Raw genomic sequence first — 57,421 nt, 5'->3', positions numbered from 1 at the left:
ATAAAGTCTGCTATCGCGGCAGTGATGGCTTCGGGCTGCTCGTCGGGGATGAAGTGTCCAGCGTCGGGCACGACGATTCCGGTGGTGTTGCCGGCCCATGGGCTGATGGAGGCGGCCATGTCCGGAACGGAGCCGTGGCTGCTGGAGATTCCGAGGATCGGCACAGTCAGGTGCCGCCGCTTGAGCGCCTCGCGGTTCTTGCGCGCTGACTCCGCGGCGTCTCGGTAGTACGCGAGGGAAGCGCGCAGGCCGCCGTCGACGGCGACGGCCGCCGCGTAGTGGTCGATCTCGGCGTCGTCGAACGTGTCGGGAGACAGGGCCTTCATCTTCAGGAACCAGCCGACGTAATCGCGTTCGCGGCCGGCAAGCAGCGTCTCGGGCAGGTCGGGCACGATATGGAACGCGAAATGCCAGGTCTTCCACGCTCGATCCGGGTCGGTGGGAATCGCCTCCGGGAGAGTGATACCGGGAATTCCGGCGTCGAGCAGAGCGACCCCGCGCAGGTGGCTCTCGAAGTTGAGGGCGAGAGAGAAGGCGACCCAGGCGCCGATGTCGTGGGCGACCAGGGAGTAGGTCGACACTCCGAGAGCCTGCACGGCGGTGTGGACGTGCGCGGCGACCGCGTGCGTGTCGTAGCCGCGCTCCGGACGCTCGGAGTGGCCCTGCCCCGGCAGGTCGATCGCGATGACGCGGAACCGGTGGGTGAGGCCGGGCATCACCTTTCGCCAAGCCCACCAGGTTTGCGGGAATCCGGCGAGCAGGACGACGGCCGGGCCGCTCGGCCGTCCGCCTTCGACGACATGAAGGCGGACGCCGTCCGCGTCGACCCAGCGGTGCGTGAATCCGGCCAGCTGCTGCAGGGGCAGGTCGGGGATGGGGTTGTTTTCGGAGACATGCGGAGCGCTGGTTGCTGGGCCGGTCACGGGGACCCTCCATCGGTGTCAGGTGTGCGGTGTCAGGTGTGCGGTGTGCGGTGTGCGGTGTGCGGTGTGCGGTTGGGACGGTGTAGCTGACGGCGGTGGCTGGGACCACGTGGCGTGTTTCTCACGCGGTCGCGTGGTGTGTTTCTCGCCCGGTCGCGTGATGTGTTTCTCGCGCGGTCGCGAAGTGCGCGGTACGCCTGGCCATGACCACGCTCGAAGGCTACACATCTTGAACTGGTCAGTACAAGATAGAATGGTGCGCAACACGGTCCGAACCATCGACGCATCGGCAAGGAAGTGCCGCGTGGCAGGCAAGAAGCAGTTCGACATGGACACGGCGCTCGACGCCGCGATGATCCAGTTCTGGCGCGACGGTTACGCCGACACCTCATTGGACGATTTGTCCCGGGCAACCGGCCTGAACCGCAGTTCCATCTACTCCTCCCTCGGCGACAAGGACACGCTCTTCCTGCGCTGCCTGGATCTCTACGCCGCGCGCTATGGCGAGAAGTACGACGCCGCCCTGTCGTGTGCAGCCCCGGAACCCGTTGCCGCTGTTCGTGCGTTCTTCGACGTCACGCTCGAGCGCATCGCCGATCCCGAACTACCTGATGGATGTCTGATTGCCCAGTCAGCCATGGCGATCCCAGTACTGAGTCCAAGCGTCGCAGCGCACATTGGGCAGGCGCTCGGCTTCCAGCGCCGGCGCCTGCGCACCGCGCTGAAGGCCGGCCGACTGACCGACCGGGACGCCGAAGCCTTCGCCGTACACGCGGCGGCTGTGAACCAGTCGCTCGCCGTCATGAGCAGGGCCGGGGCGAGCCCGGCGCAGCTCCTGGCTATCGTGGGCGTGACCGTGGACGCGCTGTCGCAGGCGTGGCGCGCGTAACGAATCTGACACGGCCATCGGACTCGCAGCCTGATACGCACAGTCATTTCATGAGTTCGAGGCGTGCGCGGTGCACTGTCTTCCGACTCCTGCCGTGGCCTGGCCTTTCTCCAGATCCCCGGTCTCGTCGAAGATGAGGACCCCGGCGGCTCCCGGATGACGGAGCGGCCCGCACTCGTTCGCGCCACCGGATGAGCCGCGCTCGTACGCGGAGGTGGGCCCAGGCCCCTTGCCGCGACGCTCGGAATCCCCGTGAACCAGCAGGTCACCGCCACCGGGGCCCTGGGGAGTGAGAGTGACCATCACCCGCTGGGCATCTCCGCGCGCAACCCCTGCCTCCGCCCCGGCGGATACCACCCACGCCGTGAATCCGCCCTTGGCCTTCACGTCCTCACGCAGCTCGACGGTGAACTCCAGCTCCACCGGTCCGACCTTGAAGGCCAGGTCCTGGCCTGCCCCGCGCCCGACGGCCTCCAGAAGCTCGTCGCGCAGTGCTGCCACCGCGTCCGCCAGGGGTATCTTCATCTCGCCCCCATGCAGCCGGCCGACTCGGCCTGTCGCCCGAGAACGCCGCGCCGTGGAGACAACTATCCCAGTGGGCCGCGAATTCACGCATGCCAGTACGGAGCGCGTGGTGCGAACGACGTACGACACGGCTCCTTCATCCGGTTCATCCGGACGCCCGTCGTTTCCTCCACTTGCAGACACACGCCCTCAGCCACCCCCGCTCGTCCACGTTATCCACCCCGGTTATCCACCCCGCCACCCTTCGATATCCACCCCGTCCACCCTTCGATCCGCCACGATCCGTAAGCGTCACTAACGGTCATTTTCCCGTCAATGGTCATGCAGAGCAGCAGGAGTCGAAAGGCTGCCGCAGGCTGTCCCTGCGGTGCGCCTACAGGGGCACCGAAAGGGCGAAGGACGCACGGGCGAAGGACGGACCATCGTGACCGGTGACGCATGGCAGGCGGGGAACGTATCCGGCGACCTGCCCGAGAATCAGCCCGCACACCTCGCCGGAAGCCTTCCCGTACCGAAGACCGGTCTGGTCGGGCGCCGTACGGAACTGGCGGAGATCCAGCGGCTGTACGAGGGGGAGGCACGGTCACGGCTGGTGACCCTCACCGGGGTCGGCGGGGTCGGGAAGACCCGGCTGGCGCAGGCGGCTGCGGCCGGGCTGCGGCCGTCCTTCCGCGACGGGGCCTGGTGGGTCGAGCTGTCGCCCCTTCGAGAAGGTGCGCTGCTGCCGTATGCGATCGGCCAGGCGCTGTCGGTACCCAACGAGATCACCCGCCCGATGATCGATGTGGTGGGCGAGTACCTGGCCGACCGGGAGCTGCTGCTCGTACTGGACACCTGCGAGCACCTCGTCGACGCCTGCGCAGTAGCCGCCCGGACCCTGCTGACGGCTGCCCCCGGGCTGCGGATACTCGTCACCAGCCGCCGTCCGCTGGGCATGGCGGACGAACGGCTGGTGATGATCGACCCGCTACCGGTGCCGGGGACGGACGACGGTGCGGCGGCCGGGGCAGACGCAGTGGTGCTGCTGGCCGAGCGGGCCGCCCAGGCCGTACCGGGCTTCGAGATCACCGACATCAACCGGGCCGATGTGCTGGGGCTGTGCCGGCGGCTGGAGGGCCTGCCGCTGGCCCTGGAACTGGCCGCGGCCCGGCTGCGCGAGCTGTCCGTACGGGAGTTGGCCGAGAAGCTCGACGATCGGTTCGCCATCCTCGGCAACACCGACGACGTCACCACCGACGCCGCGCCTCCCCCAAGCTCTGGGCTTCTCCCCCACCCCCGGCTTCGCTCAAGCGGGGCGACCCTCGTGAGCGGGGAGCGACCCCCATGGCACCGGGCCCTGCTCACCGCCATCGGCTGGAGCCACGAACTGTGCACCCCGGCCGAGCGGCTGTTGTGGGCCCGGCTGTCCGTCTTCGCCGGCACCTTCGAGGCCGGGGCAGCAAGCCGGGTCTGCGCCGGCGCGCACCTTCCGTACGAGGAAATCCCCGGCCTGCTGAGCGCTTTGGCGGAGAAGTCGATCCTGATCCGGGTGCCGACCGCGGGCGGAGAGCGCTACCGCATGCTCGACACCATCCGCGAGTACGGCGCGACCTGGCTGCGCCGCCTTGGCGAGGAGGACCGGCTGCGCCACCGCCACCGGTACTTCTACCTCGCACTGGCCCTCCGCGGCGACGCCGCCTGGATCGGCCCCGACCAATACGCCTGGTACGACCGGGCGACCAGCGAGCACGCCAACTTCCGTACTGCGCTGGAGTACACCCTGGCCCGGCAGGACGGGCCCACCGCGCTGGAACTGGCCGGGGCACTGTGGTTCTTCTGGTACCCCTGCGGACACCTCAAGGAAGGACAGCACTACCTGGAACGGGCGCTCGCCCTCGGCAGCGACCCGAGCCCGGCCCGTAACAAGGCCCTGTGGGTCTGCAGCATGGTCCTGTTGTGCCAGGGCGACACCGCGGCCGGCACGGCCTGGGCCGACCAGTGCCTCGCCGAGGCCGAACGGCTCGGCGACACCGACGCGGCCGCCAACGCCCAGGGCTGCTTGCTGTGTGCGGCCACGATGCTCGGCGACCGGGGGCGGGTGTACTCCCTGTCGGAACATCTGCTCGCCGCCACATCACGAGCGGACGGCGAGCTCGACGAGCCGCTCACCCTCCCGAGGCTCCTGGCCCGGATACTGGCCGGCATCGCGCTCACCGCCGACGGCCGTCCCGACGAAGCCATCGCCATGCTCGAGGCCATGCGCACCGAGTGCGGGCGGTACGGCGAACAATGGCAGCGTTCCTACGGCGACGTCATGCGCGCCCATGCCGAACTGGCCTGCGGTCGGCCCGAGACCGCGCTGTGGCACGCGCAGGCGGCCCTGGAGGTCAAGCAGCGGCTGCACGACAGCCTGGGGTGCGCCCTGGCCGTCGACGTGCTCGCGGTGGCCAGCGGCGCCACTGGGCAGAGAGAGCACGCCGCCTGGCTGCTCGGGCTGGCCCAGCACATCTGGGACACCATCGGCCGGCCCCAGGCGGGCATCCCGCCCTTTGTCGCCGCCCGCCGCTCCTGCGAGCAGCAGGTCCACGACGCGCTGGGCGACCACGCCTACAAGACCGCGTTCCACACCGGCCACGGAACCGACCTCGACACCGGCATCACATACGCCCTCGACCGCCCGCAGCCTGATTGAGTATCGGCTGAAGCCCCATTGAGCGTGGGTGGACCGCCACGGCCCACCCACGGCCATGCTGGAGCCCATGGTTGGCCGTGGGTGGGGGCCGAGGTCGAGCGGTACTGGCGATTTCCTGGCATGGGTGCACCCGCGTGCGAACCCACGACCGCCGAATCGGGCTGATCGGCCCCGGGGAGGGCTCTTCGGCCCGTGGCTGAAGAGGGGTAGCGCGGAGGACTCTGGGAGTGACCGGGCAGTGGGGCGGAGGCCGTGGTGGACGATGACCGGCACCATGTCCAGCTGGACGCCATCCCCCGTGCGATACGACGGACAGGAAGGCGGCGGGGACCGATGACAAGCGTGACGGGGCGGCTCGGGGTGCTCCCCGCTGAGCACCGCCGCAAGTTGATGTCGCTGGGCCGCGACGTGTCCTTCCACGCAGGCGCCCGCATTTTCGAGGAGGGCTGGAAGGCCGACCGCTTCTGGATCATTCGCAGCGGTACCGTGCAGCTCGATCTCCGCGCCCCGGGCCGTCGCCCCGCGGTGATCGAGACGTTGGGGAGCGGGGACCTGCTGGGCTGGTCCTGGCTGTTCCCGCCGCGCAGCTGGCACTTGGGCGCGGCGGCACTCAGTACCGTACGGGCCTGGGAGTTCGATGCGGAAGCCGTCCGCGGGCTGTGCCACGAGAACCCTCGCCTGGGACACGCTTTCATACTGGTCTGCGCCGAGGTGATCGGCCAACGGCTGCAATGCGCGCGTACTCGGCTGCTGGACCTCTACGGGCCGTACGGGAGTGGTGTGTGATGCCCGTCGGTGTGGAAACTCCGCACGCCAGGATGGTCCGTGCGCCGTCGGCCCCGGTCCCGTACCGAGTGGTTCGGCGGTTTCCCGAGACCGCCGACACCACGACGTTCAAGCTGACGCCCGTCGGGCCGGCCCTGCCGCGCTTCGTGCCGGGTCAGTTCGCGATGCTGTACGCCTTCGGCATCGGTGCGATGCCGGTGCCGGTCTCGGGCCTGCCGCTCGGGGAGAACACGCTCATCCACACCGTACGGACGGTCGGCCCCGTCTCCGACGCGCTGTGTTCCCTGCGCACGGGCGACACCGTCGGCGTGCGGGGCCCCTTCGGCACCGGCTGGGATCTGGCGGCGGCGGAGGGCAGGGACGTGCTGGTGGTCGCCGGCGGCACCGGGCTGGCACCGCTGCGGACGGTCGTGCTCGAAGTCCTGGCCGATCCGCGGTACTTCGGCACGCTGAGCGTCCTGATCGGGGCACGGACCCCGGCGGACCTGCTGTACAAGCTGCAGACGAAGGTCTGGAAAGCAGCGGCGGACGTGGCGGTCACGGTGGACCGCCCGGCGCCGGGCTGGCGCGGCTCGGTGGGCGTGGTCGACCGGCTGCTGGACCGGGCCGTCTTCCAGCCCGCCCACACCGTCGCCTACGTCTGCGGGCCGGAGCCGATGATCCGCTCGACCGCCCGCGAGCTGGTCGGCCGCGGGGTACCGGCGCACCGTATCCGCGTCTCGCTCGCACACGACATGCGCTGTGGAACCGGCGAGTGCGGTCACGGCCGGCTCGGCCCGGCCCCGCTGTGCCGGGACGGCCTGGTCCTCGGCTGGCACCGGGCCGAACCGCTCCTGACCGGCCGGGACGGCCGGGACGGCCGGGACGGACGCGCTTCGCACGGTGTCCGCGGATGCGCGCTGACGACGTGTCAGCAAGGCCATGAGCGACGAGAGATGGGTGAGGAGTGATGAGTGACGTGATGTACGGCTATGGATACGGCATGAGCGGTTGGGGTTACGTCGTCATGATTGTCCAAGTCCTCTTCTGGGGGATGCTGATCGTGGGGGTGGCCTTCCTCGTACGTCACTTGGCCCGCAGCCGCCCGGGCAACCAGGCGCCGCCGGTCCACCAGGCACCCGAACAGGTGCTGGCGGAACGCTTCGCGCGCGGGGAGATGGACGAGGAGGAGTACCGACGCCGCCTCTCCACCCTGCGAGGCGGTTGACCGCCGCCTTGCGAAGGGGTTGACCGACCCCTCGCGGAGCGGAAGCGACACCCAGGAACGGAGCCGAGCCGCATGAACACCGCATCGACAGCCGGTGACGACCGCCGCATCCGGGTCTTCCTGCTCGACGACCACGAGGTCGTCCGCAGGGGGCTGCGCGATCTGCTCGACTCCGAGCCGGACATCACAGTGGTCGGTGACGCGGCCGATGCCCGCCAGGCGCTCGCCCGCGGGCCCGCGCTGCGCCCGGATGTCGCGGTGCTCGACGTGCGTCTGGGCTCCACGGCGGACAGCGGGGACCACGAGGGCATCATGGGCCGAGCGTCTGCGACGCGAGAGGGAGGAGCACCCAGGTACGTAGGTGTAGGTAGCGGTGCGGGGAACCGGCACGGGGCACGGGCACGCCTCGGTCCCGTACGGAGCGGTCCCGTACCGAGCGGCCCCGTACGGAGCGGTTCCGCACGGAACGGTCTCGTACGGAACGGCCCGCGCGCCCGGCAGTTCGGTGTCACCGGCTCAGGGGTACGTGCCAGATGACGCGCGTGCCGCCGTCGGGCGGGGTTTCCAGTCGCATGCCGCCGCCGAGCAGTTCGGCCCGGGCACGCATGTTGTCCAGGCCACCGCTCGTCGTCGGACCGCACTCCAGCCCCACCCCGTCGTCCGTGACACCGAGGACGATGTCGTCCGCCACGGTCAGGGCCACGTCCACCTTGTGGGCGGCCGCGTGCCGGGTGGCGTTGCTCAGCGCTTCGCTGAGTACCGCGATGACATCCTCGGCCACCGACGCGGGCACGTCCGTGTCGACCGGGCCCTCCATGCGCAGCGACGGCGCGAACCCGAGCGCCTCGCCCGCTGTCGCCACCACGTCGAGGATGCGCCGCCGGAGGCCGGCGCCGGCCCTGTCGTCCGAGGCCGTCCGCAGGCCGAAGATGGTGGAACGGATGATCTTGATCGTCTCGTCCAGGTCGTCCACCGCCCGGCACACACGGAGCGCCGCTTCCGGCCGCTCGATCAGCCGGCCGGCGCTCTGCAGCGTCATCCCCGTGGCGAACAGGCGTTGTATGGCCAGGTCGTGCAGGTCCCGGGCGATGCGGTCCCGCTCCCGCAAGGCCTCCATCTGTTCCGACTCGCGGCGCCTGCGGTCCAGTTCGAGAGCGAGCGCGGCCTGCTCCGCGAAGCCGGAGATCAGCGCGACGTCGCTCTCGGAGAACCGCCGGCGCCCCGGCGCACGGCTCAGGCGCAGCGATCCCGCCTCCTGTTCCTCCCTCAGCAGCGGAACGGCGACCGCCGGGCCCGTGTCCTGAGCCTCCGCCCGCAACCCGAAAGCCCTCGGATCGGTGGTCATGTCGGCGCTGACCACCGGCTCCCCGGTACGGGCCGCCAGCCCGGCGAGTGACCCGTGCCGCGGCACCACAGAGCCGGTGAGGTGTTCGGAATCCGTGCCGTGCACGACCACTGCCGTCAACTCACCCGTGCTCACGTCCGGAAGGTAGACGGCCACGGAGTCCGCGTCGGCGAGCTCTCCGATGCGGCAGGCAATCAGAGCCAGCGCCTCACGGGTATCGGCCCCGGAGAGCAGGACTCGGGTGATCTCACCGAGGGCTTCCAGCCACTGCTCCCGCCTGCGGCTCTCGTGGTGGAGCCGGGCGTTGTCGATGGCCACGCCCGCGGCGAACGCCAGCATCGACAGCATGGCTTCGTCGTCGGCGTCGAACCGTGCACCGCCCCGCTTGTCGGTGAGGTAGAGGTTGCCGAAGACCTCGTTGCGGACCCGGATCGGCACCCCGAGGAACGTCCGCATCGGCGGATGGTTCGGGGGGAACCCGTACCTGTCGGGGTGCTCGGTCAGATCGGTCAGACGCAAGGGTTCCGGGTGCCGGATCAGCTCGCCGAGGATGCCGTGCTCGGACGGCAACGGGCCGATCTTCGCGGTGAGTTCGTCCGAGATGCCGACGGTCAGGAACCGTGACAGGCGCCTGCCGTTCTCGATCACGCCCAGCGCGCCGTACTCCGCGTCGGCCAGCACCACCGCGGCCTCGACGATGTGCCGCAGCACCCGCTCCACGTCCAGGTCACCGCCGACGCTCAACACGGCGTCCAGCAGGCTCTGCATGCGGTCGTGCATCGCCCTGGCGGAGTCCAGCCGGGACTGCAACTCGTCGAGGAGTTCATCCGGAGGCTCCTGAGGCAGCGCAGGACGCCGCTGCTTGTCCACCGAATCCGGCATTGGAGCGCGCCTCCCTGCTCCCCCGTGCACAGCGGATAGCTCATCTCCCGGCAGCGTAACGCGGAGGCGACGGTTCATCCCGCCGCGAACCTGCCCGGTCAAAGTCCAGGGGTGAGGACCGATGCGATCAGCGCTATGGCTCATACAACGACGCTTATTCGGGCCCAAAGTTTTCTTGTTCAACTTATTGACCGACTTGGACTGCGGCCGTAGCTTTCCGATGCAACTTTTATCGCCTGATGGTCAGCCAGTACACCTGTGGGCAGGGCGAGCCCGCGGGAGCCGGCCGGCCGTCGCCCATCAGTGCGTTCCATGCGTTCAGTAGTTGTAACTCCATAGCTGCTCGTACGGCTTTCTTCCCCCTCTTACCCGCACACCGCGCACGGGGCGCTTCGTCGTGCCCGCGCGGAGAAGGAGTAACGGACCATGCCCGAATCCGTCTCCCGTCGGTCCACGCTCCGCCTCCTCGGCGGAGCGATCGCTGTCGCGGCCGCGGCCACCACCGGCCTGACCGCCCCGCCCCGCGCGACCGCCCTCGGCACCCGCGCCCCCGGCCGGGCCGCGGGCCGGCGCGTCGAGTCGCTGCTCGGCAGGCTCAGCCTCGACGAGAAGCTGACGTTCCTGCACGGCGCGACCGACCCCGCCGACCTCGGCCAGGCCGGCTACATACCCGGCGTGCCCCGCCTCGGCATCCCTCCGCTGCGGCTCGCGGACGGGCCGGCCGGCGTCCGCGTCACCGCCCACGCCACCGCGCTCCCCGCGCCCATCGCCCTCGCCTCGACCTTCGACACCACTCTCGCCCAGGAGTACGGCCGGGTCATCGGCCGCGAGGGCCGCGCGCTCGGCCAGGATGTCCTGCTGTCGCCGATGGTCAACCTCATCCGTACCCCGTACGCGGGACGCAACTTCGAGACGTTCAGCGAGGATCCGCTGCTCGCGAGCGACATGGTGGCCGCCGAGATCCGCGGCATCCAGGATCAGGGCCTCATCGCGACGGTCAAGCACTTCGCCCTGAACAACCAGGAGTACGAACGCAACTCGATCAACGTCGTGGCCGACGAGCGGACCATGCACGAGGCCGAACTCCGCGGTTTCGAAGCCGCCGTCACCGCCGGCGCCGGCGCGGTCATGGGCGCGTACAACAAGGTCAATGGCACCTTCGCCTGCGAGAACCCGGACCTGCTCACCGACATCCTGCGCGGGCAATGGGGTTTCGAGGGCTGGGTGATGACCGACTGGTTCGCGGCCCACAGCACCGTCGCCTCGATCGCCGCAGGGCTCGACATGGAGATGCCGGACGGCAAGTACTTCGGCGCGGCGCTCAAGAAGGCCGTCGGCGAGGGGCGCGTGCCCGAGGCGCTCGTCGACCGCTCCGTGCGCCGCATCCTCTCCGTGATGGACCGCTTCGGGCTGCTCGACGGCAGCGCCCCGGCGCGTCCTGACCGCGACGCCCGGGCAGGTGCCCGTACGGCACGCGAGATCGCCCTCCAGGGCGGCGTTCTGCTCCGCAACGAGCACGGTGCGCTGCCGCTCACCGGACCGGACGCGCGCAGCATCGCGGTGATCGGCCCGACCGGCACCCTGCCGTTCGTCAGCGGCGGCGGCAGTGCGCACGTGATACCGGACCACGCCGACAGCCCGCTCGACGCCCTCCGCGCGCGGGCCGGGCGCGGGGCCCACGTCACCCATGCCCTGGGCGAGGACCTGTACGGCAAGCGGCTGCCCGCCGAGGCACTGTCGCCCGCCGCCTCCCTCGACCGTACGGTCGCCGCCGACGCGACGTACACGTACGACGGGGAGCTCACCCTGGACGAGGACGACGAGTGGACCTTCGTCCTCCACTACACGGGCGAGCACACCAACCGTCCCAAGGTCGCCCTCGACGGGATCGAGCTCTTTCCGCAGGCTCCCGGCTGGGGCGAGTCCTTCAGCGGCGCCCTCGTCTCCGAGGCCCCCGACGGCCTCCATGTCCGCCGGAAGACCGTGCGGCTCGGCGCGGGCAGGCACCGGCTCAGCGTGCTCGCCGAGGGCGGCGGTGACGGCCTCACCTTCCGGCTCAACCGGATCACTCGTGCCACCCGCGCCGCCGATGTCGCCGAGGCCGTGAAGGCCGCGCGCGGCGCCCGCAGCGTGGTGCTCTTCGCGTACGAGGACGCCACCGAGGGCCAGGACCGCTCCACCATCGCCCTGCCCGGCCACCAGAACGCCCTCATCGAAGCGGTCGCCAGGGCCAACCCGAATACCGTTGTGGTGCTCAACACCTCGTCGTGCGTGAGCATGCCGTGGTTGCGGCGCGTCCCCGCCGTCCTGCAGATGTGGTACCCGGGCCAGGAGGGCGCGGCCGCCACCGCGGCCCTGCTGTTCGGCGACGCCAACCCGTGCGGCCGGCTCACCCAGACGTTCCCGGTCTCCGACGACCGGCACCCCGTCGCCGGGGACGCCCACCGCTATCCCGGCGTCAACGGCGAGGAGCGCTACTCGGAAGGCATTCACCTCGGCTACCGCTGGTACGACGAGGAAGGCGTCGAGCCCCTGTTCCCCTTCGGCCACGGGCTCTCGTACACCGACTTCAGCTACTCCGGCCTGCGGGCGGAGAGCGACGGGCACGGTCTCCGCGTCCGCTGCACCGTCCGCAACACCGGCCGCCGCCACGGCCGCGATGTCGTACAGGTCTATGCCGGTCCGTCGCCCGACCTGAAGCTGCGTCAGGCGAAGAAGGCCCTGATCGGGTACGAGCGGGTCGAGCTGAAGCCGGGCGAGGCCCGCGAGGTCGTGATCCGCGTCGACGCACGCACCCTGTCCTCCTGGGATCCCGACCGGCACCGTTGGGTCCTGGGCACCGGCCGCCGCACCGTCCGGGCCGGAGCGTCGGCCGGCGACCTGCGCCTCACCACCACCGCCACCGTCCGCTGAAAGGGCCGCCCATGCTCACCACCCGATGGCGCCGTGCTTGCACCGCCCTGCTGACGGGCGCACTGCTCGCGCTCGCCGCACCGCAGGCAGGCGCCGCGGCACCACAACCACAACCGGACACCACCGTGCGCACCCAGCAGGGCTGGGTGCGGGGCGAGGCGACCTCGGAGGGGCGCCAGTTCCTCGGCATCCCGTATGCCGCCCCGCCCGTCGGTGCGCTGCGCTGGCGGGCCCCGAAGGCCGTGGCTCCCTGGTCCGGGGTACGTGACGCCACCGCCTTCGGCCACCGCTGCGTCCAGTCCGCCGGCTGGGACCCCGGCTATGAACAGCCCACTCACACCGAGGACTGTCTCAACCTCAACGTCTACAGCCCCGCCGCCGCCCGTTCCGACCGGAAACTCCCGGTCATGGTGTGGCTCCACGGCGGCGGGCTCACCGGCGGCGCGGGCGCCGACGTCGTCCCCGACGCCTTCGCCGCCAAGGGCTCGATCGTCGCCGTCACCCTCAACTACCGCCTCGGCGCGATGGGGTTCCTCGCCACGCCGGGCCTGGACGAGGAGAGCGGGGACCGCACCTCCGGGAACTTCGGCATGCAGGACCAGCAGGCTGCGGTGCGTTGGGTGCGCGCCAACATCGCGCGGTTCGGCGGCGATCCGGACCGGGTGACCATCGCGGGCGAATCGGCCGGCGGCCGTTCCGTCTGCACCCACCTCGCCTCGCCCACCGCGCGTGGCCTGTTCCACCGCGCGATCATCCAGAGCGGCGCCTACGACGACTGCGGCGCCCGTACGCGCCGTGCCGCCGACGCCGACGGCACGGACTTCGCCGCCGCTGTCGGCTGCGACGACCCGCGGACGGCGGTGGCGTGTCTGCGCCGCACGCCCGCGAAGGACATTCTGGCCGCTCAGGCGGGCCACGACTGGGGGCCGGTGACGGGCGGCTCCTTCCTCCCCGAACAGCCCGCCGCCGCCTTCGCGAGCGGCCGCTACGCGAAGGTACCGGTGATCAACGGCGCCAACCGCGACGAAGGCACCCTCTTCGCCTTCAGCAGCTACGACGCGCAAGGAAAGCCCCTCACCGCCGACCAGTATCCGCAGGCCCTGCGGACCGCGTACGGCCCGGAGACCGGTGAGAAGGCCCTCGCCCGCTATCCGCTCGCCGACCACCCGACGCCGACGCTCGCCTACGCCGCCACCGTCGGCGACCAGCTGATGGCCTGCCCGGCGCTGCGCCTGGACGCCCGGCTCGGCGCGCGCACCCCGGTGTACGCGTACGAGTTCGCCGACCGGACCTCGCCGCCCTTCGAGTCGCTGCGCAACCTCGGCACCGACTTCCCCTTCGGCGCGACCCATGTCAACGAAGTGCAGTACCTCTTCCGGCACTTCGGCCACCACGCTCCGCTCAACGCGGAGCAGCGTGTACTGGCCGGGCAGATGACCGCCTACTGGACGTCCTTCATCCGCACCGGCACCCCGCACGTCACCGGCGAGCCGGACCTTCCCGACCAGCGCACCGAGCCGGGGCGCGCCCTCTCCCTGCGCACCGCCTCGGCGGGCGGCAACGCGGTGACCACCTCCCTTCACGCCGATCACCTGTGTGATCTCTGGGACGACGCGCGCTGAGGACTCGGCCGGGAGACTCCGGCCGGTACGGACACCAGGCTGTCGTCAGCGCACCCTGTCCGCGCGAGTGCCCGCTATGCGGACACTCGCGCGGGCGGATTCCGGACAGTGCATACGATTCGCCGGTACGTCCCCGCACCGCACCGGAAGGCACCCGTGAGCTCCACCCCTCCCCCGTCCGCCACGTCGCCGGAGACGGCGTCCGGCACGGTGCTGATCCGTTCGGCGGCCGACGTCTCGGATCTGGTCAACTCGGGCACGGCACGCGGCCGGCACGCCAGGATGATCGTGATCATCGCGCTCGGCGGCATCTTCCTCGACGCGTACGACCTGAGCTCCCTCGCGTACGGGCTGCCCGACATCACGAAGCAGTTCGGCCTGAGCGCGTCCATGGCGGGGCTGGTCACCGCCTCGATCAGCGTCGGTTCGCTGGTGGGCGCGCTGGTCGGCGGCTGGCTGGTGGACCGCATCGGCCGCTACCGGGTCTTCATGGCCAACATGCTCTTCTTCGTCGTCACCGCGCTGATATGCGCGGTGGCACAGGACGCGTGGACGCTGATCGGCGCGCGCTTCGTGATGGGCATCGGCGTCGGCATGGACATCCCGGTCGCCATCGCGTTCCTCGCCGAGTTCTCCCGGCTGCGCGGCAAGGGCAGCAAGGGCTCCCGCACGGCCGCCTGGTCGCCCGCCTGGTACGCCGCGACCAGCGGCTGCTACCTGGTGATCATGCTGCTGTACTTCCTGCTGCCGGATGCCCAGTTGGGCTGGCTGTGGCGGTTCACCGTCGGCTTCGGCGCGGTGCCCGCGCTGCTCGTACTGCTGCTGCGCCGGCGCTACATGAACGAGTCCCCGACCTGGGCCGCCGACCAGGGCGACCTGGCGGGCGCGGCGAAGATCCTGCGGCAGTCGTACGGCGTGGACGCGCGCGTCGCCGACGACGTACCGGCGACGGCACCCCGCCCGTCCCGGCCCGGGCTCGCCTCGTACGCACGGCTCTTCACCCCGCCGTACCGCGCGCGCACGATCCAGTCGGTGACGGTCGGCGTGGCCGAGACCTTCGGCTACAACGCGGTCGCGTTCGGGCTGCCGATCATCATCGCCACGCTGATGACGCAGGGCCCGCTGACCACGATCGCCTCCTCCTTCGCCCTGAACCTCGTGTTCGCCCTCACCGGCGGGCTGCTCGGCATCCGCTGGGCCTCGACGAAGGGCGCCTGGCCGATGATGACGCTGGGCTTCGCGATCCAGCTCGTCGCCATCACCCTGCTCGGCCTCATCGGGCAGCCGTCCGGGACGGCCGTCGTGACGGCGGGGATCCTCATGCTCGGCGCCTTCATGTTCGCCCAGGGCTTCGGCCCTGGCGCGCACATCATGAGCTACGCCTCGCTGGGCTTCCCGACCTCGATGCGCGGCGTCAGCATCGGCTTCAACCAGGCCGTGCTGCGGCTCGGTTCGACCCTGACGCTGTTCTTCTTCCCCGTCCTCAGCAGCGGCCTCGGCACGGATGTGTACTGGGTCATCCTCGCGGCGCCCGTCCTCGGCCTGACCGCGCTCCTCGTGAAGCGCTGGGAACCGGTCGGCTTCGACGCGGACGCGGAGGAACGGGCCCGCGTCGAGCGGGAGTCGGCCCGCAGCTGAAGGGCGGGCGGGGCCGTCGGCCCGGGACAGAGCACTTCGCCTGTGTCGACCGGCGTCAGAGTCACGGCACGACTCTTGTGCCGCTGTGAGTGCCCTCAATAGCATCTCCTCAACTTTCGCTGAGAGAGGGACAAAGATGCACTCAGCTCATGGAAAGTCTGCCGCTCGCCGTCGATTCCTCCGGGGCGCGGTCGCGTCCGCCGCCGCTCTGACCCTCGGTTCGTACGCCTCGCCGGCCATCGGCGCGACGTCCGGCGGAGCAGGGAGGCGCGTCCCGAGGGAGCGCATCGGGTTCCAGCTCTACACGGTCCGCGACATGCTCGATGCCGACCCCGAGGGCACCATCGCGATGGTCGCCGAGGCCGGATACGCGGAGATCGAGCCCGCGTACACCTATGGCGGACGCACCGCCGCGCAGTTCCACCGGATCGTCGAGGCGAACGGGCTGCGGGTGATCGGCAGCCATCACGCGCCGGACGACTTCCGGGGCGCTCGGGCGCAGCAGACGTTCGACAACGCTCTGGCGCTCGGGCAGCAGTACGTCGGCGTGTCCTACATGGACGGTCCCCAGACGGCCGAGGGGTACCGCGCCATGGCGCGCGAGATGAACCAGTGGGGCAAGGCAGCCAGATCCCGCGGGCTGCGGTGGTACGCGCACCTCCACGACAACGAGTTCCAGACCGACCCGCAGACCGGCCGGCCACTGTTCGACGTGTGGCTGGAGGAGACCGATCCCGACCTGGTCTGGTTCGAGATGGACCTGTACTGGATCCTTCGGGCTGGTGCCGATCCGGCGCCTTATCTGCGGTCGTACGAACAGCGGTTCCCGATGCTGCACATCAAGGACGGCGTGCCGCGGGAGAGCATCGAGACGGACCTGGGCGAGGGGGCGGTCGACTTCGCCGGCATTCTGGCGCAGCTCCGCCGCCTGCCCGCCCACCACTACGTCATCGAGCGGGACCAGCAGCCCGACCCGGTCCGCACCGCGCACGTCTCCTACGACTACTTCCGCGCCCTGCGCGTCCCCGCTCCGGGGCATGGCCGCCGCTAGGTCAATCGCCGCTCTTCCGCGTGCGGGTCGGTGCGGGGGTGCCGGGGTCGAGGGGCGGGGCTGATACGCCGCAGTGGTGGTAGGTGCACTGGGTGCGGTCCGGGGCACGGGATTTGACCGTGAGCCAGGCGAGGACCGCGCCCACGATCAGGAGGGCCGCGCAGAGGAGGAGGGAGCGCCGGTAGGCGGTGGCGAACGCGGTGGCCGAGAGGTATGTTTCCGGGCCCATGCCGGCCAGGAGGGGCAGGGCCGCCACGGCGAGCAGGCCGGCCGCGCGCGCCGCGGTGTTGTTGACGCCGCTGGCCAGTCCGGCACGGGTGACGTCGACGGAGGCCAGTACGGTCGCGGTGAGCGGCGCGACCAGGAGTGCCATGCCGCAGCCCAGGACCGTCACGGCGGGCAGCACGTCGGTGCGGTAGGAGGCGTGGGTACCGGCCCGCGTCATCAGCAGCATCCCCGCGGCGCACAGCAGTGGGCCCAGGGTCAGCGGTATGCGCGGGCCGATGTGCCGGGCCAGTTCGCCGGAGCGGGCCGAGAGCAGCAGCATCAGTACGGTGGTGGGGAGCAGCGCGGTTCCGGCGGCGAGCGCCGAATAGCCCGCGGCCACCTGTAGGTACAGCACGGTGAGGAAGAAGAAGCCGCCGAAGGCCGCGTAGACGCAGACGGTGACCGCGTTGACCGCGGTGAACTGCCGCAGTGTGAAGAGCCACGGCGGCAGCATGGGGTCGGGGTGCCGCCGCTCGACCCGGAGGAAGGCCACCGCGAGCAGCACGCCGGCGGTCGCGGTGAGCAGCACGTCGGGTGCCGCGCCCCGGCCGGGTGCGGCGATCAGCGCGTAGGTCACCGCGCCGAGCGCCGCCGCGCCCAGGGCGGCGCCCAGGGCGTCGAAGCGGCCGTGAGTGGTGGGGTCACGGGTTTCGGGCACGTGACGGGCGGCGATGGGTACGCAGACCGCCGCCAGCGGCACGTTCAGGAAGAACACCCAGCGCCAGCCGGGGCCGTCCACCAGCCAGCCGCCGAGGAAGGGGCCGATCGCGGTGGCCACGCCGCCCAGGCCGGACCAGGCGCCGACCGCGCGGGACCGCTCATCGGGGTGGAAGACGGCCTGGATGAGGGCGAGCGAACCGGGGGTGAGCAGGGCGCCGCCGATGCCTTGGAGGGCCCGGGCGGCGAGGAGTACCGCGGCGTTGGGTGCCAGTGCGCACAGCAGGGAGGCCGCCGCGAACCACACCGTGCCGATGAGGAAGATCCGGCGGCGGCCGTAGCGGTCGCCGAGGGCACCGCCGAGCAGGAGCAGGGCGGCCAGGGTGAGCAGGTAGGCGTTGACGGTCCACTGCAGGACGGCCAAGGGGGTGTTCAGGTCGGTGCCGATACGGGGCAGGGCGACATTGACGACCGTACTGTCGAGCATCGCCATGCCCGAGCCGAGGACGGCCGTGAGCAGGACCCAGCGGCCCTGGGCGGTGGCCATCCGTACGGTGCCGGGTGCTGCGAGGTTGCTCATAGGGCGAGCATGCACCCGGGGAGCGTGCCGCCACCGAGCAGATCCACCCAAATAGCTGTGAAACGCTGAACGCGTAGCACAACCGTGCATGAATACCCGTATGCCATCGTTCTCCCGGCGTGCCGTCCTGCGCTCCGCGAGCAGTGCCGTGGCCGCCACGACGAGCCTGGCGGCCTGCGGGCGCGGTGCCGCGCCCTCCTCGTCCGGGCCGCCCGCTTCCACCAGTGCCGCCCCCTCAGGTGCGCGCTCGGCAACGGCCACACCGTCCGCCCCTCCCGGGACGTCCCCGCGGCGTTTCCCCGGCTCGCCGCGGCAGATCGAGCACGGGCCGCGGGACGGGCACGGGGTGGCCCTCACGTTCCACGGCCAAGGGGATCCGAAGCTCGCCGGCGCGGTGTTGTCCGAAGCCGAGAGGTCGGGAGCCCGGGTCACCGTCCTCGCCGTCGGTACCTGGCTGGATGAGCACCCCGAGATGGCCCGCCGCGTCCTGGACGGCGGCCACGAACTGGGCAATCACACCATGCGGCACCGCGCTGTCTGCGCCATGCCGCCCGCCGACGCGTATGCGGAGATCACCGAGTGCGCCGAACGGCTGCGCCGCCTCACCGGGGGCATCGGCAGCTGGTTCCGGCCGTCGCAGGCGCGTACCGCGACGCGCCTCGTCACCCGCATGGCCCAGCGCGCCGGTTACCCGCACGTCCTCTCGTACGACGTGGACTCCCACGATTTCGAGGACCCGGGGCCGGACGCGGTGCGCGACGCGGTACTCGACCGCGTCCGCGCCGGTTCGGTGGTCAGTCTGCACTTCGGGCACGGCGGCACCCGCGCCGCGCTGCCCGCGATCCTCGACGGCCTGCACCGGCGCGGTCTGCGCCCGGTGACGACAACGGAGCTGATGACCTGATGCCGGCAGCGTTCCGTACCGCCTTCCAGGTCCGTTTTCCGTCGCGAAGCGCCGCCGGGAGGCGGCCGGCGGGCCGGCGACGCCTCGCGGCCGCCGCGGCCCTCGCCGCCGTCCTCCCGGCCGCGGGATGCGGCGGGCAGGACACGCCGGACGCCGGCGCCGACCACAGCGCTTCGCCCCAGGTCTCCCGCACCGCCGCGGCACGCGCGCTGCCCGGGATGCCACCGGTTCTGAACCCGCGCGACCTGTACGCCGCGGACCGGCCGAACAAGCTCTCTCCGGTGGTCAGGGACTTCCCGTCGCGGGTGTACGTGCCCAACACCGAGTCGGACACGGTCAGTGTGATCGACCCCAGGACGTACAAGGTGACACGGACGATCCGGGTGGGGCGGCAGCCGCAGCACGTGGTGCCCTCCTGGGACCTGAAGACCCTGTGGGTCAACAACGACCTCGGCAACACCCTGACCGCCATCGACCCCGCCACCGGGAAGAAGGGCCGCACGGTCGACACGCACGACCCGTACAACCTCTACTTCACCCCCGATGGCAAGTACGCGGTGGTCATGGCCTCCAAGGACCGCCAGCTGGTCTTCCGGGACCCGAGGACGCTGAAGGTCCGCAAGGCCCTCTCCGTCGACTGCGCCGGGGTCAACCACGCGGATTTCTCGCCGGACGGCCGGTACTTCATCGTCTCCTGCGAGTTCTCCGGTGAACTCCTCAAGGTCGACACGGCACGGATGGCGGTCATCGGCAAGCAGCGCCTGCCCCGCAAGGGCTCGATGCCGCAGGACGTGAAGATCTCGCCGGACGGCAGGACCTGGTACGTGGCGGACATGATGTCCGACGGGGTGTGGGTGCTCAACGGCGACCGGTTCACCGAGCCCAGGCTGCTGCACACGGGCAAGGGCACCCACGGCCTGTATGTGAGCCGGGACTCGCGGACGATGTACATCTCGAACCGGGAGGAGGGGTCGATCTCCCTGCTGGACTTCGACAGCGGCCGGCTCGTCGGCAAATGGCACCTCCGCGGCGGCGGCAGCCCGGACATGGGCGGGCTGTCCGCCGATGGCAAGGTGCTGTGGCTCTCGGGGCGCTACGACGCCGAGGTGTACGCCATCGACACCCGCAACGGGCGCACGCTGGCCAAGATCCCCGTGGGCCGCGGACCGCACGGCCTCGCCGTCTATCCGCAGCCGGGCCGCTACTCGCTCGGGCACACGGGCATCTTCCGGTGATCGCCCGCACGGGCCCTACCCGGTGCCCGTCGTGACGCCGATCACCGCACCATAATTTGCATCCCATATTCGCATTTACTACGGTTCCGGCATGCGCCTGACGAAGTCCACCGACCTCGCGCTGCGGACGCTGATGTTCCTGGCCGTACGCGACACCGCGTCGACGGCCCGCGACGTCGCGCAGGCGATGCAGGTGCCGCATTCGCATCTGGCCAAGGTCGCCGCGCGGATGCAGCATCTCGGGATCGTCGAAGGCCGCCGAGGCCGGGGCGGCGGGCTCGCGCTCACCGCCGCCGGGCGGACGGCGTCGGTCGGGTGGCTGGTCCGGGAGCTGGAGGGCGTCGGCGATGTGGTCGATTGCGAGGGTGACCCACCCTGCCCTCTCGCCGGCACCTGCCGGCTGCGCAGAGCGCTGCGCGACGCCCAGGAGGCGTTCTACGCCACGCTGGCCCCGCTGACCGTGGACGACCTCACCGCCTCGCCGGCCGGCCCGGTACTCCTCACCCTGTCGAGGCCCTGAGCCGCCACGCCGCCAGGGGCGCCAGGTGCTGCCATGGGTGCTTTCCCTCGCCCGTAAATACGAATATTAGATTCAGCTTCAGATTCGGAGTCCTCATGCTCTCCCCGGCTTCGGCTGCCACCGTCCGCGCCACCCTGCCCGCCGTCGGCGCGGCCATCGGCGACATCACCGAGCGGTTCTACGACCGGCTCTTCGCCGCCCACCCCGAGCTGCTGCGGGACCTGTTCAACCGGAGCAACCAGGCGGCCGGGACCCAGCGGCAGGCGCTCGCGGGCGCCATCGCCGCCTTCGCCACCGCCCTCGTGGAGCACCCCGAGCAGCGCCCGGACGCCATGCTGGAGCGCATCGCGCACAAGCACGCCTCGCTCGGCGTCGCCCCCGCCCAGTACGAGGTCGTCCACACCCACCTCTTCGCCGCCATCGCCGAAGTGCTGGGCGACGCGGTCACCGAGGAGGTCGCCGCCGCGTGGGACGACGTCTACTGGCTCATGGCCAACGCCCTCATCGCCATCGAGGTGCGGCTGTACGCCCAGCACGGCGTGCTGGTCGGCGACACCTGGCGGCCCTGGGAGGTCACGGAGCGCACCCAGGAGACCCCCGACGTCGTCACCTTCCGCCTCCGCCCGGCCGACGGCGGCCCGCTGCCGACCGCCCGCGCCGGCCAGTACGTCTCGGTGCGCGTCCCCCTCGCGGACGGCGCCCGGCAGATCCGTCAGTACAGCCTCTCCGGCGCCCCCGGCAATGAGACCCGCACCATCACCGTCAAGCGCGACGGCGAGGTCTCGGCCCACCTCCATGACCACGTGAGTGCGGGCGACGGGCTCGAGGTGTCCGCTCCCTACGGCGATCTCGTGCTGCCGGACACCCGGACGCCGCTACTCCTCGCGTCGGCCGGGATCGGCGTCACCCCGATGCTGGCCATGCTCGACCACCTCGCGGAGACGGAATACACCGCCCCCGTGACCGTCGTGCACGGCGACCGCTCCCCCGCCGACCACGCCCTGCGCACCGAACAGCGCGCACTGACCGGCAAGCTGCCGGACGGCGCGGTGCACTTCTGGTACGAGAACACCGAGGACGCCGAGGACGGCGACCGCGCCGGCCTGGTGGATCTCGGTGACGTGACCCTGCCGGACGGGGTGCAGGCCTACCTGTGCGGTCCGCTGCCCTTCATGCGGGCCGTGCGCACCCAGCTCCTGGAGCGCGGCGTACCCGCCGCGGCGATTCACTACGAGGTGTTCGGCCCCGACCTGTGGCTGGCCACCGCCTGAACCACGCCGCGCCCGGGGCCGTACCGGGGTGGTCACTCGAAGGCGGCGGCCGCCTCCCGGAGTGCCTGCGCCACGGTCTCCGGCGCGTCGGGGCCGAATGCGCCGGGGCGGTAGGTCACCGAGTGCAGCCGGCCGTCGTAGCGGAAGGAGCGGTGGCGCTCGTGGAGCGGCCAGGAGACCGGTGACTTGCGGTCGATGCCGACGCTGATGCCCTGGAACGGCGCCATGCCGATGAGCTGGTGCACGCTGCCCGGCGCCGGCCGTTCCACGCCGTCCACGGTGAGCGTGAAGCGCCAGCGCAGCCCCTCCTCGGCGGTGGCGGTGAGCAGGATGTCACGGGTGCCGGGCGGCAGCGCCCCGGCGTCCGTCTCGTGCAGCCGGCCGTACTCGTTGTAGGCGAAGTACAGCCGGCCGTCCTCGACGTAGAGGCTGTAGCCGCCGCCCTGGTCACCGTGCGAGACGAGGACGCCGCGGTCGCCGTCGGCGTACGACTCCAGGCGGACGGCGATGGCGAAGGAGCGGAAGGCGATCAGCCGGGAGGAGCGGTAGCGCTCCAGCTCGGGGGTGCCGGGCAGCAGCCGCAGCTCGCGGGTGTAGCGCTCGTCGGCGGGGTGGCGGTGGGTGAGCGCGCCGCTGCCGTCGGGGAGCGGGAAGACGCCGTTGCGCCAGGCGGCCTGCTCCCAGGCGTCCGCCAACTCCTTTACCAGATCCGGGCGTTGCCCGGCCAGGTCGTGGATCTCGGTGGGGTCGGTGCGGAGGTCGTACAGGGCCCACTCGGCGTCGTCGTAGGGCGTGCCGGGGCGGTGCAGGGTGACCAGCTTGTGTCCGTCGCGGTAGTAGCTGCGGTTCCCGGTCATCTCGCAGTACTGCTCGGGGTGGGTGGAGCCGGCGGCCGGGTCGGCGAGGACCGGGGCGAAGCTCGCGCCGTCCACCTCCTGCAGGGGCACCCCGCGGCGCTCGTCCGGACGTGGTGTGCCGGCGAGTTCGAGGAGGGTGGGGGCGATGTCGGTGACGTACTGGTACTGGGTGCGCAGGCCCCGATCGAGGCGGCCGTCGCGGACGCCGCGCGGCCAGGACAGCACGAACGGTACGCGCACCCCGCCCGCGTAGGTGTGTCCCTTGTACAGGCGGAAGGGCGTGTTGGAGGCCATGCCCCAGCCGCGCGGGTAGTGCACGAGGCTGCGCGGGCCGCCGATGAGGTCCGGGTCGCGGTCGACGTCGGGCTCCCAGTCGCCGGGCAGCCGCGGGTGGTGGACGAAGCGGCTGAAGTAGGAGCGGGTGCCCTCCGCGCCGCCCTCGCCGGTGCCGCCGTTGTCGGACGTGAAGACGATGACGGTGTTGTCGAGTTCGCCGAGCGCTTCGAGGGTGGCGGTGAGCCGGCCGAGGTTCTGGTCGATGTTGTCGACCATCGCCGCGTACACCTCCATGTAGCGGGCGTAGCGGCGCTGTTGGTCCTCGGTGAGGGAGTCCCAGGCGGGTACGTCGAGTCCGGCTTCGCTGTTGCGGTCGGGCAGGCCGGTGCCGGGCGGGAAGAGGCCGGCCGCGATCTGGGCGGCGAAGCGATCGTCGCGCAGTGCGTCCCAGCCCTCGTCGTAGCGGCCGCGGTGGCGGGCGATGTCCGCCTCCTTGGCCTGGAGGGGACCGTGCACGGCGTTGTGGGCGAGGTAGAGGAAGAAGGGTTTGTCGGGGTCGTGGGCGCGCAGGCCCTTGACCATGGAGATGGCCTGGTCGGTGATGTCGTCGGTGTAGTAGTAGCCCTCGGGCAGCTCGTCGATGTCCAGGGGGCTGTTGTCGCGGACCAGTTGGTGCGGGTGGAAGAGGCTGGTCAGCCCTTCCAGTACGCCGTAGTAGCGGTCGAAGCCCTTCTGCAGCGGCCAGTTGGCGCGGTCGTCGGCGGCGTTTGAGGCCGAGTCGCGTACGAGATGCCACTTGCCGACGGCGTAGGTGGCGTACCCCTGGTCGTGCAGGAGTTCCGCGAGCGTGGGCACGTCCTCCGCGATCGTCATGCCGTAGCCGGGGAAGCCGGGGTCGGAGTTGGCCACGTGGGCGTAGCCGACGCGGTGCGGGTTGAGGCCGGTGAGGAGGGCGGCGCGGGCCGGGGAGCACAGCGGCATGGTGTGGTAGTTGGAGAGCCGTACGCCCTGGTCGGCGAGGTGGTCCAGGGTGGGAGTGGGGATCTCCGAGCCGAACGGGCCGATGTCGCTGTAGCCCATGTCGTCCACAAGGACCACGACGATGTTGGGTGCGTCGGCGGGAGCGGTGCGGCGTGCGGGCCAGGCGGGCTCGGAGGCGGCGAAGGTGCGGCCGATGCGGCCGGGGAAGCCTTCGTAGGGGTCGCGGCGGGTGGTCACGGTGCGGGAATCTCCTGGGCGTGGGTCGGGTACAGGCGGGCGAGTTCGTCGGCCAGGGCCGTCAGTTGGTCGTGCGCGGGATGGCCGGTGGCGGCGGCGAGCTGCAGCAGGGAGCCGCCGCCGCGTACGGTGAGCAGCTCGGTGTCGAGGAAGCCGGGCAGCAGTCTGCGTACCGCCTCGACGGCCGCCGGTTCGGACAGCAGCTCCACCAACGGGGTACGGAGGTTCAGCCGCCCCTCGGGGAATTCGTCGGAGCGCGGTGCCGGCACGCGTGCCGCGTCGGCGCGCTCGCGTTGCGCGGTGACCAGCAGATGCTTCTCGGTGACCGCGGCCGGGTCGTGGGGCACCCCGAGGCGTTCGTACTGGTCGTCCGGGGCGTTGCCCGCGCGCAGCTGCTCGACCAGGAGCCGCAGCATCCGGAGCTCGACCTCGTCGTCGGCGAGCGGGTGCTCCTGCGTGGGGTCGGTCTCCAGGTCGAAGAGGAGGGTGCCGAAGCGGGCCGGGCCGAGCAGCGGTGAGGTGCGGGCCTCGACACGGAGGGTGCGCACTCCCTTGGTGAAGGGGAACGGCTCGGCGAGGCGGATGTCGGAGAGTTCCTCGGGCGAGAAGCGGCCGCGGAGGTGAGTGGGCATCAGGGTGTGTTCGTACAGCGGCTCGTTGGTGTCGTCGTGGCAGGCGCGCATGTAGACGTAACGGCCGTCGGTGATGTTGACGTGGCCGCCGAACATGCCGAAGAGCGCTGATTCCCGCGGCAGTTGGCCTGCCAGTGCCTCGCCGAGGGGGCGGCCCTGCATGTCGGGGGTGGGCGGGACGCCGAAGTACTCCAGCAGGGTGGGCGCGAGGTCGATGGTCTGCACGAGCCCGTCGTGGCGGCTGCCGGCGGCCTCCGGGCGGCGCGGGTCGTGCACGAACAGCGGGGTGTGGACCAGCTCGTTGTACCAGGGCTGGACGACCTTGGCCCACCAGCCCTTCTCGCCGAGCAGGAAGCCGTGGTCGGTACAGACGATCAGCAGGGTGTCGTCCCACAGACCGTACTCGTCCATCGCGTCCAGGACTCGCCCGAGTGAGCGGTCGCACATCGACAGCAGCGCGGCGTACTCATAACGCGCGTGGGCCTGCTGCTCCTCGGTCTCGGTGACCTTGGTGTAGTCGGGCCAGTCGAAGTGCGGCCCGTCGTAGTCGTGCGGGTAGATGTCCTTGTAGTGCTGCTGGGTGAAGAACGGCTCGTGCGGGTCGAAGGTCTCGATCTGTACGAACCAGTTGTCCTCGGTGTGATTGACGCGGAGGAATTTGAGGCCCGCGTCGAAGGTGAGGGTCTGCGGCTGCTTGGCCTCGGTGTCGAGGTACTGGCGGTTGACCCAGTCCTGCCGCCAGATCTCGCCCCGCCCGGAGTGCAGGTCACGCGGCGGCTCAGGGTCGGCCACGTGGCCCTTCCACGGGTCGCCCTCCTGGCCGCGGAAGAACTCCCAGGTGTTGTACCGGGAGTGGTAGGTCGCCCCGCCGTCCTCCCAGTAGTGCTGGTGGTCGCTGACGAGGTGGGTGTACACGCCGTGCTGCTTGAGGAGTTCCGGCATGGAGTCGTCGAACGGCTCCAGCGGTCCCCAGCTGCGGTGCAGGAAGTTGTGGCGGCCGGTGTGGAGTTCGCGACGGGCCGGCATGCAGGGCATCGAGCCCGCGTAGCAGTTGTCGAAGGTGACGGTGCGTTCGGCCAGCCGGGAGAAGTTCGGCGCGTGCGTCCAGTCGGCGCCGTAGGGCGGCAGCAGGTGCCGGTTGAGGCTGTCGAACATGACCATGACGGCCTTCACGGCGTGGTTCCTTCCGTCGGGGGTTGCGGGAGCCGGGGCTGCGGGAGGTCGCGGGCGCAGCGGAAGCCGCCGTGTCCGGTGGAGGAGTCGGGGGTGTTGTGGGAGCGGGCCGCGACCCGGTAGCGGTGACAGTACGAGGCGTGGCACAGGTAGGAGCCGCCGCGGATGACCCGCTCGCCGGGGCCGAAGGCGTCGGCGCACCATTCCCAGACGTTGCCCGAGGTGTTGTACAGGCCGAAGCCGTTGGGTTCGTACGCGGTGACCGGGACGGTGCCGGTGCGGCCGCCGGGGCGGGCCGAGCGGCGGGGGAAGTCGCCGAGCCACGTGTTGCACATTTCGCGCCCGCCGGGGGTGAAGTCATCGCCCCACGGGAAGCGGGCGCCGTCGAGGCCGCCGCGCGCCGCGTACTCCCACTCGGTTTCAGAGGGCAGCCGCAGCCCGGCCCATTCGCAGTAGGCGCGGGCGTCCGCGTGCGAAATGTGGACCACGGGGTGGTCGGGGCGGTCGTCAACGTGCGAGCCGGGGCCTTCGGGGGCGTGCCAGGCCGCTCCCTCGACGCCGAGCCACCACGGTGCGCCCGCCACCCGGCCGAGGACGTGCCGGCGGGCGGTGGGCGCGAGGAGCTGGTGGAAGACGAAGGAGCTGCCGAGGCGTTCGGCGTCGGTGGCGTAGCCGGTGGCGGCGGTGAAGGCGGCGTACTGGGCGTTGGTGACGGCGGTGGTGTCGATGGCGAAGGCCGCTACGGTCACCTCGCGGACGGGTCCCTCGCGGTCGGCCCAGTACCCCTCGCCGAAGGCGTCGCCCATCCGGAAGGCGCCGCCGGGGAAGTCGGCCATGCGGTGTCCGGCCGGGACGCCGCGGGGCGCGAACTCCAGTGGTACGGGCGAAGGGGCCGGGGCCGTCCCAGGGCGGTGCGGCGCACAACAAGAGGCGGTGGTGACCATGCCCTGGGCGGTCATGCCCGCGCCCCGCTCGGTGCGTACTGCGCTCGCTCGCGCGGCGCGACGGGCACGGGCTCCGGGGCCGCGGCGAGCAGCGCCCGGGTGTAGGGATCGCGCGGGTTCTCGCAGATCTCGTCGGCGCTGCCGGTCTCCACGATCCGCCCGTTGTGCATCACGGCGATGCGGTGGCTGACCTGGCGGACCACCGCGAGGTCGTGGGCGATGAAGACCAGCGCGAGCCCGAGGTCGCGTTGCAGGTCGCCGAGGAGGTTGACGATCCCCGCCTGAAGAGAGACGTCGAGCGCGGAGACGGGTTCGTCGCAGATGAGCACGGTGGGTTCGGGTGCCAGGGCGCGCGCGATGCCGATGCGCTGCCGCTGGCCGCCGGAGAAGGCGCGCGGGTGACGGGCGGCCACGGCCGGGTCGAGTCCGACCTGCCGGAGCAGCTCGGCGACCCGCTGTTCCCGCGCCCGGCGGTCACCGAGGCCGAGCGAGATCAGCGGCTCGGCCACGATCTGACCCACCGTCATTCGCGGGTTGAGGGAGGCGTACGGGTCCTGGAACACCATCTGGACGGCACGCCGTACCGCACGCAGCTCCCCGCGCGACGGCCGGGTGATGTCCTGGCCGCGCAGCCGCAGCGTGCCGCCGTCCGAGGGGTGCGCGTGGGCGAGGACCCGGGCCAGCGTCGATTTCCCCGAGCCGGACTCGCCGACGATGCCGAGGGTCTCCCCTGCCGCGAGGGTGAGGGACACGCCGTCCAGCGCGGTGAAGCCCTTCGCGCGCCCGGTGAGGCCACGCCCTCCGTACACCTTGCGGATGTTCTCGGCGACCAGCACGGTGCCGCCGGGCGCCGGCCGGTCGATGCGTTCGGGGGCGACGGGGGCGGGCAGCGGTTCCGTACGGTCGGCGGCGGGCGGGCAGGCGGCGCGCAGCCCGTCGTCCAGGGTTACGAGCGGGGGCCGGGCGGTGCGGCAGCGGTCCTCGACGAAGGCGCACCGCTCCGCGAAGGCGCAGCCCGCCACCGGCCGTGCGGGGTCGGGCGGGCTGCCGGGGATGCCGGTCAGGCGGGTGCCCGAGGGTGCGGAGAGCCGCGGTACGGCGGCGAGCAGCCCCGCGGTGTAGGGGTGGCGCGGCCGGGTCAGCACCCGGTCGGTGGGGCCGTCCTCGACGACCGATCCGCCGTACATCACCAGGACGCGCTCGCAGGTGCGGGCCACCACGCCCATGTTGTGGGAGATGAGGACGAGTGCGGTGCCGGTGCGTCGGTTGAGGTCGGTGAGCAGGGTCAGGATCTGGTCCTGGACGGTGGCGTCGAGGGCCGTGGTGGGTTCGTCGGCGATCAGGACGTCCGGTTCACCGGCGAGGGCCATGGCGATGAGGATGCGCTGGCGCTGGCCGCCGGAGAAACGGTGCGGGTGGTCGTCCAGGCGCCGCTCGGGGTCGGGGATGCCGACCAGGCCGAGGAGTTCGGCGGCGCGGGCGCGACGTGCGTTCCGGTCGCCGTATCCATGGGCGCGGAGCACCTCGTCGAGGTGGGTGCCCGCGGTGAGCACCGGGTTCAGGGACGTCATCGGGTCCTGGAAGATCATGCCGATGCGGGCGCCGCGCACGGTGCGCAGCCGGCGTTCGTCGGCCGCTGCCAGGTCCTCGCCGTCCAGGAGTACGGAGCCGCCGGTGACGCGTCCGGTGCCGGGCAGCATCCGGGCGACCGCGTACGCGGTGGTCGACTTGCCGGAGCCGGATTCACCGACGATGGCCAGGGTCTCGGCGCGCCGCAGTGTGAACGAGACGTCGCGCACGGCCCGCACCGGCCGGCCGTCGGGCGCGGTGAACTCGACGGAGAGGTCGCGTACTTCGAGCAGTTCGGTGTCGGTATCCGCTGCCCGCTCACTGGCCAGGGGGCTGGACTCGGTGGTGGTCATCGGCGTATCTCCCGGTTCAGGGCATCGGCCACCAGCGAGAGACCGAGGACGAGCGCGGTCACCGCGAGCAGCGGCCCCGCGGCGAACTGCGGAGCGTCGGCGAGGTAGGGCATGGACTGGTTGAGCACGCTGCCGAGGGTGGGTTCCGGGGGCCGGACGCCGACGCCGAGGAAGCTCATCGCCCCCTCCAGGAAGACCGCGACGGTGAGCGAGAGGGCGAGCTGCACGACGAGCGGGTCGGCCGCGTTGGGCAGGATGTGGCGGACCAGTGCGCGGGAGCTGGACGTGCCGCCGACGCGCGCTGCGACGACGTACTCGCGTTCCCGCTGGACGAGGATGCCGCCGCGCAGCTGCCGCCCGAAGACGGGGATCTCGGCGAGGGCGATCACCAGGATCACGGGCAGCCGGCCCGGGCCGAGCACGGCCGTGACGGCGAGCGCGAGGATCAGCCCGGGGAAGGCGAGGATCAGGTCGAAGATCCGCTGTACGGCGGTGTCGGCGACCGGGTGGACGGCCGCCAGCAGCGCGAAGAGGCAGCCGAGCAGCGCACCGATCGGCACGGCCACGGCGATGACGCCCAGGTCGGTGCGGATTCCGTACAGTACCCGGCCGAGCAGGTCGCGGCCGAGGTCGTCGGTGCCGAGCGGATGCCCCGCGGTGCCGGGCCCGGCGAGGCCCAGGCCGCTCTGCGCGGTGGGATCGTGGCCGCTCAGCAGGGGTGCGAGGAGTCCACCGAGGACGATCAGCGCGACGAGGGCGAGGCCGGTCAGGCCGCGCGGGGTGCGCAGCGCTGTCAGGTACGGATGGCGGCGGGCCCGCGCCGCGCGGGCGGCGGGCGCGGTGCTCGGGGCGGCACCGGCGGTCGGTGTGATGGTGGTCATGGCGGTCACTCCCACCTGATCCGGGGATCGAGCCAGGCGTAGACGAGGTCGGTGAGCAGTTGGACGAGGACGAAGACGGTGACCAGGAGCAGCAGCAGGTCCTGGACGACCGGGTAGTCGCGGCGGACGAGGCCCTGTTCGGCGAGCTGGCCGAGCCCTGGCCAGGCGAAGATCGCCTCCACCAGGACGGCACCGCCGAGGAGTTGGCCGATCTGCATGCCGAGGACGGTCACGACCGGTGGCAGCGCGTTGGGCAGCGCGTGCCGCCACAGCAGCCTGCGCGGCGCGACGCCCGCTGCGGTGGCGGTACGGACGTAGTCCTCGCCGAGGGTCCGCTCGATGCCGTCCTTGAGGTAACGGCCGAGCACGGCGGCGCTGGGCAGGGCGAGGCACAGCGACGGCAGCAACAGGTACTGCACGGCGAGGTCGGGCGCCTCCAGGAGCGACACCCGCCCGCCGGAGGGCAGGACGCGGACGGCCACCGAGAAGACGAGGACGAGCAGGACTCCGGTGACGAACGGCGGCACGGCCAGCGCTCCGGTCGTGGCGACGCGGACGGCGGTACGGACCCAGCGGCTGCGTGCCGTCGCGCCGAGTACACCGAACGCGGCGCCGAGTACGACGGCGAACAGCAGGGCACCCAGGGTGAGTTCGAAGGTGGCGCCCAGCCCGCCGGTGATGAGGTCGGCGGTGTCGCCGCCGATCACGTACGAGGGGCCGAGGTCGCCGCTGACCAGTCCGCCGATCCAGGAGCCGTACTGGGCGAGCAGGGGTTCGTTCAGGCCCAGCCGGTCGCGGATGGCGGCCACGGTGGCGGCGTCGGCGTCCGGCCCGGCGAGGGCGCTCGCGGGGTCGCCGGGGACCAGCCGCAGGATGCCGAAGATCAAGAAGGAGGCGAGGAGGAGGACGAGGAGCGCGGACGGCAGCCGCTTGAGGAGGTAGCTGCGCATGATCACACCAGGTAGGCGTTGTCGAGGTTGAGGTACATGAACTTGTTGAGCGTGGCGCCGTGCAGCTTGCTGCTGGCGACCTGCACGCTCCCCTGGACGACGAGGTCGATGATGAACGCCTCGTCGAGCAGGACGTCGGAGACCCGTTGGGCCAGGGCGTGCTGTCGTGCGGTGCCGGCCCCGGCGGCCGTCCACGCCTCCCGTACGACCTGCGTGTAGTGCGCCGAGCGGTACTTCGAGGTGTTCTTGGCCTCGTTGAAGGGATACGCGCTGACGGCGAGGGTCGCGGGCCGGACCTGAGCGAAGCCGTGGTCCATCGTCCACAGCGCCGGCATGTCCTGGGAGATGAGCTTCTTCTGCGCGGTGGCCGGGTCGGTGGGCTGCAGTGTGACGCGGACACCCGCCTGCTGGAGGTCGTACTGGACGGCCTCGGCGATGGCCGTGGATTCGGGCGAGTTGAGATGGAGCAGCGGTGCCGTGAGCCGGTTGTGGCCCGCGGACTTCAGCAGCCGGCGCGCCTTGGCGGGGTCGTAGGTGTAGTGGGTGCGGTTGGCCTCGGTGTAGGCCGGGGACGACTTGGGCCAGGGGGCGGCGGAGGCCAGGCCGTAGCCGCCGAGTGACTGTTTCAGGATGCGGTCGCGGTCCACCGACCAGGCCAGCGCCTGGCGGACGGTCTTGTCGTCGAAGGGGGCGATGGTGGTGTTGACGCCGAGGTAGCTGGCTCCGGCGCCGGTGTCGTAGGTGGTGACCACCAGATCGGGATTGTCGCGGACGGTGCGGATGCTCTTTCCGGGCACCTGGTAGGACAGGTGGGACTGGCCGGAGCGGAGGGATGAGATCAGGGCCTCCGCCTGCGGGATGACGCGCAGCTCCACCGCGTCGAGGTAGGGGCGGCCGGGCTTGAAGTAGCTGTCGTTGCGGACCAGGCTCAGGGTCGAGCCGGGGCTCCACTTCTTCAGGCGGAAGGGCCCAGTGCCGTTGAGCCACTTGCCGGAGACGGCCTGCTCGACGGTGTGCCGGTCCGGGATGATCATGAATTCGAAGAGGTCGAAGAGGTTGGTCACCGGGTGGGCCAGCTTCAGTACCAGCTCGTGGTCGTCGCGCTTCTCGAAGCCGGTGACGGCGGCCGCGGTGGCTCTCAACTGGGCGGCGCGCTGCGGGTCCTGGAGGTTGCGCACCGCGAAGATGACGTCGTCGGCGGTGAACCGGCGGCCGTCGTGGTACGTCACATCGTCCCTGAGCCGCAGGGTGATGCTGCGGCCGTCCTGCGCGTACGTCCACGACGTGGCGAGTTCGGGGTGTGGCCGCAGCGCGTCGTCGTACCGGGTGAGGGTGTTGAACAGCAGCCGGTTCTGGAGGGCCTGTGAGCTCTGGGAGAACAGCAGGCTCGGGGTGAAGTCGCTGTTGATGGCCACGCTGACGGTGCCGCCCCGCCGGGGGCCGCCACCGTCCCCGGCCCGGTAGGTCGACGCGGACACCGCCGAACGGCAGCCGGTCAGGACCGATCCGAGGAGCAGGGCACCGGCGCCGGTGGCACGCAGGGCGCTGCGCCGGGAGGGGTGGGGAGACGGAGAAGGGTACGGCTCGGTCATGGGGCCTGCCTGATGACGGAGTGGTGGTGGGGCTTGTCGACCGTGGGCGTTCTTTTCGCTGCGGCAGAAATTAAGTGCCGACGGGGCTCACACCCGGAGCGACTGAGGGACATGCAACGGCCCGACGCCCGCGCGAAAAGCAGGCGGTACGGCCTCAAGGCATGGTGAGAGGAGGAGGAATCAGCTGTGGACAGCACAGACCGCGCTGGCCTGTCGACAGAGGTCGACGTGCCTGCGGGCGATGAGGCGCATGTCCGGATTCACGCGAGCAATATGACAGTGAGTCCTGCGACCGGTCAACCGGCGTCCATTGCCGACGCACCGTCAGTTGTTGCGGGCGTGTGTACCCCTGTTGCGCGCGCATGTGCCTCATATGTCGTCCGCTCCCCCAGGGCCCGAAGAGGCCGCCGGAACAGGGGATTGAGTACGACGGTGCCGGCCGCGACCGGCAGCACCTCCCGTCCGGCATGTGGACTCACGATGCGTTCCGGGTCGTCGCACACGTGCGACAGATCGACCGCGGCACCCCGGATTTCCTCCAGATACGTCGCATCCCGACCGCTGGACATCTCCGTGATCACCACGAGGTCGGGGTTGAGCACATCGAGCAGCAGCGCGGTGGCCCGCCCCACCGCCCTGGCCCGCTCGCGCAGCAGCCGGTCGGCCCGCGCGTCCCCGGCCGCCGCGGCCTCCACCAGCAGCGTGGCATCCGGCTCGGGGAGGATGCCGCGGCGCACCGCCGTACGCGCGATCGCGGTATCGGACGCCGTCGCCCCGAGACAGCCGACGCGCCCGCAGTCGCAGGCCACCGTGGAGTCGGGCACCGGCAGATGGGCCACGTCGCCGGCGCCCGCACGCGGCCCGCGGTGCACCACGCCCGCGATGCCGACCGCGGCGTCGACCACATTGCCGACGAAGAGGTGCACCAGACTGCGGCGGGCCGCCGGCCTGCCGAAGAGGATCTCCGACTGGGCGATGGCACGGGCGTGGTTGTCGACCGCGGCGGGCAGGCCCAGCCGCGCGGCGAGGGCGGCGCCGAGCGGGCGGCCCCGCCAGCCCAGCAGGTCGTGCCGGACCACGGTGCCCTCGCGCGGCTCGATCCACCCGCCCATCGCCGCGCCCACCCCGAGCAACGGCCGCCCGGCCCCTGCCGCCGCGACGAACTCTCGCAGCGCGTCCAGCACTTGGTTCTGGAGGTGCTCGGCGGCGATCCCCTCGTGCGGGAACACCTCCTTCGCCAGCACCGTGCCGCGCAGGTCCACGATGCCGAAGGTCGAGGCGGGCACGCCGATGTGGACGCCCGCCGCGACCGGTCCGCCGTCGGCGGTGTGCAGGTCGACGGGGACCTGGGGGCGGCCCACAGCGCCGCTTTCGGCGCGGCCCGGCACCTCGCGCACCAGGCCGAGCCGGGTGAGATCGGTGCACTGCCGGGAGACGGCAGCGGGACTCAGCCCGGAGAGCCTGGCGATGCCGCTGCGCGCCACGGGGCCGTGATCGAGCACCGTCTTCAGCACGGCGGCGGTATTGGCCTCGCGGCGTCCGTCGCCCGCCATGCGCGGAGTGGGGTTGGCAGGTGTCATCGGTCGGCCTTCCTGGTCTCACATTGCCGCAGTGTGAAATCCCGCCGCCGGGACGACGGCGGGCGCCCGAGCGGCTCCGCGCTTCCCGCACCGCCTCGGCGTTGCAGCCATCACCGCTGGTCAGGGCCGGTTTCACGGCCGTACGCGCACTGCGCAACGGCCCCGGCGCAGAGGCCGATTGAACCATCCGGACGCGTTGTGCGGGGAGATCGCGGGTGCTTGACGCACCTCGGCGGACGCTGCCACGCTCCCGGTCATGACCGCGACGACCGTTCTCGTCCCGCGGCTCCATGTCGACCTGGGGCGCCTGGCCTCGGCAGCGTGTACGAGCCGCGACCTCGCGGCACGCTGCTGCCGCTGAGCGACATCGCCGAGTTCTTCCGGCCTGCCGTCGCACCCGCGGTACGGCCTCTCCACGACCGAATTACTTCCGCTCCGAGTCGAATCAACGCCCGGACGTCGTCCGCACCCACGTCCACGCCCGTCTCCCGAAGGGACACCCGCCATGACCTCCACCACGACCGCCCCCGCACAGCTCACCGTGGAGAAGGTGGGCGGCCGCCTCGGCGCCGTCATCTCCGGGGTGCGCCTCGGCGGCGACCTCGCGCCCGAGACGGTCGCCGCGATCCGCGCCGCCCTGCTGGAACACAAGGTCGTCTTCTTCCGCGACCAGCACCACCTGGACGAGGAGAGCCACGAGCAGTTCGCCACGCTCCTCGGCACCCCGGTGGCGCACCCGACCGTCCCCTCGGCCGACGGGCGCTACGCCCTGCCGATCGACTCCGACTACGGCGGCCGGGCCAACCAGTGGCACACCGACGTCACCTTCGTCCCCGCCTACCCGGCCTTCTCCATCCTCCGCGCCGTCGTCATCCCGCCCTACGGCGGCAACACCCTGTGGGCCAACACCGCGACGGCGTACAGCAATCTGCCCGAGCCGCTGCGCGCCCTCGCCGACGGCCTCCGGGCCGTGCACACCAACGACTACGACTACGCGGCGCTGCGCCCGAATGCCGTGCCCGAGCAGCTGACCCACTACCGAGAGGTCTTCACCGCCACGAAGTTCCGCACCGAGCACCCGGTGGTCCGGGTGCACCCGGAGACCGGTGAACGCGTCCTGCTCCTCGGCAACTTCGCACAGCGCATCGCCGGCCTCACCGGATCGGACTCACGCGCCCTGGTGAACCTCTTCCAGTCGCACATCGAGCGGCCGGAGAACACCGTGCGCTGGCAGTGGCAGGTCGGCGACGTGGCGATCTGGGACAACCGCGCCACCCAGCACTACGGCGTCGACGACTCCGACGACCACGTACGCAAGCTGCGCCGGGTGACCATCGACGGCGACGTACCGGTGGGCGTGGACGGCCGGCCCTCCGTACTCCTGTCCCCGGAATCCGTACCCGCCCCCGCCTTCGGCCCGGCCTCCGGCGCCTCCACCACGGCGGCCGAGTCGTAAGAACCGTACTTTCAGAGCAGCTCCAGGATCGTCGCGTTGGCCATGCCGCCGCCCTCGCACATGGACTGGAGGCCGTAGCGGATGCCGTTGTCCTTCATGTGGTGGACGAGGGTGGTCATCAGGCGGGCGCCGGAGCCGCCGAGGGGGTGGCCGAGGGCCATGGCGCCGCCGTTGGGGTTCAGCCGGTCGTAGTCCGCGCCGGTCCGGCGCTGCCAGCCCAGGGATACGGAGGCGAACGCCTCGTTGATCTCGTAGGTCCCGATGTCGGCCAGGGTGAGGCCGGACCGGTCGAGTACCTTGTGGGTGGCCGGGATCGGGCCCTTGAGCATGGTGATCGGGTCGGCGCCGACGACGGTACCGGTGTGGAAGCGGGCGATCGGCGTCCAGCCGTTGCGGTCGGCGACCTGGCGGGTCGTCACCAGCAGGGCCGCTGCGCCGTCGGAGATCTGCGAGGCGTTGCCCGCGGAGATGACACCGTTCTCCTTGAACGGGGTCTGCAGGCCGGCCAGCTTCTCCAGCGTGCCGCCGCGGCGCACGCCCTCGTCGGTGTCGAAGACCCGCTCGTTGCCGTCCGCGTCGGTGACGGTGACGGGGGCGATCTGGCCCTTGAAGCGGCCCTCGTCGATGGCGCGGGCCGCCTTCGCGTGCGAGTCCAGGGCGTGCTGGTCCAGCTCAGCGCGGCTGAGGCCGAACTCCTCGGCGATCATTTCGGCGCCGACGCCCTGGTTGAAGCGGTAGTGGTCGTAGCGCTCGGCGACCAGCGGGCCGTACGCCTCACCGTACTGGCCGCCGGAGCGGCTGGCCCCCATCGGCACCCGGGACATCGACTCGACGCCGCCCGCGATGGCGATGTCGTACTGACCTGCGATGACGCCCGCGGCGGCCTGGTGCACGGCCTGCTGCGAGGAGCCGCACTGGCGGTCGATGGTCAGGCCCGGGACGTGCTCGGGCCAGCCGGCGGCGAGTACGGAGTAGCGGCCGATGCAGCCGGCCTGTTCGCCGACCTGGGAGACACAGCCCCAGATCACGTCGTCGACGGTGGCCGGGTCCAGGCCGTTGCGCTCGGCCAGCGCCTTGAGGACGTGCGCCGACAGGTCGGTGGGGTGGATGCCGGACAGCGCGCCGCCCGGCTTGCCCTTGCCGACGGGGGTGCGTACGGCGTCGACGATGACTGCGTCACGCATGAAGGTGCTCCTCTGGTCCGTCTCGGTGCGTCTCGGTGTATCTCGGTGCGTCTGCGGGGAAGGGTGGTGTCACAGGCCGAGCGACTTGGCGATGATGGTCTTCATGACCTCGTTGGTGCCGCCGAAGATGCGCGAGACACGGGTGTCGGCGTACAGGCGGGCGATCGGGTACTCGGTGATGTAGCCGTAACCGCCGTGCAGCTGGAGGCACTTGTCGATGACCCGGCCCGCCGCCTCGGTGCAGTACAGCTTCGCCTTGGCGGCATCGGCGACGCTCAGCTCCCCGGCGTCGTGCAGCTCCAGGGCCCGGTCGGCGAACAGCTGCGCCGCCTCGACCTCGGTCGCGCACTCCGCCAGTACGAACTTGGTGTTCTGGAAGTGCGCGACGGGCTTGCCGAAGACCGTGCGGTCCTTGACGTACCCGGTCGCGAAGCGCAGCGCGGCGGCAGCGGCGGCGGCAGCGCCCAGCGCGATGAACAGCCGCTCCTGCGGGAGGTTGTGGGAGAGGTAGGAGAAGCCCTTGCCCTCCTCGCCGAGCAGGTTCGCCACCGGCACCTTGACGTCGGTGAAGGAGAGTTCGGCGGTGTCGGACGCCTTCAGCCCGATCTTCTGCAGCTTGCGGCCGACCGCGAAGCCCTCGGCGGCGGTCTCCACGCACAGGATGGACAGGCCCGCACGGCGGTCCTCGGGGTCGTACGGGGTGGTGCGCGCCACGACCAGGACGAGGTCGGCCAGCGCTCCGCCGGTGATGAAGGTCTTGGCGCCGTTCAGGACGTAGTGCCGGCCGTCCGCGGACAGCTGTGCCTTGGTCTGGATGTTCGCCAGGTCCGAGCCGGTGCCGGGCTCGGTCATGGCGATCGCCGTCATGATGTCGCCGCTCGCGAAGCCGGGCAGCCAGCGCTGCTTCTGCTCCTCGGTGGCGTACTTCATCAGGTACGGCAGGATCAGGTTGGCGTGGACCGAGTAGTTGCCGAAGGAGACGCCGGCGCGGGCCGTTTCCTCCATGGTGACCGCGGCGAACTTGAAGCTGCTCTCGCCGGCGCCGCCGTACTCCTCCGGCACCTGGATGCCGAGTACGCCCAGCTCACCGAGCTTGCGGTAGAAGTCCCGCGGCGGGTGGCCCTGCTCCTCCCACTCGTGGTGGACGGGCGCGACCTCTTTCTCGATGAAGTCCCGCAGCGTCTGACGGTAAGCCTCGTGGTCCTCGTTGAACACCGAAAGGCGCACAGCAACCCCTTTGCATGGCAACGTTGTGCACGGCCATTACGTTCTCGAACGATCGTTAAGTTATACCTGTGCTGCACACCTGTCCAGGGTCGGGTCACTCACCAAGTGACTGCGCACGCCCGGGAGTTGACGGCCCAGCTGCTTCCTCGGTGCCGTACTGCTCGCGCAGCCGGAATTTCTGTATCTTCCCGCTCGCGTTGCGTGGCATCGCGGCCACGAAGACCACCGACGTCGGCTTCTTGTACGAGGCGAGTCTGCCGCGGCAGTGGTCGATGAGCTCCTGCTCGGCCGGCGGGTTCGCGGGGTCGGCCGGGACGACCACCGCGCGCGGCGTCTGCACCCACTTCGGGTGGTCGACGCCGATCACCGCGACCTCGGCGACGCCGGGGTGCGCGTCGATGACGGCCTCGACCTCGGCGCAGTAGATGTTCTCCCCGCCGGAGATGATCATGTCCTTCTTGCGGTCGACGACGTAGATGAAGCCGTCCTCGTCCATCCGGCACAGATCACCGGAGTGGAACCAGCCGCCCGCGAACGCGGCCGCGGTCTCCGCCGGCTTGTTCCAGTACCCGAGCATCGTCGTCGGCCCGCGGTAGACGATCTCGCCGATGTCCCCGACCGGGACGTCCCGCATCTCCTCGTCGACGATCCGCGCCTCTATGCCCGGCAGCGGCGTTCCGACCGACCCCGTCTTCCGCACCGCGTCCTCGGCCCGCAGCACCGTGGTGGTCGGGCTCATCTCGGTCTGCCCGAACGCACTGTATGCGGGGACCTCCGGGAAACACTCCCGCAGCGACTCCAGTACGGACGGCGGCGCGGCCGACGCACCCCAGATCAGCGTGCGCAGCGCCAGCTCGCGGTCCTTGATCCCGGGTACCGCGCAGACCGCCTGCCACTGGCTCGGCACGAGGAAGCAGTGGGTGATCCGCTCCTTCTCCAGCACGTCGACGAGGGCCGCCGGATCGAACGCCGACGATGCGTCGATCACCACCCGGCCGCCGTCGAGCAGCCCGCGCAGGGTCACGCCCAGCCCGGCGATGTGGAACATCGGCACCCCGAGCAACGTGCTGTCGGGCTCGCGCCGGACGCCGCCGGTCGCGGAGAGCACCGTGAAGGCGGCCATGACCAGGTTGAAGTGGGTGAGCACCGCGCCCTTGGGGCGGCCGGTGGTGCCGGAGGTGTACATGAGGAACGCCGGGTCGTTCTCCGGTACGTCGACACCGGGGTCCTGCGGCGCGGCGGCGGCGAGTACGGCCTCGTACGGCTCGGCGTCCGGACCGTACGCGGCCGGGTCACCGGCGACGAGCACGGCGCGCGGCCCCGCCGCGTCCCGGGCCGCCTCCGCGCAGGTGGCGGCCGTCCGCTCGTCGGCCAGCAGCGCGGTGGCACCGCAGTCGGCGAGGATGTACGCGATCTCGGCGGCGACCAGCCGGAAGTTGACCGGTACCGCGATCGCTCCGAGCCGGGCCGCGGCCAGGTAACTCTCGGCGACCTCGATGCGGTTGTACATGGCGACCGCGACCCGGCTGCCGCGCTCGATACCGCGGGCGCTCAGCGCGTTCGCCAGCCGGCTGACCCGCTCGTCCAGCTCCGCGAAGGTGACCGCGCGCGTCCCGTGCTGGAACGCGACGCGGTCGGGGAACTTGCGTGCGCAGCGGGCGAGTTGTGCCCCGTACGACATCCGGCGGGCGGCGGACACGGCGTCGTTGTCGTGTGCCTGCATGCGGCTCTCCCTCTCCCTCTCCGTCTGTGTCACCGGCTCCGGTTCCGACTCCGGGCCCGTCTCCGGCTAGCTGCGGCGCTGCCGGTACAGCTGTTCTTGAGTGAGGCTCGCCCGCAGGACGCCGTCGGCGCTGCTGACCGTGCCGGTGTACCAGCCGCGCCCGCCGCCCGTCGTATGCGGTACGAGGTCGAGCAGCACCCAGTCGTCGAGCCGGACCGGGCGGTGGAACCACACCGCGTGGTCCAGGCTGCTCATCGGGGTCCAGCTCGCGTCCCGCAGCGGTGCGAGGCCGCTGAGGACGTCGGAGAGGTAGGCCAGCGCGGCGGTGTGCAGCAGCGGGTCGTCCCCGAGGTCAGCGGTGCAGCGCGCCCAGAACCGGGTCGGCCAGGACGCCTCGGGGTAGGGCTGCCGCGGCTGGCGGGCCTCGAAGGAGGCCAGCCGCGGCATCGTCCCGGTCGGCAGCGTGTCCGGTGGGGGCGCGTCCGGTACCGGCGACGCCTGGAGGTCCCTGCCGTCCTCGGCGACGTGGAACGACGCGGACATGCTGAAGATGACCTCGCCGTCCTGCAGGGCGACCACCCGGCGCGCGGAGTACGAGCGGCCGTCCCGGTCCCGTTCGACGCGGAACACGGTCGGGCGGCCGGAGTCCCCGGCGCGCAGGAAGTAGCCGTGCATCGAGTGGGGCGCGCGGTCCGGGTCGACGGTCCGCCCCGCCGCCATCAGCGCCTGCGCGGCGACCTGCCCGCCGAAGAGCGCGAACGGCTCGTCGAAGACGACGTTTCCGCGGTACAGATCGCGGTCCACCGCCTCCAGGTCAAGCAGCTCCAACAGTGAAACCCCTGCGGGCGCCGGCGGCGGCAGCGGCTGGGGGAATCTGGCCTTGATCACGCTCAGCGCCTCTCAGCTAAACGGTCGTTCGACAGAGCTGCACTCTTCCCAACGGACGGCGGCGGTGTCAACGAGTCGGGTGCCAACGGGCCGGGCCGCCTCCGCCGGGCGTGCTGCCGACCTCGGTGACCTCGTCCCTGGCCGCCAGCAGCTTCAGATGGGCCAGCGTCTCCCCCAGCGCGAACCGTCGCTGCTGCGCGCCGAAGGCGGCCCACGGGCGCGACCACTTCAGCCGGGCCGCCAGCTCCCACGCGGTGGCGCCGGGCGCAGCCCGTACCGCGGCGAGCGTTTCCGCCAGCCGCTCGGTGTGGTGCCGCGCCATCTGGACCAGCCGCTCGTCCAGCCGGCGGAAGCGGTACTCGTGCGCCGGGAGCACCTCCTCCACGTCGAACCGCTCCAGCCGCTCCAGCGAGAGCAGGAAGTCGGCCAGCGGGTCGCCGGGGGTCTGGGCGTACACGCCGACCGCCGGGGTGATCCGGGGCAGCACGTGATCGCCGGAGAACAGCAGCCGCCGCTCGGGCTCGTAGAAGCAGGAGTGGCCGGGGCTGTGCCCCGGTGTCCACACCACCCGCAGGTCCAGGCCGGGCAGCTTGATCCGCTCCCCGTCCTGCAGCAGGACGTCCGGGCGGGCGGCCCGGAACAGCAGGTCGCTGTTCATGCCGTCCACCGTGGCGGCGGCCTCGGTGCCGGGCACCCCGTGCGTGATCAGGTGGCGCAGTTGGCCGCTGTGCCACTTCTCCCGGGTGTCGGTGTCCGCGCCCAGGAGGGTGGCGTCCAGGGCGTGCAGGGCGACATACGCCCCCGACGCCTCGCGCACCCGGCCGGCCAGGCCGAGGTGGTCGGGGTGGCTGTGGGTGACGAGGACGGCCTTGACGTTCTCGACGGCGGTCCCGATCCCGGCCAGGCCGTCGTTGAGGGCCTGCCAGGAGACCTCGGCGTCCCATCCGGCGTCGATGAGCACGATGCCGTCGCCGGCTTCGAGCGCGTACACCAGGACGTAGCGCAGCGGGTTGTCGGGGATGGGTACGGGAAGGGACCACAGTCCGTCGCGTACGCGCTCGACCGGCGGCAGGACGCGGTCCTGCCACGCCTGCCACTGCACGGTGCCGCTGATCTCAAGTGCCACGGCTGTCCTTTCCGTTGACACCGCCATGGGGCTGTGGTTGCCTGTGGGCGGCAGTTGCCGAACGCTCGTTAAGTTAGCAGACCAGGTGCGGCGCCGGCAGCCCTTCCGCCGGGAGCGCGGTGCGCTCGTCGCGGGGGCTCCCACCCGGCCGCCCTCCGGTGGCGGCCCGCCACAGGGAAGAAAGTGGGGAGTTTCATGCGCACCGACGGTGTTTCCGCCCTTGTCACCGGTGGGGCCTCCGGCCTCGGCCTGGCCACCGCCAAGAAACTGCTGGCCTCGGGCGCCCATGTGGTGCTGCTCGACCTACCGACCTCCGACGGCGAGGCGGTGGCCAAGGAACTGGGCGAGCGGGCGGCGTTCGTCGCCGGCGACGTCAGCCACGAGGCGGATGTGACGCGTGCCGTGGAAGCCGCGGCGAGGCCGGCGCCACTGCGGGTGGCCGTCAACTGCGCCGGTATCGGCGGCGCGGGCCGTACGGTCGGCAGGGAAGGCCCGTACGACCTGGAGCGGTTCACCAAGGTGGTCACGGTCAACCTGATCGGCACCTTCAATGTGATCCGGCTGGCCGCGGCGGAGATGGTCGGCAACGAGCCCCTGGACGGCGACCGGGGCGTCATCGTCAACACCGCGTCGGTGGCGGCGTTCGACGGCCAGATCGGCCAGGCCGCGTACTCCGCCTCCAAGGGCGGTGTCGTCGGCATGACCCTGCCGATCGCCCGCGACCTGGCGAACCGTCAGGTGCGCGTGACGACGATCGCGCCGGGCCTGTTCGACACCCCGCTGCTGGGCCGCGCCTCGCAGGAGGTGCGCGACTCGCTGGGCCAGCAGGTGCCGCACCCGTCGCGCCTCGGCACCCCGGACGAGTACGCCTCGCTGGTCGCGCACATCGTCGACAATCCGATGCTCAACGGCGAGGTCATCCGCCTCGACGGCGCCATCCGGATGGCGCCCAAGTAAGTACCTCCCGAGGGGCCCAAGGAAAGCGCACCCGCACCGGCCCTTCCCGGCCGCCGACCCCCTACGGAGCCACCGATGACCGATGCGGTCAGCACCACATTCTCCGACGGCATCGCCGTGATCACGATCAACCGCCCCGAGGCCCGCAACGCCGTCAACCTGAGCGTCGCCGAGGGCGTCGCCGCCGCGCTCGACGAGCTGGACGCCCGCGACGACCTGACCGTCGGCGTCCTCACCGGCTCCGGCGGCACCTTCTGCTCCGGGATGGACCTCAAGGCGTTCCTCAAGGGCGAGCGCCCCAGCATCGAGGGGCGCGGTTTCGCGGGCCTCACCGACGCACCTCCCCGCAAGCCCCTGATCGCGGCGGTCGAGGGGTACGCGCTGGCCGGCGGCTGTGAACTCGCCCTCGCCTGCGACCTGATCGTGGCCGCCGACGACGCGCAGTTCGGCCTCCCCGAGGTCAAGCGCGGGCTGGTCGCCGCCGCCGGCGGACTGCTGCGGCTGCCGCAGCGCCTGCCGTACCAGATCGCCATGGAACTGGCCCTGACCGGCGCCTTCCTGGACGCCCGCCGCGCCCACGGCTACGGCCTGGTCAACCGGCTCACCGAGCCCGGCGGCGCGCTGGACGGCGCCCGCGAGCTCGCCGCCGCCATCGCGGCCAACGGCCCGCTCGCCGTCCGGGTCAGCAAGGAGGTCGTCGTGGGCTCCACCGTCTGGCCGGCCGCCGAGGCCAAGGAGCGCCAGAAGGCCCTGGTGGAGCCGGTCTTCGTCTCCGAGGACGCCAAGGAGGGCCCGCGCGCCTTCGCCGAGAAGCGCGCCCCGCGCTGGACCGGCCGCTGATGAACGCGGCACAGGACGCGCAGGATCCGTCCGGCGCACAGGACGCGTCCGGCGGGCCGCTCGCCGGCGTACGGATCATCGAACTCGGCGGTATCGGCCCGGGCCCGTTCGCGGGGATGGTGCTCGCCGGTCTCGGCGCCGAGGTGATACGGATCGAGCGGCCCGGCGCACGCGCCAGCGCCGCCGACACGATCCTGCTGCGCGGCCGGCGGTCGGTGACGGTCGACCTCAAGGACCCCGAGGGCGCCGCCGCCGTACTGCGCCTGACCGACTCCGCCGACGCCCTGATCGAAGGGTTCCGGCCGGGTGTCGCCGAGCGGCTGGGCCTGGGCCCGGAGGACTGTCTGGCCCGTAACCCGCGCCTGGTGTACGGGCGGATGACCGGCTGGGGCCAGGACGGGCCGCTCTCCCGGGCCCCCGGCCACGACATCAACTACATCGGGCTCACCGGTGTGCTGCACGCGATCGGCCCGGCCGGCGGCGACCCCGTTCCCCCGCTCAACCTGATCGGCGACTTCGGCGGCGGCGGAATGCTGCTGGCGCTCGGCGTGGTCAGCGCGCTGCTGCACGCCCGCGCCACCGGCGGCGGCCAGGTGGTGGACGCGGCCATGACCGACGGCAGCGCCCTGCTGCTCGCCATGACCCACGGGTTCCTCGCCCACGGAATGTGGCGGGACGAACGCGGCGTCAACCTCTTCAGCGGCTGCGCGCCCTTCTACACCACCTACCGCTGCGCGGACGGCAATCACGTCGCGGTCGGCGCGATCGAGCCGCGGTTCTACGCCGACCTGGTGCGCGGACTGGGCCTGGCCGACGACCCCGAGTGCGGTACTCAGGGCGCGCAGGAGAGCTGGCCCGTCGTACGGCAGCGGTTCGCCGGGATCTTCGCGACCCGCACCCGGGACGAGTGGGCCGAGCACTTCGCCGGTACCCACGCCTGTGTCACGCCCGTCCTCTCCCTGACCGAGGCCGCTGCCCACCCGCACAACGCCGCCCGCTCCACCTTCCTCGACGGCGACGGCCCGCTGCGCCCCGCCCCGGCCCCCCGGTTCTCCGCCACCCCGGCCACCGCCCCGGGGCCCGCCCCGAAAGCGGGCGAGGACGCCCGGGCCGTACTGGCCCAGGCGGGCTTCTCCACCGCCGAGATCGACAACCTGACTGCACGAGGAGTCATCGGATGACCGGGATGAGAATCGGCATGATGCTGAGCTACAGCGGCGGTTTCAAGGAGACCGTCGAGGTGCTCGGCGACTACGAGAAGGCCGGGCTGGACATCGTCTTCGTGCCGGAGGCGTACTCCTACGACGCGATCAGCCAGCTGGGCTTCATCGCCGCGCGCACCGAGCGCCTGGAGATCGCCTCCGGCATCCTCCAGATCTACACCCGGACGCCCAGCCTGACCGCGATGACGGCGGCCGGCCTGGACTATGTCTCCGACGGCCGGTTCACGCTCGGGATCGGCGCCTCGGGGCCGCAGGTGATCGAGGGGTTCCACGGTCTGCCGTACGACGCTCCGCTGGCGCGTACCCGGGAGATCGTCGAGATCTGCCGGCAGGTGTGGCGCCGCGAGAAGGTCGTCCACGATGGCCGGCACTACCAGATCCCGCTCCCGGCCGAGCGGGGCACGGGGCTGGGCAAGCCGCTCAAGCTGATCAACCACCCGGTACGTGACCGCGTCCCCGTCATCCTCGCCGCGATCGGGCCGAAGAACGTGGCGCTGACCGCCGAGATCGCCGAGGGCTGGCTGCCCATCTTCTTCCACCCGGAGAAGGCGGGCGAGGTCTGGGGGCCGTCGCTGGCCGAGGGCGCGGCCCGGCGCGACCCGGCGCTCGGACCGCTGGACATCGTGGCGCAGGCACCGCTGGCCATCGGCGAGGACGTCGACGAACTGGTCGACCTGGCCCGGCCGCAACTCGCGCTGTACATCGGCGGCATGGGCGCGCGCGGCCGCAACTTCTACAACAACCTCGCGCGCCGTTACGGCTACGAGGCCGAGGCGGCCAAGATCCAGGATCTCTATCTGGCCGGCCGCAAGGAAGAGGCGGCGGCCGCGGTGCCCGCCGATCTGCTGCGGGACATCTCGCTGATCGGCCCCGCCTCCTACGTCGCCGAACGCCTCGACGCCTATCGGGCCGCCGGGGTCACCACCCTCAAGGTCAACCCCGTATCGCCCGATCCCGCCCGGCGCCTGGCCGACCTGGAGAAGCTCAAGACCATGGTGTAGCGCCGGCGAGCCCGCGATCCCGTGAGGTTCTCCTTCCGTGAGAAAGGATGGGTCCGACGTCATGACCGACGATCCTGTTCTGCTGACCGACCGCGCCGGTGGCGTCCTGACGCTGACCCTGAACCGCCCGAGCCGCAAGAACGCCATCAACGACGAGCTGTGGGGCGCGCTGGGCGAGGCGCTGACCGCGGCGGGCAACGACCCGGAAGTGCGGGTGGTCGTCCTGGCCGGGGCCGGCGGGGCGTTCTGCGCCGGGGCCGACCTCTCCGGCCGGCGCGCCGAGGCCCATCCGCTGTCCCGGATGCACCGGATCAACGAGATCGCGCTGCGGCTGCACGAGCTGCCCGTACCGACCGTGGCCAAGGTCGACGGCGTAGCGGTCGGAGCGGGCTGGAATCTCGCCCTGGGCTGCGACTTCGTCGTCGCCACCCCGCAGTCCCGGTTCTCGCAGATCTTCGCGCGCCGCGGCCTGTCGCTGGACTTCGGCGGCTCGTGGCTGCTGCCCAAGCTGGTGGGGCTGCAGCAGGCCAAGCGGCTGGCGCTGCTGGCCGAGATGATCGAGGCGGACGAGGCGCACCGGCTGGGCCTGGTGACCTGGCTGGTCGAGCCGGATGAGCTGGACAAGTTCGTCACCGGCCTCGGCGAGCGGCTGGCCGCCGGGCCGCCGGTGGCGCTGGCGCAGAACAAGGCGCTGCTCAACGAGGGGGCCGACCGGACGATGCGGGACGCGCTGGCGAGCGAGGCGCGCGCCCAGACGGTCAACTTCGCGACCGAGGACGCGCCGGCGGCCTTCGCGGCCTTCAACGAGAAGCGGGAACCGGAATTCACGGGAAAGTGGGCCGTCAAGTGACCGACTACACGCAGATCGCCTACGAGGTCGCCGACGGCGTCGCCACGATCACCCTCGACCGCCCCGAACGGCTCAACGCCTTCACCACCACGATGGCCGCCGAGCTGATCGCCGCGCTGGACGCCACCGACGCCGACGACACCGTACGGGCCGTGGTGCTCACCGGCGCCGGGCGGGGCTTCTGCGCCGGTGCGGACCTCCAGGGCGGGGCCGCGACCTTCGACCACAGCGACCCGCAACGGGCCGCCGAGCGTGCCGACTTCGGCACCGTCGGCGGGGCGCCGCGCGACGGCGGCGGCTGCGTGTCGCTGCGGATCGCGGCCTCCCGCAAGCCGGTGATCGTGGCCTTCAACGGGCCCGCGGTCGGGGTCGGCGCCACCATGACGCTCCCGGCGGACATCCGGATCGCCTCGGACACGGCGCGGTTCGGGTTCGTCTTCGCCCGCCGCGGGATCGTGCCGGAGGCCGCGTCCAGCTGGTTCCTGCCCCGGATCGTCGGGATCTCGCAGGCGATGGAGTGGGTGGCGACCGGGCGGGTCTTCGACGCGTCGGAGGCGCTGGCGGGCGGGCTCGTCTCGCGGGTCGTACCGGCTGCCGAGCTGCTGCCGACCGCGTACGGGATCGCCGCCGAGATCGCGGAGAACACCTCCGCCGTGTCGGTCGCGCTGTCCCGGCAGCTGTTGTGGTCGATGCTCGGCGCCGCGTCGCCGTGGGAGGCGCACCGGCTGGACTCGCGGGCGATGACCCGGCTCGGCCAGGGCCCGGACGCGGCCGAGGGCGTCACCTCGTTCCTGGAGAAGCGACCGCCGAAGTTCCCCGCGCGGATCGCCGACCACCTCGATGTCGTACCGGCGTGGCCGAGCCGCCCCGAGGGGATGTAGCGGACAGTCAGGCGGAGTGGCGCGGGCGTCGGCCCGCCGGGCGGTACTCCACGAGTACGAGCGCCAGCTCCACGTAACGCTCGGCCAGCTCGTCCACGCTCAGCTCGCCGCCCTCGCGATACCACTGGGCGATGGCGTTGCACATCGCGATCACCCCGCGCCGCGCGTCCTCGGGGTGCGGGGTGCGGAAGACGCCCTGCTCCACCCCGTCCTCGACGATCTGCTGGAACATCCGGGAGCCGTCGAACTGGCGGCGCTGGAAGTCCTCCAACTGCGCCTCGGACATGCTGCGCCACTCGGTGAGCGTCAGGCTGCTCTCCAGCCGGTACTCCGCGCGGTACCGCACGGTGGCCCGCACCAGCGCCGCCAGCCGCTCCCCCGGGTCGTCGCCGGCGGCTTCCAGCTCCTTGCGGCAGGATTCGAAGTACGCCTGGCCGCTGTCGTTCACCAGCGCGTGCAGCAGCTCCTGCTTGCCGGTGTAGTAGTGGTACATCGCCGACAGGCTCACGCCGGCCCGCCGGGCGATGTCCCGGATCGACGCGGCGGCGTACCCGCGCTCCGCGAACTCGTGCCGGGCGGCCTCCAGAATGGCCTGCTGGCCTGCACCTCGCACGGTGCCCTCCTCACGCCTGAACGAACGTCGGTCAGTGTACGCGTCCACGCCGCGCCGGAGGTCTGCGCGCCGCGGGGCTTGCCACCCTCCCCGACGCCCGGCATCCTCATGACCTGAACGATCGTTCATTCACCGGGAGACACCAGGAGAGGCCAGAATGAATGACATGAACCGACGGCCGGTCCGCATCGCGAACTTCTCCGGCTACTACGGCGACCGTTACACCGCGTTCGACGAGGCCATGGCCGGTGACCCGGTGGATGTGCTGATGGGCGACTACCTCGCCGAGATCACCCTGGCCTCGATGTCGCCGCTGTACACGAAGGACTCGTCCAAGGGATACATCACCTACTTCCTCCGCCAGATCCGCCCGCACCTCGCCGCCCTCGCCGAGCGCGGCCTGAAGGTCGTGACCAACGCCGGGGCGTTCAACCCGGAGGCGCTGGCGAACGCCCTGCGCGAGGCGATCGCGGAGGCGGGTGTGCCGCTCCGGGTGGCCCATGTCGAGGGTGACAATCTCCTGCCCCGGCTGGGCGAACTCCGGGCAGCAGGGCACCAGTTGGAGAATCTGGACACCGGTGAGCCGCTGTCGTCCTGGGACGCCGAGCCGATCAGCGCCAATGCGTACCTCGGCGGCTGGGGCATCGCCACGGCGCTGCGGGAGGGCGCCGACATCGTGGTCTGCGGCCGGGTCACCGACGCCTCGCTGACGGCCGGCCCGGCGGCCTGGTGGCACGAGTGGGGCACCGAGGACTGGGACCAGCTGGCCGGAGCCGTGGTCGCCGGACACATCATCGAGTGCGGGCCGCACGCCGTGGGCGGCAACTTCTCCGGCTTCACCGAGATCCCCGGCGCGCACCGGCCGGGCTTCCCGGTCGCCGAGGTCGCGGCCGACGGCAGCAGCGTGATCACCAAGCACGGGCGCGATCTCGGCGCGGTCACCGTCGACACCGTCACCGCCCAGCTGGTGTACGAGATCCAGGGCCCGCGCTACCTCAACCCCGATGTGACCGTCCACCTGGACGGCGTCCGGCTGAGCCAGGCGGGCCCCGACCGGGTCGAGGTCTCCGGTGCGGCCGGTTCCCCGCCGCCGCACACCACCAAGGTCGCGATCTTCGCCCCGATCGGCCACCAGATCGTGCTGACGGTGTATCTGACCGGCCTGGACATCGAGGAGAAGTACGAGCTGCTGCGCACCCAGATCCGGGACCAGGTGGCCGGGCCCGGGGTGGACGAGCTGGACATCAGCATGATCGGTACCGTCGCGGCCGATCCGCAGAGCCAGTGGGAGGCGACCGTACCGGTACGCGTCATGGCCACCGCCCGGGAGCCGGAGCCGCTGGAGTACCCCCACTTCGCGGGCCGGATCGGCGGGCTGTTCCTGTGCAGCGTCCCGGGCTTCTTCTACGACACCGGCGCGCAGCGGGTCACCGGACCGCAGCCGCGCATCGAGTACTGGCCCGGGCTGCTGCCCATGACGGCCGTCGAGCAGCGGGTCGTGCTGCCGGACGGGCGCCGCATCGCCGTCGCGCCGCCCGCCGTCACCCAGGCGCCGACGGGCCAGCCGGTGCACGCGGAGCCCGACCCGTACCCGCGGACCGGTCCCACCGAGCGTGCCCCGCTGGGCCGGATCGCGCACGCCCGCAGCGGCGACAAGGGCGGCAACAGCAACGTCGGCGTCTGGGTGGCCGATCCGGAGGCGTGGCCGTGGCTGCGGGCCACGCTGAGCACCGACGAGCTGCGGCGGATGGTCCCCGAGGCGAAAGAACTGGACATCGTCCGCCACGAGTTCCCGCAGCTGCACGCGGTCCACTTCGTACTGCGCGGCCTGCTCGGCACCGGCGGCTCCAGCAACCTCCGCGCCGACCAGGTCGGCAAGGCCGTGGGCGAGTACATCCGTACCCGGCTCACGGACATCCCGGTCGAACTGTTGGCACGACGCGGGGCGGCGCGGGGCCGGTGACCGGTGCCGTCCAGTCGCCCCGTCACGACAGGAGGGTGCGCCAGCGGTCGGCCGACTCGACCATGTCCAGGATGACCCGCTCCAGGAATTTCCCTCCCTTGGCCAGCCGCTGCCCCACGGGGCTGTCGAGCCCGAGCGTCTCCGCCGCCGCCATCGAGGCCTGCGCCGCCTCGAGCGTCTGCCGTGAGCTGATCACGATCGAGTTGTACCAGGCGTCGTCGTCGACCACGTAGATGTCGCGACGCCGCTGCGGATCGCGCTCGCGCCGGACATATCCGTGCTGTACCAGGTAGTTCACGGACACGGAGACGGAGGCCGGGCTGACGTTCAGCCGACGAGTCAGCTCGGCCGCGGTACGCCTGCCGTCCTCGGACAACAACAGGTCGACGTGCACACGCGCCGTCATCCTCGGCAGCCCCGACCTGACCGCCACCTCGATGATCTCCTCCTCCACCGCGCCGCCCGGCGGTCCGGCCGCGCGTGCGGGGGCCGGTGTGCCACGCCGCGCCCGCTGGACCGTCGCCTGGTGCGCCTGCTGGGGCCGGTAGCCGCCGGGGCCGCCGTTGCGTCCGACCTCCCGGCTGATCGTCGAGGTCGGCCGGTCGAGCCGCCTGGCGATCTCCGCGTACGAGAGCCCGTCGGCGAGCCCCGCCGCGATGCGCTGGCGCTCCTGCTGGGTCAATCGTCCTCCTGGCATGCCGTCAGTATTGCCTTCGACGCCATTCATTGCAACGCAGCATTGCATTCGAGCCCAGCGTCATTGCATCAAATTGCAGCCACTGACCTGCGTAAATCCCTTTCCATGGATTGACGCCACTCTGAATGCAACGTAGCTTTCGCGATACGCCAAACACGTCCTATCGCGAGATGAGGAATGGCAATGGGGGAATCCCTGCACACCGTCACGACGCTGCCGACGGCACGTCAGCCCGGCTGCCCCTTCGACCCGCCGGCCGAGCTGACCGACGCCCGGCGGCACGGCCCCATCAGCCGCTACACCTTCCCCGGCGGAAAACCCGGCTGGCTGATCACCGGATACGACCTGGTCAGATCGGTCCTGGCCGACTCGCGGTTCAGCTCGCGCAAGGAACTCATGCGCTATCACCCGACCATCGACTACGGCGACATCGAGGTACCTCCGGCGCCGCCCGGCGAATTCCTCCTCATGGACGATCCCCAGCACAGGCGCTATCGCAAGCCGCTGGCGGGCAAGTTCACCGTACGGCGAATGCGCCTGCTCACCGAGCGCATCGAGCAGATCACCGCCGACTGCCTGGACGCCATGGAGGAAACCGGGCCGCCGGCCGACCTGGTGACCGCGTTCGCCAAGCCCATCCCCGCCATCGTGATCTGTGAGCTGCTGGGGGTGCCGTACGAGGACCGGGGCTCCTTCCAGGGGAACGTCGAGTCGTTCATGAGCGGAGAGACGAGCGACGAGGACCTGATCGCGGCCTACACCGCGGTCCAGGACTACCTCGCGGAGCTGGTGGCCGCCAAGCGCGCGAACCCCACCGACGACGTGCTCAGCGACCTCACCGACAGCGACCTGACCGATGAGGAACTGAAGGGAATCAGCCTGATCCTGCTGGCGGCCGGCTTCGACACCACCGCGAACATGCTGGCGCTGGGCACCTTCGCGCTGCTGCAGAACCCGGCCCAACTGGCCGCGCTGCGCGCCGATGACGCGCTCGCCGACCAAGCCGTGGAGGAGCTGCTGCGGTATCTGAGCGTCGCCAAGACGTTCATGAGGACGGCGCTGGAGGACGTCGAGCTGGGCGGCCGGACCATCGAGGCCGGCGCGCCCGTCATCCTGTCGTACCACACCGCCAACCGCGACCCCGAGCGCTTCGCCGACCCTCATGTGCTCGACCTGCGCAGGCAGGACGGCGGGCACCTGGCCTTCGGTCACGGCATCCACCAGTGCCTGGGTCAGCAGCTGGCCCGCGTCGAGATGCGGGTCGCGTTCTCCGCCCTGGTCAACCGCTTCCCCACGCTGCGCCTGGCCGTACCGGCCGAAGAAGTCGCCCTGCGCCCGGAGACCGCGGACATCTACGGGGTCAAGAGCCTCCCGGTCACCTGGGACGTGTGACCGGGGTCCGGTGACGGTCCGGTCCGCGCAGTCGGGCCGCGTCCCGTTCGGGGTTGACGCCGAGGAGTGCCGCGAGCCCGCCCACGAGCACCATGGCCCCGAAGAGCTGGAAGGCGCGTCCGTAGCCGACGGCGGGGTTTGCGGCCTGGTCGACGATCCAGCCGGTGAGGTACGGGCCGTAGACCCCGCCTAGGGACATCAGGGCCATGAAGATGCCGAGGGTACTGGCGAGTTGACGCGGCGGGACGATCTCCGCCAGGCCGGCGTTGAACAGCGGGAAGATACTCGCGCCGAACGCGTAGCCGATCGAGACGACGGCGACCGCGGCGGCCGGCGTACCGATGCTCGGCAGCAGCGCCATCGTGGCGCCGCACACCAGCAGGGCCACCGAGGGGACGACGCCCCGCAGGACGCGTGAGGTGGCGCCGCGCCCGATCAGCCGGTCGCCGATCCAGGAGAGCCCGAACATGACCACCAGCGACGCGATGCTCGGAAAGCCGAACATGGTGCCCGCCTGCACCCTGCTGTAGCCCAGGCCCGTCTCGAAGTACGACGGCAGCCAGGTCAGCACCACGGTCACCAGGGCGTACATCGACATCGTCGCGAGCGCGCCGCCGAGGAAGGTGGGCGACAGGATCACCTTGGCCCACGGGACGGCCGGCTCGTCGGCAACCCCGGTCGCCCCTGTCGCCCCGGCCGCCTTGTCCTCACCGTACGGGCCGGGGCTCCAGGTGGGGAGCCAGAGCGCCAGCCAGACCAGGCCCGCGGCCGCGAGGACCAGGAAGGCGGTCCGCCACCCGTAGGCGGCGACCACGACCGCCAGCCCGGGGGCGACCGCGATCTTGGCGATCGAGGCGCACGCCGTGATGCAGGCCGAAGGAAGGCCGCGCTTCTCGCGCGGGTGCCAGGAGTAGAGCGCCGTGTGGATGATCGGGCCCGACGGCCCTTCCAGGAAGCCGAGCAGCATCCGGCTCAGCAGCAGAACGGTGAAGGTGGCGGAGACGACCAACGGGAGCATGGCGGCCGACCAGCCGACCGCGAGGAGCGCGAGCGACCACTTCAGCGCCATCCAGCGGTTGAGCAGGCCCGCGACCAGGTTGCCGACGGTGAAGGTCAGGAAGAACGAACTGCCGATCAGACCGATCTGCGAGGAGTTGAGGCCCAGCTCCTCGGCGAGCGGCTGGGCCACGAGGCCGAACACGGCCTTGTCGGCCCAGTTCACGATGTACAGCACCATCAGCAGGCCGGTGAAACCCCAGGCTTTGGCCCGGGATTCACCGGCGGACGGGACCGCGGCGGCACGGGTACCGGGCACATCGGTTGTCGGCACGGGTGTCTCCTTCGGGGAGGGGTACGCCTCGTCGGGCGGTCAATCCGCGGCGGCACCGGTGGACAGTCTGGCGAGAAAACCAGACGAACGATCGCTAAGGTAATTGGCGAGTCAAGGTCTGTCCACGTCCCGGACATGATGCGACCGAGTTACCTGCTTCCTCGGTACCGCGTTACCTGCGTCCCCGGTGCCGAGTTACCTGCTTCCCCGCTGCCGCGCGCCACGCGCCTCCGGTGCGGAAGCGGACTCGGAAGCAGCCGTACCGGTGCCCAGCCGGGCCGCGTCCCGGTCGGGGCGGACGACCAGGAGGGACGCCAACCCGCCGAGGATCACCAGCCCACCGGCCAGATCGAAGGCGAGGCCGTATCCGGCCGCCTTGGTGGCGGCGTTGTCGATCAACATGCCGGTCACGATGGGCGCGACGACGCCGGCGAGCGTGACGATGGCGTACCAGATCCCGAGGGCGGCGCCCCGCTGCCGAGCGGGCACGGTGTCGGCGACAGCGGCCTGTGACAGCGGCGTCTGGGCGTTGCCGACGCCGAAGGCCAGCGCGATGAGCGGCAGTACCAACGCGGGCGACCCGACCCGTGTCATCAGGAGCGTGCACACCCCGGCGAGCAGTGCCAGGCCACCGCCCAACACCCCCTGCGCCAGGCGCCGGGAGACGCCGCGTTTGATCAGCCGCTGGGAGACACCGCCGCCCAGCAGCATGAACGCGATACTGGCGTAGGCCGGCACGCTCGCCACGAAGCCGACCGAGCCGTGGCCGAAGCCGGCGACCTGCTCCAGGTACAGCGGCAGGAAGGCGATCCCGACGCCGAGCCCCCAGTAGACGGTGAAGCCCGCGAAGACGGTGCCCAGCCACGTTCCGGTGCACAGCAGGCGCCAGTAGGACTGCCGCGGCGCGGCGGTCGGCACCGCCCGGGACTGCCGGTCGGGCGCGGCCGCCGGGCGGGCCGCGTACGGTCCGTCGCCGCCGAGGGTCAGCCACGCGGCCACCCAGACGAGGCCGGCAACTCCGAGAAGGCCGAAGGCGGTTCGCCAGCCATAGGCACCGATCGCCGCGTTGAGCAGCGGCGCGCCGACGATGACGCCGAGTCCGGAGCCGATGGTCATCAGCGCCGCGGTCAGGCCGCGGTTCTTCTCCGGGACCCAGCCGAAGGCGACGTGGGTACCGAGCGGGAACCCGGGCCCTTCACCGGCGCCGAGCAGGATGCGGGTCGCGAGCAGCACCGTCACGCCGGCGGCCGGGAGGAGGACCGGCAGTTGGGCGAGTGACCAGACCACCGCGAGGCCGGCCAGCAGCCACTTGCCGGAGAGCCGGTTGCCGAGAAAGCCGAAGACGATCGCGGAGATGCTGAACAGGAGGTAGAAGGAGCTGGCGATGGAGCCGTACTGGGTTGCGGACAGGCCCAGTTCCTCCATCATCGGGCCTGCCGCCAGACCGATGATGGCCTTGTCCGCGAAGTTGATGGCCAGGAAGAGCATGAGCAGGAAGATCGCCCATCGGCTTCTGGCAAGGGTGGATTGCATCGAACCTCCGGCTTGTTGGCTCGGGTGCTGCATGCGAAAGGGCAAGCCGATGAGGGGCGGCAGGCACCGGACGCTAGAGGCAGTGCCCATGGTCGTCAAGGCTCACGGACATCGACGATCGGTGCGGCACGGTCAACGCTGGAAACCGCCTCGGAACCGTCTCGGCACCCTCTCGACACTTAATTAACGACCGCTTAGTATCCGAGGTTGAGCCGTCTAGAGAGAGGCTGTCCATGAACGGCGCACAGTCGCTGATCCGCACTCTCGTCCGTGCCGGCGTGGACGTGTGCTTCGCCAATCCCGGTACGTCGGAGATGCACTTCGTCGCCGCGCTCGACGCGGTACCCGACATGCGCGGAGTGCTCGGCCTGTTCGAGGGCGTCGTCACCGGAGCCGCCGACGGCTACGCGCGGATCGCCGACAAACCGGCGGCCACCCTGCTGCACCTGGGCCCCGGTCTCGGGAACGGGCTGGCCAATCTCCACAACGGCCGCCGCGCCCACACCCCGCTCGTGAACGTGGTGGGTGATCACGCCACGTACCACAAGAAGTACGACGCGCCGCTGGAGTCGGACATCGAGCCGGTGGCCGGGTCGGTGAGCGGCTGGGTGCGGCGGTGCGACCGGGTCGCCGACGTCGGAGCCGACGCGGCGGCGACGGTGGCGGCGTCGATGGAACCGCCGGGGCAGATCGCGACGCTCATCCTGCCCGCCGACGCCTCCTGGGGCGAGGGCGGCGAGGTCGCCGAACCACTGCCCGTACGTACCCCTGCGGCTCCCGACTCCCGGGCGGTGTCGGCCGTCGCCGACGTGCTGCGCGGCGGCGAACCCGTCGCGCTACTGATCGGCGGCCGGGCGTGCCGGGCAGCGGGGCTGCGCGCGACGAGCCGCATCGCGAACGCCACCGGCGCGCGGGCGTTCGTGGAGACCTTCCCCGCACGGCTGGAACGGGGCGCGGGCGTGCCCGCCCTCGAACGGCTCGGTTACTTCGCCGAGCAGGCCGCCAAGCAACTGAACGGTGTCACCCACCTGGTCGTCGCCGGGACCGTCTCTCCCGTGTCGTTCTTCGCCTACCCGGACAAGCCGAGCGACCTGGTGCCCGCGGGAGCCCGCGTGCACACCCTCGCCGGCCAGGGCGAGGACGTGGTCGCCGCGCTGGAGGCGCTGGCCGAGCAGGTGGCCGCCGACACCGCGCCGACGGTGGCGGAACCCGCCCGGCCGGCGCTGCCGAGCGGCCCTCTCACCAGGAAGAACTGGGCCGATGTCGTCGGCGCGCTGCTCCCGGACGGTGCGATCATCGCCGATGAGGCGAACACCTCGGGAGCGTCCCTGCCGCAGGCCACGGCCGGCGCGTCCCGGCACGATGTACTGACCCTGACCGGCGGCGCGATCGGCCAGGGCATGCCGGTCGCCACCGGAGCGGCGATCGCGGCACCGGACCGCCCGGTGATCAGCCTGGAGGCCGACGGCAGCGCGATGTACACCATTTCGGCGCTGTGGACGCAGGCGCGCGAAAACCTCGACGTCACGACGGTGATCCTCAACAACAGCGCCTACGCTGTGCTGCGCCTGGAAATGCAACGCGTCGGCGCCGACCTGTCGGGCCCCGCCGCCAAGACGCTCCTCGACCTCTCCTCCCCCGCGCTGGACTTCGTCAGGATCGCCGAAGGCATGGGCGTTCCGGCATCCCGGGCAACCACCTGCGAAGAGCTCGCCGACCAACTCCGGCGCGCCCTGGCGGAACCGGGACCACACCTGATCGAGGCCGTGGTCCCGGCGGCGCTGTAGAGCCCACGCTCAGCGCCACGAATCCGCACAACACGGGTCCGCACAATGCGTCAGACGTTCCCCGGTCGGTCCGGGCGGGGCGGGAGCTGGATGCCGTACTGGGCGATCTTGCGGTAGACGGTCGCGCGGCCGACGCCCAGGCGGGCCGCCGCGCGGGCGACGGTGGCGTCCGGCTCGGTCAGGCAGCGGATGATTTCATCGCGTTCGAGGACCTGGAGGCGGGTCAGGCGGTGGCCGGTGCCGGTGAGGAGTTCCGGCGGTAGGTGCCGGAGGTCGACGGTGTCGGCGCGGGAGGCCGCCTCGCGTATCACCTGCCGCAGCCGGGTGGCGTTCTCCGGCCAGGGGTACGAGGTCAGGGCGTCGGCCGCGGCGCGGGTGAAGCGCACCGGGCGGCCGCGGCGCTGGTGGGCGAAGTGGTGGGCCAGCGGGAGGATGTCGTCCGGGCGCAGGCGCAGCGGCGGCACCTCGATCACCGAATCGACCAGTGCGGCCATCGGCTCCGGGATCGCGTCGTACTCCTCGGCGGTGATGAGGAAGGGCTGCGTACGCGTCGGCTCCGCCCCGGGCGCCGGGCCGGGCCCCCCGCCCGGCGCCCGCCGCAGGCCGGTGAAGATGTCGGTCAGCTCGGCCGCCGCCCAGGCCGGCAGCGTGTCCACGCGCGAGACGATGACGCAGGTGTGCTCCTTGCCCAGCTCGGCGGTCCACAGGGTCAGCCAGGACTCGACGTCATGGGCGGCAGGAGGGCAGGCCCGCAGCAGGCGTTCTCGCGCGTGCAGCCCCTGGCGGGCCGCCGCGGCCAGCGCCGCCTTGCCCGCTCCCCGCTCGCCGACGACGGCCAC

General features: G+C 71.5%; 47 protein-coding genes and 1 pseudogene (1 of these 48 cut by a window edge). 25 read left to right on the top strand and 23 right to left on the bottom strand.

Going from position 1 to position 57,421, the window contains the following annotated elements; genetic code table 11:
* Nucleotides 1-923: the 5' portion of an alpha/beta fold hydrolase gene (locus tag ABT381_RS00245; RefSeq protein WP_351585905.1), read on the bottom strand. It extends 31 nt beyond the left edge of the window; 923 of the gene's 954 nt are visible here — the first part of the coding sequence; its start codon is at nucleotides 921-923; its stop codon lies beyond the left edge, outside the window.
* A gap of 304 nt (nucleotides 924-1,227) precedes the next feature.
* On the opposite strand from ABT381_RS00245, the gene ABT381_RS00240 reads away from it, so the two are divergent.
* A complete protein-coding gene (locus ABT381_RS00240) occupies nucleotides 1,228-1,812 on the top strand; it encodes a TetR/AcrR family transcriptional regulator (protein ID WP_351585903.1) in 585 nt (194 codons plus the stop codon).
* Between the two features lie 48 nt (nucleotides 1,813-1,860).
* Here ABT381_RS00240 and ABT381_RS00235 read toward each other — a convergent pair whose 3' ends face one another.
* Nucleotides 1,861-2,337: a trypco2 family protein gene (locus tag ABT381_RS00235; protein ID WP_351585901.1), complete on the bottom strand. Its 477-nt coding sequence runs from the start codon at nucleotides 2,335-2,337 to the stop codon at nucleotides 1,861-1,863.
* Between the two features lie 424 nt (nucleotides 2,338-2,761).
* Between ABT381_RS00235 and ABT381_RS00230 the strand changes: the two genes are divergently transcribed.
* From ABT381_RS00230 to ABT381_RS00210, 5 genes and pseudogenes are all read left to right on the top strand, one after another.
* Nucleotides 2,762-5,008 carry an ATP-binding protein gene (locus tag ABT381_RS00230; RefSeq protein WP_351585899.1) on the top strand — a complete coding sequence of 749 codons (2,247 nt, stop codon included), beginning with the start codon at nucleotides 2,762-2,764 and terminating at the stop codon, nucleotides 5,006-5,008.
* 333 nt (nucleotides 5,009-5,341) lie between these two features.
* Nucleotides 5,342-5,794, top strand: a complete 453-nt coding sequence (locus ABT381_RS00225) for a cyclic nucleotide-binding domain-containing protein (protein WP_351585897.1) — start codon at nucleotides 5,342-5,344, stop codon at nucleotides 5,792-5,794.
* Between the two features lie 32 nt (nucleotides 5,795-5,826).
* Entirely contained in the window at nucleotides 5,827-6,744 is a 918-nt protein-coding gene (locus tag ABT381_RS00220) for an FAD/NAD(P)-binding protein (RefSeq protein ID WP_351586192.1), read from the top strand.
* On the top strand, nucleotides 6,744-7,001 hold the full coding sequence (locus ABT381_RS00215) for an SHOCT domain-containing protein (RefSeq protein ID WP_351585895.1): 258 nt from the start codon (nucleotides 6,744-6,746) through the stop codon (nucleotides 6,999-7,001). Before ABT381_RS00220 ends, ABT381_RS00215 begins: the two co-directional genes overlap by 1 nt.
* A 72-nt stretch (nucleotides 7,002-7,073) precedes the next feature.
* Nucleotides 7,074-7,313: pseudogene (locus ABT381_RS00210) on the top strand (response regulator transcription factor); the annotation flags it as partial.
* Between the two features lie 196 nt (nucleotides 7,314-7,509).
* On the opposite strand, the gene ABT381_RS00205 reads toward ABT381_RS00210, so the two are convergent.
* The gene (locus tag ABT381_RS00205) at nucleotides 7,510-9,228 is read right to left on the bottom strand and encodes a sensor histidine kinase (RefSeq protein ID WP_351585893.1); all 1,719 of its coding nucleotides are present in this window, start codon (nucleotides 9,226-9,228) and stop codon (nucleotides 7,510-7,512) included.
* A 426-nt stretch (nucleotides 9,229-9,654) separates the two neighbouring features.
* On the opposite strand from ABT381_RS00205, the gene ABT381_RS00200 reads away from it, so the two are divergent.
* The 4 genes from ABT381_RS00200 (at nucleotide 9,655) to ABT381_RS00185 (ending at nucleotide 16,452) form a co-directional block, all read left to right on the top strand.
* On the top strand, nucleotides 9,655-12,141 hold the full coding sequence (locus ABT381_RS00200; protein WP_351585891.1) for a beta-glucosidase family protein: 2,487 nt from the start codon (nucleotides 9,655-9,657) through the stop codon (nucleotides 12,139-12,141).
* A gap of 11 nt (nucleotides 12,142-12,152) precedes the next feature.
* The gene (locus ABT381_RS00195) at nucleotides 12,153-13,763 is read left to right on the top strand and encodes a carboxylesterase/lipase family protein (RefSeq protein ID WP_351585888.1); all 1,611 of its coding nucleotides are present in this window, start codon (nucleotides 12,153-12,155) and stop codon (nucleotides 13,761-13,763) included.
* 156 nt (nucleotides 13,764-13,919) lie between these two features.
* Nucleotides 13,920-15,401, top strand: coding sequence for an MFS transporter (locus tag ABT381_RS00190; protein ID WP_351585886.1), 1,482 nt, complete (start codon nucleotides 13,920-13,922; stop codon nucleotides 15,399-15,401).
* Between the two features lie 316 nt (nucleotides 15,402-15,717).
* Complete coding sequence (locus ABT381_RS00185; protein ID WP_351585884.1) at nucleotides 15,718-16,452, top strand: sugar phosphate isomerase/epimerase family protein; 735 nt, start codon at nucleotides 15,718-15,720, stop codon at nucleotides 16,450-16,452.
* Nucleotide 16,453: 1 nt separating this feature from the next.
* On the opposite strand, the gene ABT381_RS00180 is transcribed toward ABT381_RS00185, so the two are convergent.
* A complete protein-coding gene (locus ABT381_RS00180) occupies nucleotides 16,454-17,956 on the bottom strand; it encodes an MFS transporter (protein WP_351585882.1) in 1,503 nt (500 codons plus the stop codon).
* 100 nt (nucleotides 17,957-18,056) lie between these two features.
* On the opposite strand from ABT381_RS00180, the gene ABT381_RS00175 reads away from it, so the two are divergent.
* From ABT381_RS00175 to ABT381_RS00160, 4 genes are all read left to right on the top strand, one after another.
* Entirely contained in the window at nucleotides 18,057-18,860 is an 804-nt protein-coding gene (locus ABT381_RS00175) for a polysaccharide deacetylase family protein (RefSeq protein ID WP_467754511.1), read from the top strand.
* On the top strand, nucleotides 18,860-20,095 hold the full coding sequence (locus ABT381_RS00170; protein ID WP_351585878.1) for a YncE family protein: 1,236 nt from the start codon (nucleotides 18,860-18,862) through the stop codon (nucleotides 20,093-20,095). Before ABT381_RS00175 ends, ABT381_RS00170 begins: the two co-directional genes overlap by 1 nt.
* A 91-nt stretch (nucleotides 20,096-20,186) precedes the next feature.
* Nucleotides 20,187-20,615 carry an RrF2 family transcriptional regulator gene (locus ABT381_RS00165; protein ID WP_351585876.1) on the top strand — a complete coding sequence of 143 codons (429 nt, stop codon included), beginning with the start codon at nucleotides 20,187-20,189 and terminating at the stop codon, nucleotides 20,613-20,615.
* A gap of 95 nt (nucleotides 20,616-20,710) precedes the next feature.
* On the top strand, nucleotides 20,711-21,886 hold the full coding sequence (locus ABT381_RS00160; protein WP_351585874.1) for a globin domain-containing protein: 1,176 nt from the start codon (nucleotides 20,711-20,713) through the stop codon (nucleotides 21,884-21,886).
* A gap of 32 nt (nucleotides 21,887-21,918) precedes the next feature.
* Here the strand turns inward: ABT381_RS00160 and ABT381_RS00155 are convergent, their stop codons facing one another.
* The 9 genes from ABT381_RS00155 to ABT381_RS00115 form a co-directional block, all read right to left on the bottom strand.
* Nucleotides 21,919-24,237 (bottom strand): arylsulfatase, encoded by a 2,319-nt coding sequence (locus ABT381_RS00155; RefSeq protein WP_351585871.1) that lies wholly within the window; start codon nucleotides 24,235-24,237, stop codon nucleotides 21,919-21,921.
* Nucleotides 24,234-26,042, bottom strand: coding sequence for a sulfatase (locus ABT381_RS00150; protein WP_351585869.1), 1,809 nt, complete (start codon nucleotides 26,040-26,042; stop codon nucleotides 24,234-24,236). Before ABT381_RS00150 ends, ABT381_RS00155 begins: the two co-directional genes overlap by 4 nt.
* Nucleotides 26,039-27,001 carry a formylglycine-generating enzyme family protein gene (locus ABT381_RS00145; RefSeq protein ID WP_467754510.1) on the bottom strand — a complete coding sequence of 321 codons (963 nt, stop codon included), beginning with the start codon at nucleotides 26,999-27,001 and terminating at the stop codon, nucleotides 26,039-26,041. The genes ABT381_RS00150 and ABT381_RS00145 overlap by 4 nt, the downstream gene beginning before the upstream one ends.
* On the bottom strand, nucleotides 26,998-28,908 hold the full coding sequence (locus ABT381_RS00140; protein ID WP_351585866.1) for an ABC transporter ATP-binding protein: 1,911 nt from the start codon (nucleotides 28,906-28,908) through the stop codon (nucleotides 26,998-27,000). The genes ABT381_RS00145 and ABT381_RS00140 overlap by 4 nt, the downstream gene beginning before the upstream one ends.
* On the bottom strand, nucleotides 28,905-29,789 hold the full coding sequence (locus ABT381_RS00135) for an ABC transporter permease (protein WP_351585864.1): 885 nt from the start codon (nucleotides 29,787-29,789) through the stop codon (nucleotides 28,905-28,907). The genes ABT381_RS00140 and ABT381_RS00135 overlap by 4 nt, the downstream gene beginning before the upstream one ends.
* Before the next feature lie 5 nt (nucleotides 29,790-29,794).
* The gene (locus ABT381_RS00130; RefSeq protein ID WP_351585862.1) at nucleotides 29,795-30,739 is read right to left on the bottom strand and encodes an ABC transporter permease; all 945 of its coding nucleotides are present in this window, start codon (nucleotides 30,737-30,739) and stop codon (nucleotides 29,795-29,797) included.
* Between the two features lie 2 nt (nucleotides 30,740-30,741).
* On the bottom strand, nucleotides 30,742-32,331 hold the full coding sequence (locus ABT381_RS00125) for an ABC transporter substrate-binding protein (RefSeq protein ID WP_351585859.1): 1,590 nt from the start codon (nucleotides 32,329-32,331) through the stop codon (nucleotides 30,742-30,744).
* Between the two features lie 180 nt (nucleotides 32,332-32,511).
* Nucleotides 32,512-32,583, bottom strand: coding sequence for a putative leader peptide (locus ABT381_RS00120; protein WP_351586188.1), 72 nt, complete (start codon nucleotides 32,581-32,583; stop codon nucleotides 32,512-32,514).
* Nucleotides 32,584-32,627: 44 nt separating this feature from the next.
* On the bottom strand, nucleotides 32,628-33,911 hold the full coding sequence (locus ABT381_RS00115; protein WP_351585857.1) for an ROK family transcriptional regulator: 1,284 nt from the start codon (nucleotides 33,909-33,911) through the stop codon (nucleotides 32,628-32,630).
* Between the two features lie 256 nt (nucleotides 33,912-34,167).
* On the opposite strand from ABT381_RS00115, the gene ABT381_RS00110 reads away from it, so the two are divergent.
* Entirely contained in the window at nucleotides 34,168-34,272 is a 105-nt protein-coding gene (locus ABT381_RS00110) for a putative leader peptide (protein ID WP_351585855.1), read from the top strand.
* A gap of 144 nt (nucleotides 34,273-34,416) precedes the next feature.
* The gene (locus ABT381_RS00105; protein ID WP_351585853.1) at nucleotides 34,417-35,367 is read left to right on the top strand and encodes a TauD/TfdA dioxygenase family protein; all 951 of its coding nucleotides are present in this window, start codon (nucleotides 34,417-34,419) and stop codon (nucleotides 35,365-35,367) included.
* Nucleotides 35,368-35,378: 11 nt separating this feature from the next.
* Here ABT381_RS00105 and ABT381_RS00100 read toward each other — a convergent pair whose 3' ends face one another.
* The 5 genes from ABT381_RS00100 to ABT381_RS00080 form a co-directional block, all read right to left on the bottom strand.
* The gene (locus ABT381_RS00100; RefSeq protein ID WP_351585851.1) at nucleotides 35,379-36,551 is read right to left on the bottom strand and encodes a thiolase family protein; all 1,173 of its coding nucleotides are present in this window, start codon (nucleotides 36,549-36,551) and stop codon (nucleotides 35,379-35,381) included.
* A 69-nt stretch (nucleotides 36,552-36,620) separates the two neighbouring features.
* On the bottom strand, nucleotides 36,621-37,778 hold the full coding sequence (locus ABT381_RS00095; protein ID WP_351585849.1) for an acyl-CoA dehydrogenase family protein: 1,158 nt from the start codon (nucleotides 37,776-37,778) through the stop codon (nucleotides 36,621-36,623).
* A 94-nt stretch (nucleotides 37,779-37,872) separates the two neighbouring features.
* Nucleotides 37,873-39,501, bottom strand: coding sequence for a long-chain-fatty-acid--CoA ligase (locus ABT381_RS00090; RefSeq protein WP_351585847.1), 1,629 nt, complete (start codon nucleotides 39,499-39,501; stop codon nucleotides 37,873-37,875).
* Between the two features lie 66 nt (nucleotides 39,502-39,567).
* Nucleotides 39,568-40,329 (bottom strand): acyl-CoA thioesterase, encoded by a 762-nt coding sequence (locus tag ABT381_RS00085; RefSeq protein ID WP_351585845.1) that lies wholly within the window; start codon nucleotides 40,327-40,329, stop codon nucleotides 39,568-39,570.
* 127 nt (nucleotides 40,330-40,456) lie between these two features.
* A complete protein-coding gene (locus ABT381_RS00080) occupies nucleotides 40,457-41,515 on the bottom strand; it encodes an MBL fold metallo-hydrolase (RefSeq protein ID WP_351585842.1) in 1,059 nt (352 codons plus the stop codon).
* Nucleotides 41,516-41,710: 195 nt separating this feature from the next.
* Here ABT381_RS00080 and ABT381_RS00075 point away from each other — a divergent pair, with 195 nt between their 5' ends.
* From ABT381_RS00075 to ABT381_RS00050, 6 genes are all read left to right on the top strand, one after another.
* Nucleotides 41,711-42,472, top strand: coding sequence for a 3-hydroxyacyl-CoA dehydrogenase (locus tag ABT381_RS00075; RefSeq protein WP_351585840.1), 762 nt, complete (start codon nucleotides 41,711-41,713; stop codon nucleotides 42,470-42,472).
* 75 nt (nucleotides 42,473-42,547) lie between these two features.
* Nucleotides 42,548-43,312, top strand: a complete 765-nt coding sequence (locus ABT381_RS00070) for a crotonase/enoyl-CoA hydratase family protein (protein WP_351585838.1) — start codon at nucleotides 42,548-42,550, stop codon at nucleotides 43,310-43,312.
* Nucleotides 43,312-44,493 (top strand): CaiB/BaiF CoA transferase family protein, encoded by a 1,182-nt coding sequence (locus ABT381_RS00065; protein ID WP_351585836.1) that lies wholly within the window; start codon nucleotides 43,312-43,314, stop codon nucleotides 44,491-44,493. The genes ABT381_RS00070 and ABT381_RS00065 overlap by 1 nt, the downstream gene beginning before the upstream one ends.
* A 5-nt stretch (nucleotides 44,494-44,498) precedes the next feature.
* Nucleotides 44,499-45,536, top strand: a complete 1,038-nt coding sequence (locus tag ABT381_RS00060) for an LLM class F420-dependent oxidoreductase (protein ID WP_351586186.1) — start codon at nucleotides 44,499-44,501, stop codon at nucleotides 45,534-45,536.
* A 61-nt stretch (nucleotides 45,537-45,597) separates the two neighbouring features.
* On the top strand, nucleotides 45,598-46,386 hold the full coding sequence (locus ABT381_RS00055) for an enoyl-CoA hydratase/isomerase family protein (RefSeq protein ID WP_351585834.1): 789 nt from the start codon (nucleotides 45,598-45,600) through the stop codon (nucleotides 46,384-46,386).
* The gene (locus ABT381_RS00050) at nucleotides 46,383-47,267 is read left to right on the top strand and encodes a crotonase/enoyl-CoA hydratase family protein (protein WP_351585831.1); all 885 of its coding nucleotides are present in this window, start codon (nucleotides 46,383-46,385) and stop codon (nucleotides 47,265-47,267) included. The genes ABT381_RS00055 and ABT381_RS00050 overlap by 4 nt, the downstream gene beginning before the upstream one ends.
* Nucleotides 47,268-47,274: 7 nt before the next feature.
* Here ABT381_RS00050 and ABT381_RS00045 read toward each other — a convergent pair whose 3' ends face one another.
* Nucleotides 47,275-47,880, bottom strand: a complete 606-nt coding sequence (locus ABT381_RS00045; RefSeq protein ID WP_351585829.1) for a TetR/AcrR family transcriptional regulator — start codon at nucleotides 47,878-47,880, stop codon at nucleotides 47,275-47,277.
* 166 nt (nucleotides 47,881-48,046) lie between these two features.
* On the opposite strand from ABT381_RS00045, the gene ABT381_RS00040 reads away from it, so the two are divergent.
* On the top strand, nucleotides 48,047-49,843 hold the full coding sequence (locus ABT381_RS00040) for an acyclic terpene utilization AtuA family protein (RefSeq protein WP_351585827.1): 1,797 nt from the start codon (nucleotides 48,047-48,049) through the stop codon (nucleotides 49,841-49,843).
* Nucleotides 49,844-49,865: 22 nt separating this feature from the next.
* On the opposite strand, the gene ABT381_RS35850 is transcribed toward ABT381_RS00040, so the two are convergent.
* Nucleotides 49,866-50,540 carry a helix-turn-helix domain-containing protein gene (locus tag ABT381_RS35850; RefSeq protein WP_467754508.1) on the bottom strand — a complete coding sequence of 225 codons (675 nt, stop codon included), beginning with the start codon at nucleotides 50,538-50,540 and terminating at the stop codon, nucleotides 49,866-49,868.
* 183 nt (nucleotides 50,541-50,723) lie between these two features.
* Here ABT381_RS35850 and ABT381_RS00025 point away from each other — a divergent pair, with 183 nt between their 5' ends.
* Nucleotides 50,724-51,932, top strand: coding sequence for a cytochrome P450 (locus tag ABT381_RS00025; RefSeq protein WP_351585825.1), 1,209 nt, complete (start codon nucleotides 50,724-50,726; stop codon nucleotides 51,930-51,932).
* Here the strand turns inward: ABT381_RS00025 and ABT381_RS00020 are convergent.
* Together ABT381_RS00020 and ABT381_RS00015 are read right to left on the bottom strand one after the other, a co-directional pair.
* Nucleotides 51,916-53,262 carry an MFS transporter gene (locus ABT381_RS00020; protein ID WP_351585823.1) on the bottom strand — a complete coding sequence of 449 codons (1,347 nt, stop codon included), beginning with the start codon at nucleotides 53,260-53,262 and terminating at the stop codon, nucleotides 51,916-51,918. The two genes, ABT381_RS00025 and ABT381_RS00020, sit on opposite strands and share 17 nt — an antisense overlap.
* Before the next feature lie 195 nt (nucleotides 53,263-53,457).
* On the bottom strand, nucleotides 53,458-54,795 hold the full coding sequence (locus ABT381_RS00015) for an MFS transporter (RefSeq protein WP_351585821.1): 1,338 nt from the start codon (nucleotides 54,793-54,795) through the stop codon (nucleotides 53,458-53,460).
* Nucleotides 54,796-55,028: 233 nt separating this feature from the next.
* Between ABT381_RS00015 and ABT381_RS00010 the strand changes: the two genes are divergently transcribed.
* Nucleotides 55,029-56,582 carry an acetolactate synthase large subunit gene (locus ABT381_RS00010; RefSeq protein WP_351585819.1) on the top strand — a complete coding sequence of 518 codons (1,554 nt, stop codon included), beginning with the start codon at nucleotides 55,029-55,031 and terminating at the stop codon, nucleotides 56,580-56,582.
* A gap of 50 nt (nucleotides 56,583-56,632) precedes the next feature.
* On the opposite strand, the gene ABT381_RS00005 is transcribed toward ABT381_RS00010, so the two are convergent.
* On the bottom strand, nucleotides 56,633-57,421 hold a 789-nt coding region (locus ABT381_RS00005), incomplete at its 5' end, for an AAA-type ATPase lid domain-containing protein (RefSeq protein WP_351585817.1).

This window comes from Streptomyces sp. NPDC000151, from assembly GCF_040301705.1.
GTDB lineage: Bacteria > Actinomycetota > Actinomycetes > Streptomycetales > Streptomycetaceae > Streptomyces.
Note: the sequence above shows the minus strand (reverse complement) of the source record. Positions and strands in the feature narration are given on the sequence as shown.

Excerpts from the sequence above, each read along its gene's own strand:
- ABT381_RS00235 (WP_351585901.1), bottom strand. The coding sequence starts at position 2,337 with ATGAAGATACCCCTGGCGGACGCGGTGGCAGCACTGCGCGACGAGCTT.
- ABT381_RS00060 (WP_351586186.1), top strand. The coding sequence starts at position 44,499 with ATGAGAATCGGCATGATGCTGAGCTACAGCGGCGGTTTCAAGGAGACC.
- ABT381_RS00175 (WP_467754511.1), top strand. The coding sequence starts at position 18,057 with ATGCCATCGTTCTCCCGGCGTGCCGTCCTGCGCTCCGCGAGCAGTGCC.
- ABT381_RS00105 (WP_351585853.1), top strand. The coding sequence starts at position 34,417 with ATGACCTCCACCACGACCGCCCCCGCACAGCTCACCGTGGAGAAGGTG.
- ABT381_RS00165 (WP_351585876.1), top strand. The coding sequence starts at position 20,187 with ATGCGCCTGACGAAGTCCACCGACCTCGCGCTGCGGACGCTGATGTTC.
- ABT381_RS00115 (WP_351585857.1), bottom strand. The coding sequence starts at position 33,911 with ATGACACCTGCCAACCCCACTCCGCGCATGGCGGGCGACGGACGCCGC.
- ABT381_RS00185 (WP_351585884.1), top strand. The coding sequence starts at position 15,718 with ATGCTCGATGCCGACCCCGAGGGCACCATCGCGATGGTCGCCGAGGCC.
- ABT381_RS00205 (WP_351585893.1), bottom strand. The coding sequence starts at position 9,228 with ATGCCGGATTCGGTGGACAAGCAGCGGCGTCCTGCGCTGCCTCAGGAG.
- ABT381_RS00180 (WP_351585882.1), bottom strand. The coding sequence starts at position 17,956 with ATGAGCAACCTCGCAGCACCCGGCACCGTACGGATGGCCACCGCCCAG.
- ABT381_RS00055 (WP_351585834.1), top strand. The coding sequence starts at position 45,598 with ATGACCGACGATCCTGTTCTGCTGACCGACCGCGCCGGTGGCGTCCTG.
- ABT381_RS00040 (WP_351585827.1), top strand. The coding sequence starts at position 48,047 with ATGAACCGACGGCCGGTCCGCATCGCGAACTTCTCCGGCTACTACGGC.
- ABT381_RS00015 (WP_351585821.1), bottom strand. The coding sequence starts at position 54,795 with ATGCAATCCACCCTTGCCAGAAGCCGATGGGCGATCTTCCTGCTCATG.
- ABT381_RS00220 (WP_351586192.1), top strand. The coding sequence starts at position 5,827 with ATGGTCCGTGCGCCGTCGGCCCCGGTCCCGTACCGAGTGGTTCGGCGG.
- ABT381_RS00195 (WP_351585888.1), top strand. The coding sequence starts at position 12,153 with ATGCTCACCACCCGATGGCGCCGTGCTTGCACCGCCCTGCTGACGGGC.
- ABT381_RS00070 (WP_351585838.1), top strand. The coding sequence starts at position 42,548 with ATGACCGATGCGGTCAGCACCACATTCTCCGACGGCATCGCCGTGATC.
- ABT381_RS00135 (WP_351585864.1), bottom strand. The coding sequence starts at position 29,789 with ATGACCACCATCACACCGACCGCCGGTGCCGCCCCGAGCACCGCGCCC.
- ABT381_RS00125 (WP_351585859.1), bottom strand. The coding sequence starts at position 32,331 with ATGACCGAGCCGTACCCTTCTCCGTCTCCCCACCCCTCCCGGCGCAGC.
- ABT381_RS00010 (WP_351585819.1), top strand. The coding sequence starts at position 55,029 with ATGAACGGCGCACAGTCGCTGATCCGCACTCTCGTCCGTGCCGGCGTG.
- ABT381_RS00215 (WP_351585895.1), top strand. The coding sequence starts at position 6,744 with ATGAGTGACGTGATGTACGGCTATGGATACGGCATGAGCGGTTGGGGT.
- ABT381_RS00075 (WP_351585840.1), top strand. The coding sequence starts at position 41,711 with ATGCGCACCGACGGTGTTTCCGCCCTTGTCACCGGTGGGGCCTCCGGC.
- ABT381_RS00090 (WP_351585847.1), bottom strand. The coding sequence starts at position 39,501 with ATGCAGGCACACGACAACGACGCCGTGTCCGCCGCCCGCCGGATGTCG.
- ABT381_RS00225 (WP_351585897.1), top strand. The coding sequence starts at position 5,342 with ATGACAAGCGTGACGGGGCGGCTCGGGGTGCTCCCCGCTGAGCACCGC.
- ABT381_RS00065 (WP_351585836.1), top strand. The coding sequence starts at position 43,312 with ATGAACGCGGCACAGGACGCGCAGGATCCGTCCGGCGCACAGGACGCG.
- ABT381_RS00110 (WP_351585855.1), top strand. The coding sequence starts at position 34,168 with ATGACCGCGACGACCGTTCTCGTCCCGCGGCTCCATGTCGACCTGGGG.
- ABT381_RS00025 (WP_351585825.1), top strand. The coding sequence starts at position 50,724 with ATGGGGGAATCCCTGCACACCGTCACGACGCTGCCGACGGCACGTCAG.
- ABT381_RS00130 (WP_351585862.1), bottom strand. The coding sequence starts at position 30,739 with ATGCGCAGCTACCTCCTCAAGCGGCTGCCGTCCGCGCTCCTCGTCCTC.
- ABT381_RS00170 (WP_351585878.1), top strand. The coding sequence starts at position 18,860 with ATGCCGGCAGCGTTCCGTACCGCCTTCCAGGTCCGTTTTCCGTCGCGA.
- ABT381_RS00200 (WP_351585891.1), top strand. The coding sequence starts at position 9,655 with ATGCCCGAATCCGTCTCCCGTCGGTCCACGCTCCGCCTCCTCGGCGGA.
- ABT381_RS00145 (WP_467754510.1), bottom strand. The coding sequence starts at position 27,001 with ATGACCGCCCAGGGCATGGTCACCACCGCCTCTTGTTGTGCGCCGCAC.
- ABT381_RS00160 (WP_351585874.1), top strand. The coding sequence starts at position 20,711 with ATGCTCTCCCCGGCTTCGGCTGCCACCGTCCGCGCCACCCTGCCCGCC.
- ABT381_RS00140 (WP_351585866.1), bottom strand. The coding sequence starts at position 28,908 with ATGACCACCACCGAGTCCAGCCCCCTGGCCAGTGAGCGGGCAGCGGAT.
- ABT381_RS00100 (WP_351585851.1), bottom strand. The coding sequence starts at position 36,551 with ATGCGTGACGCAGTCATCGTCGACGCCGTACGCACCCCCGTCGGCAAG.
- ABT381_RS35850 (WP_467754508.1), bottom strand. The coding sequence starts at position 50,540 with ATGCCAGGAGGACGATTGACCCAGCAGGAGCGCCAGCGCATCGCGGCG.